The organism is uncultured Polaribacter sp. (assembly GCF_947497695.1).
Taxonomy (GTDB): Bacteria; Bacteroidota; Bacteroidia; order Flavobacteriales; family Flavobacteriaceae; genus Polaribacter.
Genome location: NZ_CANMHM010000002.1, coordinates 403,700 through 461,370, shown reverse-complemented (window position 1 = coordinate 461,370; position 57,671 = coordinate 403,700). Strand labels below are relative to the sequence as shown.

The 57,671-nt window shown below is 30.3% G+C and carries 43 protein-coding genes and 1 tRNA gene (2 of these 44 running past the window's edge); 35 read left to right on the top strand and 9 right to left on the bottom strand.

Translation table 11 applies throughout. From position 1 onward, the window contains the following. The 3 genes from Q0731_RS04295 to Q0731_RS04285 form a co-directional block, all read left to right on the top strand. On the top strand, nt 1–5,426 hold the 3' portion of the coding sequence (locus Q0731_RS04295) for an Ig-like domain-containing protein (RefSeq protein WP_299060350.1). The gene continues 1,708 nt to the left of window position 1, outside the view; 5,426 of the gene's 7,134 nt are visible here — the last part of the coding sequence; its start codon lies beyond the left edge, outside the window; the stop codon is at nt 5,424–5,426. A gap of 248 nt (nt 5,427–5,674) precedes the next feature. Then, nucleotides 5,675–6,988: a PorP/SprF family type IX secretion system membrane protein gene (locus Q0731_RS04290; protein WP_299060347.1), complete on the top strand. Its 1,314-nt coding sequence runs from the start codon at nt 5,675–5,677 to the stop codon at nt 6,986–6,988. A gap of 17 nt (nt 6,989–7,005) precedes the next feature. Beyond that, nucleotides 7,006–8,640 (top strand): OmpA family protein, encoded by a 1,635-nt coding sequence (locus Q0731_RS04285; protein ID WP_299060344.1) that lies wholly within the window; start codon nt 7,006–7,008, stop codon nt 8,638–8,640. Nucleotides 8,641–9,322: 682 nt separating this feature from the next. Here the strand turns inward: Q0731_RS04285 and Q0731_RS04280 are convergent. After that, nucleotides 9,323–9,937, bottom strand: a complete 615-nt coding sequence (locus tag Q0731_RS04280) for a deoxynucleoside kinase (RefSeq protein ID WP_299060342.1) — start codon at nt 9,935–9,937, stop codon at nt 9,323–9,325. Nucleotides 9,938–10,267: 330 nt separating this feature from the next. Here Q0731_RS04280 and Q0731_RS04275 point away from each other — a divergent pair, with 330 nt between their 5' ends. Together Q0731_RS04275 and gldA are read left to right on the top strand one after the other, a co-directional pair. Then, a complete protein-coding gene (locus Q0731_RS04275; RefSeq protein ID WP_299060339.1) occupies nt 10,268–11,038 on the top strand; it encodes a hypothetical protein in 771 nt (256 codons plus the stop codon). A 158-nt stretch (nt 11,039–11,196) separates the two neighbouring features. After that, nucleotides 11,197–12,090, top strand: coding sequence for a gliding motility-associated ABC transporter ATP-binding subunit GldA (gene gldA / locus Q0731_RS04270; RefSeq protein WP_299060336.1), 894 nt, complete (start codon nt 11,197–11,199; stop codon nt 12,088–12,090). A 108-nt stretch (nt 12,091–12,198) separates the two neighbouring features. On the opposite strand, the gene Q0731_RS04265 is transcribed toward gldA, so the two are convergent. From Q0731_RS04265 to dnaE, 3 genes are all read right to left on the bottom strand, one after another. Continuing rightward, nucleotides 12,199–12,861, bottom strand: coding sequence for an HAD family phosphatase (locus Q0731_RS04265; protein ID WP_299060334.1), 663 nt, complete (start codon nt 12,859–12,861; stop codon nt 12,199–12,201). Further along, nucleotides 12,839–14,173, bottom strand: a complete 1,335-nt coding sequence (locus Q0731_RS04260) for a D-arabinono-1,4-lactone oxidase (RefSeq protein WP_299060331.1) — start codon at nt 14,171–14,173, stop codon at nt 12,839–12,841. Before Q0731_RS04260 ends, Q0731_RS04265 begins: the two co-directional genes overlap by 23 nt. Before the next feature lie 356 nt (nt 14,174–14,529). Beyond that, on the bottom strand, nt 14,530–18,867 hold the full coding sequence (gene dnaE / locus Q0731_RS04255; RefSeq protein ID WP_299060328.1) for a DNA polymerase III subunit alpha: 4,338 nt from the start codon (nt 18,865–18,867) through the stop codon (nt 14,530–14,532). 918 nt (nt 18,868–19,785) lie between these two features. On the opposite strand from dnaE, the gene Q0731_RS04250 reads away from it, so the two are divergent. From Q0731_RS04250 to Q0731_RS04125, 26 genes are all read left to right on the top strand, one after another. Beyond that, entirely contained in the window at nt 19,786–20,331 is a 546-nt protein-coding gene (locus tag Q0731_RS04250; RefSeq protein WP_299060325.1) for a 30S ribosomal protein S16, read from the top strand. A 20-nt stretch (nt 20,332–20,351) separates the two neighbouring features. Beyond that, nucleotides 20,352–20,876: a ribosome maturation factor RimM gene (gene rimM, locus Q0731_RS04245; RefSeq protein ID WP_299060322.1), complete on the top strand. Its 525-nt coding sequence runs from the start codon at nt 20,352–20,354 to the stop codon at nt 20,874–20,876. Continuing rightward, nucleotides 20,875–20,961 (top strand) — tRNA-Ser (locus Q0731_RS04240). The genes rimM and Q0731_RS04240 overlap by 2 nt, the downstream gene beginning before the upstream one ends. 237 nt (nt 20,962–21,198) lie before the next feature. After that, nucleotides 21,199–22,449, top strand: a complete 1,251-nt coding sequence (locus Q0731_RS04235) for a site-specific integrase (protein WP_299060319.1) — start codon at nt 21,199–21,201, stop codon at nt 22,447–22,449. A 62-nt stretch (nt 22,450–22,511) separates the two neighbouring features. Beyond that, nucleotides 22,512–22,823, top strand: a complete 312-nt coding sequence (locus Q0731_RS04230; RefSeq protein WP_299060316.1) for a DUF6660 family protein — start codon at nt 22,512–22,514, stop codon at nt 22,821–22,823. 121 nt (nt 22,824–22,944) lie between these two features. Then, on the top strand, nt 22,945–27,279 hold the full coding sequence (locus Q0731_RS04225) for a CusA/CzcA family heavy metal efflux RND transporter (protein ID WP_299060313.1): 4,335 nt from the start codon (nt 22,945–22,947) through the stop codon (nt 27,277–27,279). A 4-nt stretch (nt 27,280–27,283) separates the two neighbouring features. Further along, nucleotides 27,284–28,477: an efflux RND transporter periplasmic adaptor subunit gene (locus Q0731_RS04220; protein WP_299060310.1), complete on the top strand. Its 1,194-nt coding sequence runs from the start codon at nt 27,284–27,286 to the stop codon at nt 28,475–28,477. 3 nt (nt 28,478–28,480) lie between these two features. Then, nucleotides 28,481–28,894 carry a transcriptional repressor gene (locus Q0731_RS04215; protein WP_299060307.1) on the top strand — a complete coding sequence of 138 codons (414 nt, stop codon included), beginning with the start codon at nt 28,481–28,483 and terminating at the stop codon, nt 28,892–28,894. Between the two features lie 60 nt (nt 28,895–28,954). Continuing rightward, on the top strand, nt 28,955–29,542 hold the full coding sequence (gene merTP / locus Q0731_RS04210) for a mercuric transport protein MerTP (RefSeq protein ID WP_077811310.1): 588 nt from the start codon (nt 28,955–28,957) through the stop codon (nt 29,540–29,542). A gap of 5 nt (nt 29,543–29,547) precedes the next feature. Beyond that, complete coding sequence (locus Q0731_RS04205) at nt 29,548–29,754, top strand: GDCCVxC domain-containing (seleno)protein (RefSeq protein ID WP_077811309.1); 207 nt, start codon at nt 29,548–29,550, stop codon at nt 29,752–29,754. A gap of 13 nt (nt 29,755–29,767) precedes the next feature. Next, nucleotides 29,768–31,714, top strand: coding sequence for a heavy metal translocating P-type ATPase (locus Q0731_RS04200; protein ID WP_299060296.1), 1,947 nt, complete (start codon nt 29,768–29,770; stop codon nt 31,712–31,714). Nucleotides 31,715–31,777: 63 nt separating this feature from the next. Continuing rightward, entirely contained in the window at nt 31,778–32,200 is a 423-nt protein-coding gene (locus tag Q0731_RS04195) for a hypothetical protein (RefSeq protein ID WP_299060292.1), read from the top strand. Between the two features lie 110 nt (nt 32,201–32,310). Further along, on the top strand, nt 32,311–36,039 hold the full coding sequence (locus Q0731_RS04190; protein WP_299060290.1) for an efflux RND transporter permease subunit: 3,729 nt from the start codon (nt 32,311–32,313) through the stop codon (nt 36,037–36,039). Beyond that, nucleotides 36,036–37,253, top strand: a complete 1,218-nt coding sequence (locus tag Q0731_RS04185; RefSeq protein WP_299060287.1) for a TolC family protein — start codon at nt 36,036–36,038, stop codon at nt 37,251–37,253. Before Q0731_RS04190 ends, Q0731_RS04185 begins: the two co-directional genes overlap by 4 nt. Before the next feature lie 5 nt (nt 37,254–37,258). Continuing rightward, a complete protein-coding gene (locus tag Q0731_RS04180) occupies nt 37,259–37,813 on the top strand; it encodes an AraC family transcriptional regulator (protein ID WP_254712389.1) in 555 nt (184 codons plus the stop codon). A 74-nt stretch (nt 37,814–37,887) separates the two neighbouring features. Continuing rightward, nucleotides 37,888–38,613, top strand: a complete 726-nt coding sequence (locus Q0731_RS04175; protein ID WP_299060281.1) for a heavy-metal-associated domain-containing protein — start codon at nt 37,888–37,890, stop codon at nt 38,611–38,613. A 12-nt stretch (nt 38,614–38,625) separates the two neighbouring features. Continuing rightward, a complete protein-coding gene (locus Q0731_RS04170) occupies nt 38,626–39,117 on the top strand; it encodes a DUF305 domain-containing protein (protein WP_299060278.1) in 492 nt (163 codons plus the stop codon). Then, nucleotides 39,107–40,873, top strand: a complete 1,767-nt coding sequence (locus Q0731_RS04165; protein WP_299060275.1) for an efflux RND transporter periplasmic adaptor subunit — start codon at nt 39,107–39,109, stop codon at nt 40,871–40,873. Before Q0731_RS04170 ends, Q0731_RS04165 begins: the two co-directional genes overlap by 11 nt. Before the next feature lie 31 nt (nt 40,874–40,904). Further along, on the top strand, nt 40,905–41,303 hold the full coding sequence (locus tag Q0731_RS04160; RefSeq protein WP_299060272.1) for a heavy-metal-associated domain-containing protein: 399 nt from the start codon (nt 40,905–40,907) through the stop codon (nt 41,301–41,303). A 58-nt stretch (nt 41,304–41,361) separates the two neighbouring features. Next, complete coding sequence (locus Q0731_RS04155; RefSeq protein WP_299060270.1) at nt 41,362–42,207, top strand: RteC domain-containing protein; 846 nt, start codon at nt 41,362–41,364, stop codon at nt 42,205–42,207. A 268-nt stretch (nt 42,208–42,475) separates the two neighbouring features. Continuing rightward, entirely contained in the window at nt 42,476–42,754 is a 279-nt protein-coding gene (locus Q0731_RS04150) for a helix-turn-helix domain-containing protein (protein ID WP_299060268.1), read from the top strand. A gap of 92 nt (nt 42,755–42,846) precedes the next feature. Then, the gene (locus tag Q0731_RS04145; protein WP_299060266.1) at nt 42,847–43,533 is read left to right on the top strand and encodes a hypothetical protein; all 687 of its coding nucleotides are present in this window, start codon (nt 42,847–42,849) and stop codon (nt 43,531–43,533) included. Next, entirely contained in the window at nt 43,530–44,192 is a 663-nt protein-coding gene (locus Q0731_RS04140; RefSeq protein ID WP_299060264.1) for an ATPase, read from the top strand. Before Q0731_RS04145 ends, Q0731_RS04140 begins: the two co-directional genes overlap by 4 nt. 88 nt (nt 44,193–44,280) lie before the next feature. Then, on the top strand, nt 44,281–45,660 hold the full coding sequence (locus Q0731_RS04135; protein WP_299060262.1) for an ATP-binding protein: 1,380 nt from the start codon (nt 44,281–44,283) through the stop codon (nt 45,658–45,660). A gap of 139 nt (nt 45,661–45,799) precedes the next feature. Beyond that, nucleotides 45,800–47,797 (top strand): ATP-binding protein, encoded by a 1,998-nt coding sequence (locus tag Q0731_RS04130; protein WP_299060260.1) that lies wholly within the window; start codon nt 45,800–45,802, stop codon nt 47,795–47,797. 954 nt (nt 47,798–48,751) lie between these two features. Beyond that, nucleotides 48,752–49,714 carry an endonuclease/exonuclease/phosphatase family protein gene (locus Q0731_RS04125; protein WP_299060257.1) on the top strand — a complete coding sequence of 321 codons (963 nt, stop codon included), beginning with the start codon at nt 48,752–48,754 and terminating at the stop codon, nt 49,712–49,714. A gap of 67 nt (nt 49,715–49,781) precedes the next feature. Here the strand turns inward: Q0731_RS04125 and Q0731_RS04120 are convergent, their stop codons facing one another. From Q0731_RS04120 to Q0731_RS04095, 5 genes are all read right to left on the bottom strand, one after another. Next, nucleotides 49,782–49,964 (bottom strand): hypothetical protein, encoded by a 183-nt coding sequence (locus Q0731_RS04120; RefSeq protein WP_299060255.1) that lies wholly within the window; start codon nt 49,962–49,964, stop codon nt 49,782–49,784. Continuing rightward, nucleotides 49,954–50,202 carry a hypothetical protein gene (locus Q0731_RS04115; protein WP_299060252.1) on the bottom strand — a complete coding sequence of 83 codons (249 nt, stop codon included), beginning with the start codon at nt 50,200–50,202 and terminating at the stop codon, nt 49,954–49,956. Before Q0731_RS04115 ends, Q0731_RS04120 begins: the two co-directional genes overlap by 11 nt. After that, nucleotides 50,180–50,602 (bottom strand): DUF5675 family protein, encoded by a 423-nt coding sequence (locus Q0731_RS04110; protein WP_299060249.1) that lies wholly within the window; start codon nt 50,600–50,602, stop codon nt 50,180–50,182. The genes Q0731_RS04115 and Q0731_RS04110 overlap by 23 nt, the downstream gene beginning before the upstream one ends. Before the next feature lies 1 nt (nt 50,603). Further along, the gene (locus Q0731_RS04105) at nt 50,604–51,359 is read right to left on the bottom strand and encodes a hypothetical protein (RefSeq protein ID WP_299060246.1); all 756 of its coding nucleotides are present in this window, start codon (nt 51,357–51,359) and stop codon (nt 50,604–50,606) included. Nucleotides 51,360–51,961: 602 nt separating this feature from the next. Beyond that, entirely contained in the window at nt 51,962–52,990 is a 1,029-nt protein-coding gene (locus Q0731_RS04095) for a LacI family DNA-binding transcriptional regulator (protein WP_299060368.1), read from the bottom strand. A gap of 177 nt (nt 52,991–53,167) precedes the next feature. On the opposite strand from Q0731_RS04095, the gene Q0731_RS04090 reads away from it, so the two are divergent. From Q0731_RS04090 to Q0731_RS04075, 4 genes are all read left to right on the top strand, one after another. Then, the gene (locus Q0731_RS04090; protein ID WP_299060241.1) at nt 53,168–55,792 is read left to right on the top strand and encodes a TonB-dependent receptor; all 2,625 of its coding nucleotides are present in this window, start codon (nt 53,168–53,170) and stop codon (nt 55,790–55,792) included. A 170-nt stretch (nt 55,793–55,962) separates the two neighbouring features. Next, nucleotides 55,963–56,328, top strand: a complete 366-nt coding sequence (locus Q0731_RS04085; protein WP_299060238.1) for a glutaredoxin family protein — start codon at nt 55,963–55,965, stop codon at nt 56,326–56,328. Beyond that, complete coding sequence (locus Q0731_RS04080; RefSeq protein WP_299060235.1) at nt 56,318–57,625, top strand: MFS transporter; 1,308 nt, start codon at nt 56,318–56,320, stop codon at nt 57,623–57,625. The genes Q0731_RS04085 and Q0731_RS04080 overlap by 11 nt, the downstream gene beginning before the upstream one ends. Then, nucleotides 57,615–57,671 carry the 5' end (the start) of a carbohydrate kinase gene (locus Q0731_RS04075; RefSeq protein ID WP_299060233.1) on the top strand. It continues 882 nt past the right edge of the window, so only the first 57 of its 939 coding nucleotides appear in the window; the start codon lies at nt 57,615–57,617; its stop codon lies beyond the right edge, outside the window. Before Q0731_RS04080 ends, Q0731_RS04075 begins: the two co-directional genes overlap by 11 nt.

Genomic DNA, 57,671 nt, shown 5'->3' with positions numbered 1-57,671 from the left:
CAACAGTAGCTATAAATGTAATTCAAGTTAATGATAATCCAGTAGCAAACAACGACCCTTTAAATGTAAATGAAGATAGTGGACTTACTAACTTTCCAGTACTAACAAATGATAGTTTTGGTGGAGATGGACCATCAACAGGAACCATTACAATTACAGTTGCACCAACTAATGGAACAGCAGTAGTAAATAATGGAGGTACACCAAATGATCCAACAGACGATTCAATTGATTTTACACCAAATGGTAATTATAATGGACCAGATACTATTGTATATCAAATATGTGATGCAAATGGAGATTGTGATACTGCAACTGTAAATGTTACAGTAACACCAGTAAATGATTTACCTTTAGCAACTAACGACCCAGCAACTGTAAATGAAGACGCTTCTGTAACTGTATTAGTTTTAACAAACGATACTTTTGGTGGCGATGGACCATCAACATCAGCAATTACAGTTACATCTGCACCATCAAATGGTACAGCTGTAGTAAATAATGGAGGAACACCAAGTGATCCTACAGATGATACAATTGTATATACGCCAAATGCAAATTATTTTGGAGCAGATAGTTTTGTATACCAAATATGTGATTTAGATGGAGATTGTGACACTGCAACAGTAAATGTTACTGTAAACTCAGTAGATGACTTTCCAACTGCAAATGCAGATCCAGCAACTGTTTTAGAAGACGGAACAGTAAATGTAACTGTATTAACAAATGACAGTTTTGGTGGCGATGGACCATCTACAGGTACAATTACAATACCTACTGCACCAACAAATGGTACAGCTGTTGTAAATGACGGAGGAACACCAAATGACCCAACTGATGATACTATTGATTATACACCAAATGCTAATTATAATGGACCAGATAGTTTTGTGTATCAAATATGTGATGTTGATGGAGATTGTGAAACTGCAACAGTAAATGTAACAGTAACACCAGAAGATGATTTCCCTTTAGCAGCTACAGATCCAACAAGTGTTTTAGAAGATAGTGGACTTACTAATATTCCTGTATTAACAAATGATAGTTTTGGTGGCGATGGACCATCAACAGGAACAATTACTATTACAGTTACACCAACTAATGGTACTGCAGTAGTAAATGATGGAGGAACACCAAATGACCCTACAGATGATTCAATTGATTTTACTCCAAATGCAGATTATAATGGACCAGATAGTATTACATACCAAATATGTGATGTTGATGGAGATTGTGATACAGCAACCATACCTTTAACAGTAATTTCTGTTAACGATTTACCAACAGCAGTTAATGATCCAGCAACAATTAATGAAGATAGTGCTAATAATAACATTGTAGTTTTAACTAACGATGATTTTGGAGGCGATGGACCATCAACAGGAATGATTACAATTACAACTGCACCAACAAATGGAACAGCAGTAGTAAATAACGGAGGAACACCAAATGATCCTACAGATGATAGTGTAACATATACACCAAATTCAAATTACGATGGACCAGATAGTTTAGTATACCAAATATGTGATGCTAATGGAGATTGTGCTACAGCAACAGTAAATATTACTGTAGCAGATACAACGACTCCACCTGTTGCAAATACAGACCCAGCAACTGTGCCAGAAGATGGTACTGTAAATGTTCCTGTATTAACAAATGATACTTTTGGTTCAGGCTTACCAGCAGTAGGACCTATTACAATTACAACTGCACCAACCAATGGTACTGCAGTAGTAGATGATGGAGGAACACCAAACGATCCAACAGATGATACGATTGATTATACACCAAATCCAGATTATAATGGACCAGATAGTTTTGTATATCAAATCTGTAATACAGATGGATTGTGTGATACTGCAACAGTAAATATGACTGTTACACCAGTAGATGATTTTCCAACTGCAAATACAGATCCAGTAGATGTAAATGAAGATAGTGTTATCACCGTGCCAGTATTAGCAAATGATACTTTTGGAGGCGATGGACCATCAACAGGAGTAATTACAGTTACAACTGCACCAACTAACGGAACTGCAGTAGTAAATAATGGAGGAACACCAAATGATCCTACAGATGATACAATTACTTATATACCAAATCCAAATTATAACGGACCAGATAGTATTACATATCAAATCTGTGATGCAGATGGAGATTGTGATACAGCAACAGTTGATGTAACTGTAATTTCTGTAAACGATTTACCATTAGCAAATACAGATCCAGCAAGTGTAAATGAAGGTGCTACAGTAAATGTACCAGTATTAGCAAATGATACATTTGGAGGCGATGGACCATCAACAGGAACCATTACAATTACAACTGCACCAACCAATGGTACAGCAGTAGTAAATAATGGAGGAACACCAAATGACCCAACAGATGATACTGTAGTGTATACACCAACAGGTAATTACAATGGGCCAGATAGTTTTGTATATCAAATATGTGATTCAAATGCAGATTGTGATACTGCAACTGTAAACGTAACAGTAGTGCCAGTAAATACTTTACCTGTGGCAAATACAGATCCAGCAAGTGTTTTAGAAGACCAATCAGTAACTGTAACCGTATTAAATAATGATACTTTTGGAGGCGATGGACCTTCTACAGGAGCTATTACTGTTACATCTGCACCAGCAAATGGTACTGCAGTAGTAAACAATGGAGGAACACCAAATGACCCAACAGATGATACAGTAGTTTACACACCAACTGCTAATTACAATGGACCAGACAGTTTTGTATACCAAATATGTGATGCAAATGGAGATTGTGATACTGCAACTGTAAATGTTTCAGTAACTCCAGTAAATGATAATCCTATTGCAAACAACGATCCAGTAACAGTAAATGAAGATAATTTTATTATTGTACCTGTATTAACAAATGATACTTTTGGACCTGATGGACCATCAAATGGACCAATAACAGTTACAACTCCACCAACCAATGGTACAGCAGTTGTAAATGATGGAGGTACACCAAATGACCCAACAGATGATACTGTAGTGTATACACCAAACCCAGATTATAATGGTCCAGATAGTTTTACATACCAAATATGTACTATAAATGGCGTTTGTGATACTGCAACAGTAAATGTAACAGTAACACCAATGAATGATGTGCCAGTAGCACAAAATGATCCTGCAAGTGTAAATGAAGATGCAAGTGTAAATGTACTTGTATTAACAAATGATAGTTTTGGAGGCGATGGACCATCTACAGGAACAATTACCGTTACAAGTGCACCAGCAAATGGAATTGCAGTAGTAAATAATGGAGGAACAGCAAATGACCCAACAGATGATACAGTAGTATATACACCAAATGCTAATTACAATGGACCAGACAGTTTTGTCTACCAAATTTGTGATGCTAATGGAGATTGTGATACTGCAACTGTAAATGTTTCAGTAGCACCAGTAAATGATGATCCTATTGCAAACAATGATCCTGTAACAGTAAATGAAGACACACCAATAAATGTAACAGTATTAACAAATGATACTTTTGGACCTGATGGACCATCAAATGGACCAATTACAATTACAACTCCACCAACAAATGGAACAGCAGTTGTAAATGATGGAGGAACACCAAATGATCCAACAGATGATACTGTAGATTATACACCAAACCCTAATTATAGTGGGCCAGATAGTTTTACATATCAAATATGTACAGCAACTGGTGTGTGTGATACAGCAACTGTGAATGTTACAGTAACACCTGTAAATGAGGTTCCTGAAGCAAATGATGATCCAGTAACTATTAATGAAGATAGTGGATTGAATAACATCATAATATTAGCAAACGATAACTTTAATGGAGATGGACCATCTTTTTCACCAGTAATGATTATTACTGCACCAACAAATGGTACAGCAGTAATTAATAATGGAGGAACACCAATTGATCCTACTGATGATACAATTGACTATACACCAAATCTAAATTACAACGGACCAGATAGTATTATTTATCAAATTTGTGATTCTAACGGAGATTGTGCATTAGCAACTGTAATGTTAACGATTAATCCAGTAGATGACGCTCCTGTTGCAAATAATGATCCTGCAACTGTAGATGAAGATGAAACGGTAAACATACCTGTATTAACAAATGATGATTTTGGACCTGATACACCATCAAACGGACCAATAAATGTTACAACACCACCAACAAATGGTATTGCAGTTGTAAATGATGGAGGAACACCAAATGACCCAACAGATGATACTGTAGATTATACACCAAATCCTGATTATAGTGGGCCAGACAGTTTTGTATATCAAATATGTACTTTTAATGGTGTGTGTGATACAGCAACTGTAAATGTAACGGTAACACCAGATAACGATTTACCAGTAGCAACGAATGATCCTGCAACTGTTAATGAAGATGCAAGTGTAATAGTTACAGTATTAACAAATGATACTTTTGGACCTGATGGACCATCTGCAAGTGCAATTACAGTTACAAGTGCACCAGCAAATGGAACAGCAGTAGTAAATAATGGAGGAACACCAAATGACCCAACAGATGATACAATTGTGTATACACCTAATGCCAACTATAATGGATTAGATAGTTTTGTATACCAAATATGTGATTCTACAGGAGATTGTGATACAGCTACTGTAAACATTACAATCAACCCTATTGTAGATGTAGTAGATGATGTAAGAACTACTATTGAGGATATTCCGTTAGTTGTAGATGTATTTACAAATGACAATGATGTACCAACAAACGGAACAATTATATCATCAAATCCACCAAATGGAACTGTAGTAATTACAGATCCAAATAATACACCAAACAACCCTAGTGATGATGTGGTAACTTATGTACCTAATTTAGATTTTATAGGAGTAGATACATTTAATTACACAGTATGTGATGCTGCAGGTAACTGTGATACAGCAATGGTAACAATAAATGTTACACCAGCACCAATACCAGATTTTTCTCCGACATTATTCTCTGGGAATACTACTGTAATTGGAGCATCAGGGAACATTGATTTTAGAGTATTAGTAGGTGAGTATGACAATGCAGATGAATCAGGTAGTAATGATGTAGAATTAAGAATTCTTAAAAATGATGAATTACAAATTAGCTTTGATAATACTTTAACAACTTTTAATGGTGAGCTAGTTCAAAACAGTGAATGGGTTTATGATGGGTCACACCCTGCATTACACAAATTTACATACATAGGTAATGGAGGTATTTTTATGGCAAATACAGCTAAGTTTTTAGGAATCAATGCTACATACAACCCAGCTCCAAATACTGCAGGAACATTCCCTCTAAAAGTAACTATAAAATATTTCTCTGGAGATGAAATTAATATATCAAACAATGATGATATAGAATATATCAACTTTAGTAATAATAGTAATAATTAAAAGAGATAGCTATTAATAGTGAGGTAAAAAAGCGGAGTTTAATTAAGGTTTCTTTTGATTCTTTTAATAACTAATGTTATTTTAAAATTTAAACTTAATTAAACTTCTCTGCCTCAAATAGCTCATTTTTATAAACACAATAAATTCTTAAATTATTTAGCAACATCTTTTATAGTATGCTAAAAAGTAATAAAAGAATTGATGGTATTAATTAAAGATTAATGATGGAAAATTTTAAAATGTATAATATGAAAAAGCTCGGGTTATTAGTGTTTTTTTTAGGTGCAGTGCTTTTTGTAAATGCACAATCGGTAGGGCTTGCTGATCCTATGATTACAGCACCTTTAAATGCTATAGAAAATAGCGTTGTAGGCATAAAAGATGGAGATGCAGGATTTAGGTTTATAGAATCAGGTGGTTTAGAAATACCTGCTCAGTCTGCACCAGGTGTTGCAAATGTTACAATTTCTGTAAATTTTCAGCGAATTAAACTAACTTCAGATGATGTAACTAGTATATCAGGTACTTTATTAAATTATTTCTCTGCAAATTATAATGTTGCTAATAATATATTAACGTTTACGCAAAACGCTATGATTCCAGCTGATGGTTTTGGAGATATACTTTTTCCTATATCTGTTATACAAAACTCTACCCAAGCAGAAACTTTAAACGGGTTTGAAGCTATTATGAGTGTTTCTGATCCTGGTATTAATATTACAGGTAACAGAGTAGCAAGACGTACTTTTACAAAAACATCATTATTTGCAATTGATGATCCAATAAACGTTGTGGATGAAGATAGTAATAATAATAACATTGCTGTTATTGGTAATGACAGTTTTGGTACAGATGGACCATCAACAACAATACCAATGACAATTACAATTGCCCCAACAAACGGAACAGCTTTTGTAAATGAAGGAGGTACACCAAATAATCCATCAGATGATTTTATTGTGTACACACCAAATACAAATTACAATGGTACAGATACCATTGAATATGAAATTTGTGATTTAAGTGGTTTTTGCGATAAAGCAACAGTAACTATAATGGTAAATCCTATTTTAGATCCTTTAAACGTTCCTGTAAATGAAGTTACACCAAATGTTGGAGCGGGTATTTATTATTATACAGATAAATTTTACTTTGGGGCTTCTGCACCAAACTTTTTAGAAACAAGGCATTTAGATAAAAGCTTAGTAAGTACTGCTTCAGAAAACACACATTTCTTTGTAACATCTGGTTATGTTTTTGATTTAACAGATAATTTAAAGTTTAAACCATCAACAATGTTAAAAGGAGTTGCAGGTGCACCTCTATCTGTAGATATTAATGGTAATTTCTTAATTAATGAGAAATTTGAAATAGGACTATCTCACAGATTAGATGATTCTGTAAGTGGAATGCTTGGTTTTCAAGTAAATAAAAACTTTAGAGTTGGTTATGCTTATGATCATACAATTACTCCTTTTGGAGAATTTAATACAGGTAGTCATGAAATAATGTTGTTATTTGATTTCACAAAAAAACAATTGAAGAGTCCTAGATTCTTTTAAAATAAAAACAGATAAAGATGAGAAAAATTACCCTTATATTATTAGTCTTATGTGCTAGTTTAGTTTCAGCACAAGAAATGGAAAATTACACAATAAAAAATATTGCTGTAAATACAGAGAATTCTGACTTTGGTGTATCTTACTTTGGTGATAATCAAGCTATTTTTGCATCAAGTAGAAAAGAAAAAGGAGCTCCAGCAAAGGTTTGGAAAGACAATCGACAGCCTTTTTTAGATTTGTATGAAGGTATACTTGATGAAGATGGTGAAATTAATAATGCAAAACCTTTTTCAAGTACTCTAAATACTAAGTATCATGAATCTAATGTAGCTTTTACAAAAGATTTAAAAACTGTTTATTTTTCAAGAAATAATTATTTAAAAAAGAAGTATACAGCTAGTAAAAAAGGAACAAATTTAATTCAACTTTACAGAGCTACTATTGGTGATAATGGAGAGTGGACAGACATTAAAGAGATGCCTTTTAATAGTAAAGAGTATCAAACAGGTCATCCTGCATTAAATAAAGATGAAACGAAGTTATATTTTACTTCTGATATGCCAGGTTCTTTAGGTGAAACAGATATTTTTGTAGTAGATATAAATGATGATGGTAGTTATGGTACTCCTCAAAATTTAGGTTCTAGCGTGAATACTTTTGAAAAAGAAATGTTTCCTTTTGTAGATGAAAATGACGTTTTATACTTTTCTTCAGATGGAAGAAGAGGAAAAGGTGGTTTAGATATTTATAAAGTAGATATTTCAGATTTAGCAAGTAATGCAACACCAAAAAATTTAGGTCATCCAATAAACTCTGTTAAAGATGATTTTAATTTAGTGTTTTACACAGGTAAAAATGAAGGTCATTTCTCTTCTAATCGTGATGGTGGAAAAGGAGATGATGATATTTACTATTTTAAATCTCCAGACAAAAAGAAGGCAAAAGCAAATCTAGACTGTTCTCAAATAGCAAATGGTGTTGTAAGAGAATTGGGTACAAACAAACTATTACCTGGTGCAAAAGTAGATTTATTCAATGCTAGTGGTGTACTTTTAGAATCTGTTTTTGCAGATGCTTATGCAACATTTTCTTTTCCTGTAGATTGTGAAACAGCTTACAAAGTAGTAGGTAGTAAGCCAGGATATGAAATTGATTCTGCTACTTTTATGACTACAGCAGAGTTAGATTTAAAATTAAACTTAGGATTAAACTTAAACCCAGTAAGAGGAGATTTTGTTACTACTAATACAAACAATAGAAGAAAAGTGATGATAGATCTTGATATGATTTATTTTGATTTAGATAAATCTTACATTAGACCAGATGCAGCAATTGAATTAGAAAGAGTTGTAAGAGTCATGAATAGATACCCAGGTATTAATATTGAATTAGGTTCTCATACAGATAGTAGAGCTTCTGATGATTATAACTGGAGTTTGTCTGACAGAAGAGCAACATCTACTAGAGAATGGTTAATTATGAGAGGAATTAGTGCTTCTAGAATTACAGGTAGAGGTTATGGTGAAACTGAGTTAGTGAATCGTTGTTCTAACGGTGTTAAATGTTCTGAATCTGAGCACCAATTAAACAGACGTACTGAGTTTGTGGTTTTAAACCCAGAACAAATTAGTGATGAATATATTAATTATTAATCATCAAATTTACATTTGAAAACTAGTAATTAATAAATAATCTTTAGTAACTAACTACTGATATTTTAAATATAAAACAGGATTAGACTGCATAAGTAGTTGAATCCTGTTTTTTTATTTACTCAAATTTTAAATTAAAATAAGTATAAAACTACCCGTTAAAATATGTTCGAAATTATTTAATTGCTGACTTCGCAATATATTTAATTAGTAAATCACTTATTTTTAAAGTTCGAAACTAATAACAGAAACCTATCATTTAATCAAAAGGAAATGATTCTTTTTTTTCTTTTGATGAGAATTAATTGATAAGGTTTTTAGATCAATTTAATCATTTAAAGTCTTTATTTTTTTGATTTTAAACTAGTACAATTTCAGTAACGTTTTTGTCAGTCTAATCTTGTCTAAGACTTTCTGATACATGTTTGTATGTTCTTATACAAGCTCAGTAAGATATTCCTATTTTTAACTGAAATTAGATATGATAAAGTTAAACTGCTAGTATGTATTTCTTTGTCATAAAAAATCCCATCGATTCTTAAAGATCATGGGATTGTATTTATCTATTAAAGATGATTTTGTATTAGAATACTAATTCTATAAATTATTTTACAGTTTTTAATTGAATAGATTAAACAGTAATGGATTAATTTTTATCTGCAAAGATTGTTACTTTTTTTAACTAAAAAAGTCCATTTATTTCGGCGTCAATTTTATCTATTACAGTTCCTAAATCTTCTTGGTTTTCAACAAAATCTAAATTATTCACATTAATTATTAATAGTTTTCCTTTAGTATAAGTAGAAATCCAAGCTTCATAACGCTCATTTAATCTATTTAAATAATCGATGCTGATAGAGTTTTCATAATCTCTACCACGTTTTTGAATCTGATTTACTAAAGTAGAAATATCTGCACGTAAGTAAATTAGTATATCTGGTGGCGTTACTAAGTTTTCCATTAATTCAAATAAAGAAGTATAATTGGTATAATCTCTATTGGTCATTAGACCCATGGCATGTAAATTAGGTGCAAAAATATGAGCATCTTCATAAATGGTTCTATCCTGAATAACTTTTTTAGCAGATTCTTTTAATTCTAATATTTGACGAAATCTACTATTTAAAAAATATATTTGAAGATTAAACGACCAGCGTTCCATTTCAGTATAAAAATCATCTAAATACGGATTTTCATCAACAGACTCATAATGAGGTTTCCATTTATAATGTTTTGCTAATAATTGTGTTAGTGTGGTTTTGCCAGCGCCAATATTTCCTGCAATTGCTACGTGCATATTTTAAATTCTTAAAGTATTAATGAGGTATGCTAATGTACTAAAAATAATAAATAGAAAAGTATTAAGAGCTTACTTATTATTTAAATTGTTTGTTTCGTTATAAGCAAAAATTTATTCTATTTTCTAAGATTAATCAGATAGATTGTTTAAATAAAAATCATAGCATATAGCTAACATTCTAAAAGCATTTTTTTTAGGATAAAAAAAATTAAGTGAAGATTAGAATTAGAGATTAGTATTATTAATTTAATATCAGATAAACAAACTAAAATTAAAATGGTTCAATTTATTGTTCTATTTTTTAGTAACAATGTTTATTTTTACCAAATGAGTTTATTTGCATCTAAATCTACTATTTACACTACTTATAAAACATTGGGTTTACTCTATTTGTTTTTTATAGTAGGTTTATTTTTAGACAGTTATTTTATGGTAGCTATTACTAAAAATGCACAGTTTTATGCAAATGCACTCATGCTTTTTGTTTTTGTAATTACTTTTTTTAAAGTTACAAAAAGACTAAAAGAACAAATGTTAGGGGCAGTTTTAATTGGCTTTTTTGGAGAATATTTGTTCTCTGTTTTTTTAGGAATGTACACCTACAGATTAGCAAATGTACCCTTGTATATTCCCTTTGGGCATGCTTTTGTTTATATAGCAGTTTTGTGTTTTTCAAAGGCTGCTGCTATAAAAAAACAGCATATAAAATTAGAGAAAACTTTTGCAATTTTTATTTTTATTTATGCAGCTGCTTTTTTAGTTTTTAAGAATGATATTTTTGGTTTTGTGATGACTATTGCTACCCTTTTTATTCTAAGAAATAAACCCAAAGAGCGTCTTTTTTATCTAACCATGTATATTTCTGTTGCAGTGTTAGAAATTATTGGGACTACATATAAATGTTGGTGGTGGCCTTCAACTGCTTGGAATGTAATTCCTTTTTTACCAAGTCATAATCCTCCAAGTGGTATTAGTTTATTTTATTTTTTACTAGATTTAGGTACTTTATGGTTGTATAAACAACGTCATTTAAATACCTGGAAACGAATGAAAAATATTAGAAATATCAGGTTGAAATTAATAAATAAAACAGACTAAAATTATATTTTTATCGTTTATCTAAAAGCATAAATATTAGTTTGAGTAAATTTAGTTTCATAAATTATGTATCTAGAAATTAGTTTTAAAGGAAACAAGATATCAAACTATTAATTATTAGCTTAATAAAAAAAATGAAACCCAAAAACATTCACTAAATGTCAATAAAAGTAAAATCTGTTTCTAAGTTTTATAAAAATCAACAAGCATTAAAAGCAATTTCTTTTTCTGCGGATAAAGGGCAAATTATAGGTTTTTTAGGTCCAAATGGAGCAGGAAAATCAACTATGATGAAAATTTTAACAGGATTTATCAAACCAAATGAAGGACAGGTTTTTGTTGATGAGATTGATGTTTTACAAAACCCATTAGAAGCACAAAAAACCATCGGTTATTTACCAGAACACAACCCTTTATATACTGATATGTATGTTAGAGAGTATTTACAATTTCAAGCATCTATTTTTAAGGTTGCTAAAAATCAGATTGAACTTTGTATTGATAAAGTAGGTTTAAATGCAGAAGCACACAAAAAAATAAATCAATTATCTAAAGGATACCAACAAAGAGTTGGTTTGGCAGCTGCAATTTTACACAATCCTACAGTTTTAATTTTAGATGAACCAACCACAGGTTTAGATCCTAATCAATTAGTAGAAATTAGAGAATTGATTAAAGAATTAGGTAAAGACAAAACGGTATTATTTTCTACACATATTATGCAAGAAGTAGAAGCTGTTTGTGATCGAGTAATCATTATTAAAAAAGGTACTCTTTTGGTTTATGAAAAGTTAACGGAACTTAAAAATAACAATCAGCAAACTATAAAAGTTACTTTTAATGTTAAGGTTAAAGAGCAGGTTTTAGGTAAATTGGCAAACGTAGTTTCGTTTAAAAATACAGACAACAATAGTTGGTATATCAATTTCGAAACTGAAAAAGATATGCGTCCAATTGTATTTGATTTTGCACAAGAAAATGGTATAAAAATTTTAAGTTTAAATACTCAAAATAAAAATTTAGAAACCCTTTTTAGAGAAGTGACAAAGTAAAGTTTTACAGTTTCCAACTATGTAGTTAGCAACCTATAATAATATAGTTAAAGTAGTATAATTTATGCTTCGTTATAAAAATTATCCAAAACTCGAAATCAAACGAATTTATATTTTGGTTAGATACTCATAAGCTTCCAACAAAGTTGGAAAAACAAAAATACTACCAGCTTCTTTCAATTCTTCTTCAGAATATTGCGTAGTAATTCCAATAGGAACCATACCAGCTGCTTTGGCTGCTTTGGTTCCTGTTAGGCTGTCTTCAAATACCCATATAAACTTAAAATCCTCAGTTTTAAAACCTAAATGATTTGCTAATTTGATGTAAGCTTCTGGAGCAGGTTTTGGTTTGTCATAATCTTGAACACCAAAATACGTTTCAAAATTTAAATCTAAATGTTTGATGCTGTTTTTAAGAAACTGCCTAGTTGCGTTGCTAGCAATACCATAAGGAATGTTTTCTTCGGATAAAAAACTTGTAAATTCTCTAACTCCAGGTAATAAATCTGGTTTGGTAAAATGTTTATCTAAATGAATATCTTTTAATAAATACAAATCTTCTGCCCGTTTTTCTTTACCAATAACACTGCAATAATATTCAGATATTAACATTGGAGATTTACCAGCATGACTTTTTGGAAAAGGTGCAATTTCTTTATTAAAGAGCTCTTTAAAAGCACTACTCCAGGCATTTCCATGGCTTTTAAAGCTATGTACAACTACACCATCAAAATCAAACAAAAAACCTTTAGGCAACCACTTTTTTTGCATGTACTGTTTTTTTCGCATTTACCAATTTAGCTAAATACGGATTCAAAAATTTATTTGTTGGATCTAAATCGCTTCTTAATTCTTTAAAATCTTCCCATTTTGGATAAATTTTAGACAATTCTGCATCTTTTGCTGCAAAACGTTTTCCCCAATGTGGTCTTCCACCATGCTTTAAAAATATTTTTTCTACACTTTTAAAAGCTTCATAAGTATCTGCAGTAGCAGCATTTCTAGAAACACAACCCATGGTTACAATATCTTCTTTGTAAGCGTAACTTAACCAAGCATCATCCTTTTGTACAAAACGTACATCCATAGGAATATGAATAAAAGAGTTGTTAGACCATTTGTTAATTTCTTGTTTTAATTCTGCAAAAACTTGCGGAAATTTATCTAAACCAACAGTCCATTCTGCCAACTCTAAAGTAGAACCTCTAGATTTTGTAACGGTTGCTTGGTATAAAGACCCTTTGTGTTCTTTTTTAGAACTAAAAAATGCTTTGGCTAAAATTTTGTTTGCAATTGCAGTAATCCAAGGAAATTTATGCGAATATTTATACAAAATTTTAGAAGCTGTTCTTCTATGTTTTAAATATTTTGGGCCGTTATTTACTGTAATTTCTTTGTCTTTATCAATTTTATCTCCAGTAATAACATAGCCTTTACTTGTATGAGGCAACCATAGTATTCTTAAAAAATCGTGTTGTTTTAAGCGGTCTTTAATTTTTGGCAGCCATTCTTTATCGCTTTCTGGACGTTCTTTAACATGTAAAGTGTACTCCGTTTCGCATTGAAAAGTAATTTCAGAAAAAACACCTAACATTCCTAAAGAAACTTTAACAGCGTTCATTAATTCGTCTGCACTATCTATTTCTTGCACAGAACCATCGGCTAAAATTAATCTGAAAGAACTTATGTATTCAGATAGTAATTTACCACTTGTACCATGTGTACCTGTTGCTAAAGCACCACCAATGGTAATGGTATTAATGTCAGGTAAACAAGGTATGCACCAACCTACTTTTTCTATAGCTTCTAATAAATCTCCTAGAATTACACCAGATTGTACAGTAATTGTTTTCTTACTATAATCATAAGAAACAATTTTATTGTAACTTTTCATATCTAACAAAGTGTCTGTACCAGCAGCAATATCTGCAGAAGATTGTTTGTTACCAAAAAAACGAATTTTATCATTATTGGCAATTACTTCCTGTAATTCACTTTCTTTGGTAATATTGTACAAATTCTTATAATTATGCTTTAAGTTTTCATTCCAACTTACCCAAGTACCGTTTTCTTTTTGTTTCATGATTATTTGTTTTTGTTAAACAAAAGTATCATTTTAAAATAGTAACTGACTTTGTTTAAGTGTTAATAAAAACCAAAATAAATTATTCGTAAAAATTGATGTCTTATTTTGTGAATATCATTTTTATAAAAACTAAAATTTATAGAATACTATTTTAGTTTTTAATAGATTGATTTTAAGTATTTTAAATTGATGTTTTGTGTTTTGATTTCAGCGAAATTATACATTTAAATAGTGTTATGAAAGGAGTTTACAATTTATTAACACCAAAATATAAACGCAAATTACTTTTCATTTTAGTAAAATATTAGATCTTGTCTAACTTTGGTATGATAAAGTTTAATTCAGGTGTAAACTTAGTTTAATTTAAACTGTATTTGCTGACTTTCTAAAATACCCAACAATTCATTAGAAATATGAATCTTCGTATTTCTACTAGGCAAACTAATTTCTAGTTTTTCTTTTTCGTCCCAAACTGTAAAGTTTAAACTTTGTTTACCTGGCTTGTTTTTTAAGATAGATTCTAAATTTAAAATGGTTTGTGCATTAATTTCTTCTAATGGTAATTGAATGGTTACTTTTTTGCAGAGTTCATCCATAATATCGTGCAACAATTTCATTTCTGTAAATTTTAGTCTAGGTTCTCCTACAACTCCCTCTTTATTAGTCCAACCAGGTTGAATTGTAGCACGTACAAACAAGAAAGAATTGGGCACTAAAAAGTGTTTCATTCTTAAGTAATCTTCACCAAAAATTCTAAATTCGTTGCTGTCACTATAATCTTCCATAGTAAACATTGCCCAACCTTTACCAGCTTTAGAAACCCTATGTTGTACATCTGTAACAATGGCTGCAAAAGCCATGTTCATACCTACATACTTTGCTAAATCTCCCTTAAAATGTTTTAAAGAAGCGTTACAAAATTTTAACTCGTTTTTAAAATCATCTAAAGGATGTGCAGAAATATAAATACCAATTACTTCTTTTTCTTGCGATAATAATTCCATAGTTCCCCAAGTTTCACATTCAGGTATATCTGGTTCTGGAAATTGCACTGTAGAAGCTTCACCAAACATAGAAACTTGTGCAGAATTTTTATTTTCTTGAAATTTACTACCAAACTTCATGGCACGTTCTAAAAAGGTTAAACCTTTTTCATCTTCTTTAAAATACTGTGCTCTGTGTGTATCTGTAAAAGAATCAAAAGCACCAGCTTTTATTAAACTATCAAAAGATTTTTTGTTTGCAGCACGTAAATCTACACGTTTTGCCAAATCGAAAATGGAAGAATAATTCCCATTTTCTTCTCTTTCTTTAATAATAGCTCTTACAGCAGCAGCACCCACACCTTTTACAGCTGCCATTCCAAAACGTACAGCACCTTCTGCATTTACAGAAAATTTTAAGAAAGATTCGTTTAAATCTGGACCTAAAACTTCTAAGCCCATTCTTTTACATTCTTCCATAAAAAAGGAAACTGCTTTAATATCATTCATGTTATTAGAAAGCACAGAAGCCATGTATTCTGCAGGATAATGTGCTTTTAAATACGCAGTTTGGTAGGCAATCCATGCATAACAAGTAGAGTGAGATTTGTTAAAAGCGTAACTTGCAAAGGCTTCCCAATCTTTCCAGATTTTTTCTAATTTTTCTGCATCATGCCCATTTGCAGCTGCTTGTTCTACAAATTTTGGTTTCATTTTATCTAAAACCGCAATTTGCTTTTTACCCATGGCTTTACGTAAAACATCGGCTTCACCTTTGGTAAAATCTGCCAATTTTTGAGAAAGTAACATTACTTGCTCTTGGTAAACTGTAATTCCGTAAGTTTCTGCCAAATACTCTTCCATTGCTGGCAAATCGTATTCTATATCTTCTGTACCGTGTTTTCTGTTGATAAAACTAGGAATATATTCCATTGGTCCAGGTCTGTACAAAGCATTCATGGCAATTAAATCTGCAAAAACGGTTGGTTTTAAAGAACGCATGTGTTTTTGCATTCCAGGAGATTCATATTGAAAAATACCCACAGTTTCTCCTCTTTGAAAGAGTTCGTAGGTTTTTTCATCATCTAAAGGAAAACTTTCTGGATCTAACGTAATATCGTGTTTTGCTTTTACAATTTTTACGGTGTCTTTAATTAAAGTTAATGTTTTTAACCCTAGAAAGTCCATTTTTAACAAACCTGCAGATTCTACTACAGAATTGTCAAATTGGGTTACATACATATCAGAATCCTTTGCTAAAGCAACAGGAACATAGTTTGTAATATCTCCTGGTGTAATAATTACACCACAAGCATGAATACCTGTATTTCTTACAGAGCCTTCTAAAATAGTGGCTTTATTGATGGTTTCTGATGTTAAATCGTTTCCAAAAGACATATGTCTTAATTCTTCTACTAACTGTTTTTCTTCTGCACGTAAACCATCAACTTTACTTTTGCTTTTGGCATCATCCCCAAAAATATTTTTTAGTTTGATGCCCGGAATTAATTTTGCAATTCTATCGGCTTCAAAAAGTGGTAAATCTAAAACTCTGGCTGTATCTCTAATAGAAGATTTTGCAGCCATAGTACCATAGGTAATAATTTGTGCAACCTGATTTGCACCATATTTATCAATTACATAATCCATGACTCTGCTTCGTCCTTCATCATCAAAATCGATATCGATATCTGGCATAGAAACCCTTTCAGGATTTAAAAAACGCTCAAAAAGTAAATCGTATTTAATAGGATCTATATTGGTAATCCATAAGCAATAAGCAACCACAGAACCAGCAGCAGAACCACGACCAGGACCCACTGCAACATCCATATTTCTGGCTTCGCGAATAAAATCTTCCACAATTAAAAAATAACCAGGATAGCCTGTTTTTTCAATTACTTCTAATTCAAAATCTAAACGTTCTTTAATGGAATCTGTAATTTCTCCATAACGTTTTTTCGCACCTTCGTATGTTAAATGAGCTAAAAATTTATTTTCGCCACGTTTTCCTCCATCAATTTTATCTTCTTCGAATAAAAATTCTTCTGGAATATCAAAAGCAGGTAATAAAACATCTCTGGCTAGTGTAAAAATTTCTATTTTATCTACAATTTCTTGAATGTTGATAATTGCTTCTGGCAAATCTGCAAATAGGGTTTTCATTTCATCAGACGATTTAAAATAATACTCGTCGTTTGGTAAACCATATCTGTAGCCACGTCCTTTTCCTTTAGGTGTGGCTTGTTTTTCGCCATCTTTTACACAGAGTAAAATATCATGTGCATTGGCATCTTTTTTTTCTAAATAGAAAGTATTGTTGGTGGCAACAACTTTAACATTGTGCTTTTTAGAAAACTTTAGCAAAGTTTCATTCACAATGGTTTCATCTTGTTGATTGTGACGCATCAACTCAATATACAAATCATCTTTAAACTGCTCTTTCCACCATAATAAAGCTTCTTCTGCCTGATTTTCTCCAAGATTTAGAATTTTACTAGGTACTTCTCCATATAAATTACCCGTTAAAACAATAATATCTTCTTTGTATTTTTTGATGATTTCTCTATCAATTCTTGGTACATAATAGAAACCATCTACAAAAGCAATAGAAGACATTTTAGCTAAATTATGATAGCCTTTTTTGTTTTTTGCCAGCAAAACAACTTGATATCCATTGTCTTTTTGCGATTTATTTTTATGATCTTCACAGACATTAAACTCACAACCAATAATAGGTTTTATAGGTTTTTCTGCATTTTTATTATGATTTAAAACTGCACTTACAAAATGGAAAGAAGCCATCATGTTTGCAGTATCTGTCATAGCAACAGCAGGCATATTGTCTTTTGCAGCTGCTTTTACAATATTCCCAATTTGCATGGTAGATTGTAATACAGAATATTGTGTATGGTTGTGTAAATGGGCGAATTGTACATTTTCTAACTCTGCCAAACCTTCTGATGTAGATTTGGTTTCTTGCACGTCTTTTAGTTTCTCTAGACGTTTTCTTATTTTTTCGCTCTCTTTTTTTAGGTTGATGTGTTTTAAACCAATTACCTGTATTGGTTTTGGGTTTGCCTCAGAGAAATTTTTAAAATAATCTGCATCTACATCTAACTGTTCTTTGGTATATTCTCTTAAACGAATTAATTCTAAAAAACAACGCGTGGTTGCCTCTACATCTGCTGTTGCATTGTGTGCTTCTCCAAAACCAACACCAAATAAATGATTGTGTAATTCTGTTAGCGTGGGCAATTTAAATTTTCCTCCACGACCACCAGGAATTTGGCAAATGGTTGCTGTTTTTTCTGTACAAGTGTCTAAAACTGGTAGCGAAGTTAAATTGGTTTCTACACCCAATCTGTGCAATTCGCAACCCATAATATTAATATCGAATTGTAAATTTTGCCCAACTATAAATTTTGTTTTATCTAAGGCTTCCTTAAAAAGAGTTAATCCTTTTTCTAAAGAAATACCTTGTTCTGCTGCCAATTCTGTAGAAATACCATGAATTCTTTCTGCATCAAAAGGAATGTTAAAACCTTCTGGTTGTATTAGAAAATCGTTATGTTCTACAACGTTTCCCATAGCATCATGCAATTGCCACGCAATTTGTATACACCTAGGCCAGTTGTCTATATCTGTAATTGGTGCGTTCCAACTTTTAGGTAAACCTGTGGTTTCTGTATCGAAAATTAAGTACATAAATGTGTGTAAATGAGGAAGCGTTTGACTGTTTAATCGTGGTGTAAATTTACATTTTTTTGGTAGATTTTAACAAACTAAGTTATTAACGATTGTCAAAAATGCAATGATAGTAGGTCTTATCAAATAAAAGTTTTCTTATTAGTTTTTGGGCGTGCCCATTTTTTAATTAATTGAGTTAATAGCATCAACTTTTTGATATGAAAATGGTCAGGCTATCCTTTACAAGTCCTCGTTCGTGCCTCACTGTGGGCTTGGAATGAATCTTGAGCGAGGTCGAAAGGCTGCTATCCTTCACGCAGAAGAAAGTTAAGTTTGTAATTTCGAACTTTTGAGAGAAATCGCATAAAGTGATTAGTTAGTACTCGTTTTTAACTTGAACGGCCTAGAAATTTCACCCAGTTTATCTCCCTGAAAGGGTCTCACGTACAAGTGAACAAACCGTAAAATATTTTTTAGAATAACAAAACTTTATGGAGAATAACTTACGATTCAGTTTGTTTTGTTGCAAGTATCCTACACAAAATGAACAATCTTAGAAGATTCTTTTAGAAAGACTAAACTTTGAGGGGTTTTAGAGAGTAATTATTATTCAATTTTGTCTTTTCAACGTTAGGAAAAATCAGATAAAGCTACTCAACATTGCTTTATCACTGATATGTGACTTCTTACACTGTTTGAAGTGACAATTGTTATGTTTTTAATACTAACGCAATTCGCGTTAGGGATAGAACGGTATGTTTGAGTTCTCACGCTTTTTAGCGTGAAGCGAGTAGTGAAAGCCCGTTAAAACGCCCAAAAAAATATTGATATTTAGAGTTTTAGTTAAAAAAAGTTTTTGTATTTTTGCATCCGCTTATCACGAGATGATAAGAATTTTAATAATAAAGGTCGAGAACCTTAATAAATTAACAAATTATGTCTGTAAAGATTAGATTACAAAGACACGGTAAAAAAGGAAAGCCTTTTTACTGGATCGTTGCTGCTGATGCAAGAGCGAAAAGAGATGGTAAATACTTAGAAAAAATAGGTACTTACAACCCAAATGTAAACCCTGCTGTTATTGATTTAAACGTTGATAAAGCTGTAGAGTGGTTACAAAATGGTGCACAACCAACTGATACTGCAAAAAACATTTTATCTTATAAAGGTGCTATGTTAAAGAATCATTTAGCTGGTGGTGTAAGAAAAGGTGCTTTAACGCAAGAGCAAGCAGATGCTAAATTTGCAGCTTGGTTAGAAGAAAAAGCAGCAAAAATTATTGCAAAAACAGAAGGTTTGTCTAAAGCAGAAGCAGAAGCAAAAGCAAAAGCTTTAGCAGCTGAAAAAGCAGTGAACGAAGCAAGAATTGAAGCAGCTAAACCAGTTGTTGAAGAGGTTGCAGAAGTAGCAGCAGAAACTGAAGAAGCAGTTGAAGCAGCACCAGAAACAATTGACGATGCACAAGCAAAAGCTGCAGAGTAAAAATTAAAATTTGTACGAAAATGCGTAAAGAAGATTGTTTTTATTTAGGCAAAATCGTAACAAAATATAGTTTTAAGGGTGAAGTTGTTATCAAATTAGATACAGATGAGCCTGAGTTGTACACAGAAATGGAATCAGTTTATGTCGAATTTGGCACAAACTTGGTTCCATTTTTTATTGATAAAAGTTCGCTACATAAAGGAAATCAATTACGGGTTCAGTTTGAAGATGTGTATTCTGAAGAAGAAGCAGATTCAATTTTAAAATGTGGCGTTTATTTGCCAAATACCATGTTGCCAAAATTAACGGGAGATAAATTTTATTACCACGAAGTAATTGGTTTTACAGTTGTGGATGCTAATTTTGGGGAAGTTGGTGAAATTGTACATATTAATGACAAGGCTGCACAACCGCTTTTTGAAATTGATAGAGATGGTACAGAAATTTTTATACCAATGGTAGACGATTTTATTAAAAAAGTGGATAGAGAAAATAAACAAATACATGTAACAGCGCCAGATGGATTGATTGCATTGTATATTTAGAGAGGTGTCTGAGTGGTCGAAAGAGCTACCCTGGAAAGGTAGTATATGGGTAACTGTATCGAGGGTTCGAATCCCTTCCTCTCTGCTAAAAGAATACTAATTAGAGTCAAAACCCTACAAACGCTATGTTTGTAGGGTTTTTTCTATTTAAAGCATACTAATAAAAATCATCAAAAATTGTTGCGTAAGATGCTGATTAGGGGTCTATTTTTTTAATTTATAACTGACACCGAATTAAACTAAATATACTGATATTTAATTAGTTATGGGTTTTTTTAATTTTATTTTCGTATATTTATACTATAATAGTTAACTGACACCTATGCAACATTTATTCTCATTCATTTTCTACATCAAACGTAGTAAAGCAGACAAAAATGGAAAAGCAAATATTTATTTAAGGATTACTGTAAATGGTAAAAGAGCCGAATTAAGTATTTCAAGAAAGGTTGATGTTCAAAAGTGGAGTTCCTCTGCTGGCAAAATGAAAGGTTCTTCTGGAGAGGCTCAACAACTTAATAAATATATTGATAGTATTTCAAATAGAATTTATAAAATACACCAAAGATTAGTAGAAGAAAATAAATTAATTACTGCTATTAATATTAGAAACATTTACCAAGGTAAAAATGAGGTTCGAAAAATGACTTTAGAAATTTTTGAAAATCATAATATTCAAATGGAAAAGTTAGTTGGTAAAGATTATGCTTTAGGTACTTCAGAAAGATATAAAACAGCAAAAAAACATTTAAAAAATTATATCAATCACGAATATAAAATTGAAGATATACCAGTAACCGAGATTGACAATAAATTTATTACAGGGTTTGAATACTATCTGAAAACAGAAAAAAATTGTGCACACAATACAACAATAAAATACATTACTAATTTTAAGAAAATTGTTAGAATTGCTTACGCCAATGACTGGATAGTTAAGGACCCGTTTTTTAACTGGAAAGGAATTTTAAAGACAGTAGAAAGAGAATTTTTGGATGAAGAAGAAATTCAAAGATTAATTGAAAAAGAATTCTCTATACATCGTTTAAATTTAGTGAAAGATATTTTTGTGTTTAGCTGCTTTACTGGTTTAGCTTATGCAGATGTAAAAGCTTTAAATAAAGATAATATTGTGATTGGTATTGATGGTGGTCGTTGGATAAAAACAACAAGAAAAAAGACTAAAACCAAAAGTAATATTCCATTATTGCCTTCTGCAGAAATAATTTTAAAAAAATATGAAGAGGATTCTGATGTTTTAAATTCAAATAAGTTATTACCAATTTTAAGTAATCAAAAAATGAATGCTTACTTAAAAGAAATTGCTGATATATGCGAAATAAATAAAAACTTAACTTTTCATTTGGCACGTCATACTTTTGCAACCACTATAACACTTACTAATGGTGTTCCAATAGAATCTGTTAGTAAAATGCTTGGGCATAAATCTTTGAAAACAACACAGCATTATGCTAAAATAATTGATAGAAAAGTTAGTGAAGATATGGCTATTTTAAAAAGTAAATTAAGTATCCATACAACTGTAAAAGAAAAGAAAGAGCTTCATTTGTAAATTTATTATATAGGTTTCATTTTGCACAACCATTGCACTAATTAATTTATATCTTTGCTACAATGAAATATTTAGCCTTCATATTATCAATTTATATTTTAGCTCTTAATTTAGCACCTTGCGAAGATTATACAGTACTTGATAATGAGGTTCAAACAGAAGTTTCACAGTTAACTGACAGTGATCATCAACATCAAGGTTCAGACTTATGTTCTCCTTTTTGTATTTGTCAGTGTTGCCATATTAGTGTGATAGATTTCAAATTTGTAGATGTAAGTATTAATACAACCTACATTTCTACACAAGATTTTTTCTACCAAAATGGTACTGAAAAAGACTTTACTACTTCAATTTTACAGCCACCAAGGGCATAATTCAGTTTTTTTAAAGGATAACTATATCCTATTAAGAGCCTAAAAGGTTCTCTTCATTTCGTCTAATTCTAATATTGTTTTGAATTAAGTCGAAAAGTATAACTGAATTAATACATTTTCTATGATTAATAAAATCATTGATTTTTCAATCAATAACAAATTTATAATTGGTTTGCTTACGCTTACCATTATTGGAGCAGGTATTTGGAGTATGACCCAAGTACCAATAGATGCAGTTCCAGATATTACAAACAACCAAGTACAAGTTATTACACAAGCACCAAATTTGGGAACAGAGGATATTGAGCAAATTATAACCTATCCAATAGAGATAGCAATGAGTAATCTACCCAATGTTCAGGAAATTCGTTCAATTTCTCGTTTTGGTTTATCTGTGGTAACTATAGTTTTTGATGATGATATGGGTACATATTTACCTCGTCAATTAGTTGCTGAAAAATTGAACGATATAAAAGCACAAATTCCTGCTGGTTTTGGAGAGCCATCAATGGGGCCAATTTCATCAGGTTTAGGAGAAATATATCAATATACATTAAAAGTAAAACCAGAATATAAAGATAAATATTCGATTACTGATTTACGTACGATGCAAGATTGGATTGTACAACGTCAAATGGCAATGGTTGCAGGTGTTGTAGAGGTAAATGCAATTGGTGGTAAAATAAAGCAATATGAAGTTGCTGTTGACCCTAACGAATTGCGAGCAATAGGAATAACTATTACAGATATATTTGAAGCACTGGAAAATAATAACCAAAATACTGGTGGTGCATATATTGAAAAAAATCATCAAGCTAATTTTATTCGTGGTGAAGGTTTGGTTCGAACTTTAGACGATATAAAAAAAATAACAATAAAAAACTCAAATGGTATTCCTATAACAATTGGCGACATTGCCAAAGTACAATTTGGTGCTGCCATTCGTTATGGTGCACTAACACAAGATGGCGAAGGAGAGGTTGTAGGTGGTTTGGTAATGATGCTTAAAGGAGCTAATTCAAATGATGTAATAGAAAATGTAAAAGTTAGAATGGCTCAAATTGAAAAATCTTTGCCAGAAGGTGTGATAATTGAACCTTTATTAGACCGAAGTAAGCTAATAGCTGAAACAACATCTACAGTTGCAACAAACCTTATTGAAGGTGCATTGATAGTGATTTTTGTCCTTATTTTCTTATTAGGAAACTGGCGAGGTGGTTTAATAGTAGCTTCCACTATTCCATTATCATTATTATTTGCTTTTATATTAATGAATGCATTTAATGTTTGGGCAAATCTAATGAGTTTAGGAGCAATTGATTTCGGTATTATTGTAGATGGCGCAGTAATTATTGTAGAAAGCACCGTTTTTCTCATTGCATCAAAAGTATTAAAGAAAAGGAAATTAACATCCAAAGAACGTGATGGTGTTGCAAGTGATGCTTCAAAAAAAATGATGAATGCTGCCTTTTTTGGTCAGCTAATTATTCTAATCGTATTTCTGCCAATATTGGCATTAGAGGGTATTGAAGGGAAAATGTTTAAACCTATGGCATTGACTTTCATTTTTGCAATGATTGGTGCAATGGTGCTGTGTTTGACTTATGTACCAATGATGTCTGCATTAATTTTAAGAGCTCCAAAATCAGAAAAAAAATCTTATGGAGATAAATTTGTGCATTGGGTAGAACGTAAATACCAACCTTTATTAGAAAAAGCATTAAAAAAAGGAAAGCTAATAATTGGTGTTTCTGTTATTTTATTTGGTATTGCAGTTTTTATGTTTACAAGAATGGGTGGCGAGTTCATACCTCAACTTGATGAAGGCGATATTGCTTTTCACGCTATTTTAAAACCTGGTAGTTCATTAACTGAAACTATTGAAACAACAACAAAGATTGAGAAAATTGTTAAAGCAAAGTTTCCTGAAGTTGAGAAAATTGTAAGTCGAATTGGTGTTGCAGAAATACCAACAGATCCTATGCCTATGGATATTGCAGATATTTTTGTGATTTTAAAACCCAAAAGTGAATGGACTTCAGTTAATTCTAAAGACGAACTCATTGAGCAAATGAAAGAAGCTGTTGAAATAATTCCTGGAGTTAATTACGAATTTACCCAACCAATTGAAATGCGTTTTAATGAATTATTGGAAGGTGTTAGAGAAGATATAGCTATAAAGATTTATGGTGAAGATATAAATGTATTATCTCAAAAAGCAGAAGAAATATCTAAAATTATTGCTGGTACAGAAGGTGTTGGAGATATGAAAGCTGAAGCTACAACTGGTTTACCACAAATTACAATAACGTATAATAGAAATAAATTAGCTCAATATGGCCTTCAAATAAATAAAATGAATCAGTTAGTTCAGTCTGCTTTTGCTGGTGGTAAAGCAGGGATAATTTTTGAAGGAGAAAAACGATTTGATTTAGTTGTAAGATTAAATTCTCAAAACCGAAAGAATATTTCAGATGTTCAAAATTTATATATCAATTTACCTTCTGGAAATCAAATTCCACTTCGTGAAATTGCAGACGTAAGCTACAAAGCTGGTCCAATGCAAATAAGTAGAGATAATACGAATCGAAGAACTTATGTTGGTATCAATGTTAGAGGAAGGGATGTAAAATCCTTGGTAATGGAAATAAAATCAAAGTTAGATGCGCAATTAGAATTACCAACAGGTTATTTTATTCGATATGGTGGTGCTTTTGAAAATTTAGAACGTGCCAGTAATCGTTTACTTACAGTTGTACCAATTGCGTTATTACTAATTTTTGTACTCATCTATTTTGCTCTAAAATCGTTACCACAAACCTTAATGATTTATATAGCAATTCCAATGGCGACCATTGGTGGTGTAATAGCATTATGGTTAAGAGATATGCCTTTTAGTATTTCTGCAGGTGTGGGCTTTATCGTTTTATTTGGTGTTGCAGTTTTAAACGGATTAGTAATGATTAGCGGTTTAAATGAACTAAAAGAAGAAGGTGTAACTAATTTAAAAGATAGAATTATAGAAGGTACAAAACGAAGAATTAGACCTATTATGTTAACTGCTTTTACAGATGTTTTAGGCTTTTTACCTATGGCAATTTCAGCTTCAGCTGGTGCAGAAGTACAAAGACCTTTAGCAACGGTTGTAATTGGTGGTTTACTTACTTCTACATTATTAACATTATTCGTTTTACCAATATTATATCATTGGGTAGAAAATAAATCATTCAACTTGAGAGCAAATAAAAAAATAATTACAGTTACAGCTATGGTCGCTTTTGTGTTTTTCTTACCAATAACAGGTAATGCACAAGAAGTTTATGTTACGTTGCCCGTTATTTCAATGAATGAAGCAGTCAATTTATCAAAAGAAAATTATCCATTATTAAAACAAAAGCAATTAGAAATCAACAAACAAAAGCAGTTAAAAAGTACAGTTTATGATTTTGGTACAACTCAAATTTTCACAGGTGGAGAAGAGATCAATAATGGTAATGGTATTTACACTACTTTAGGAATTGGTCAAAGTAACATCAATGTTTTTGGTGTTTCTGCAAAAAAGCGATTGCAAGAGCAACATATTCAATTAGCTCAAAAAGCGTTTCAACTTTCAGAATTAGATTTAGAGTTAGAAGTAAAAAAGGCGTGGGCAAATGTTTTTCAGAGTAAAAGGAAATACAATTTATACAAAGAATTAGATTCCATTTATACCAACTTTGAAAAAGCTGTAGCTTTAAATTATAAAGTAGAAGCAATTTCAAGGTTAGAATATTCAGCAGCTAAAAATCAAGCCTTACAAATTCAAAATAAATTTATGCAGTCAAAAAGTGAATATGATATTGCATTGCAACAATTAAATCTATGGCTGGTTTCTGATACATTCTATACAGTTACTAATGATTTTGAAATCACTAATAAAATTAATGTTGCATCTTTTAATCCAGAGAAACATCCATTATTTGAAATAGCAAAATTAAAGGTAACAGAAGCAGAAGCAAAATATAAGACTGCTAAAGCAGATAATTTACCGAAGTTAAATCTTCAGGGTGGTTTTCAAAACTTAAATGGTAATTCAGGTTTTTACTCCTATCAAACAGGAATTTCAATTCCTTTTTTATCCGGAACAAGTAGAGCAAAAGTTAAAACTGCAAAAATAAATACTGAAATTGCAGAAACTAATATTCTATTCAAAAAACAAGAAGTACAATCAAAGTTTACACAATCTAAAGAGAATTATCAAAAATGGAAAACGTCTTGGTTTTTTTATAAAAATAAAGTTTTACCACTTGTAAAAGAACAAAAAGTAGGCGCTTTATTTGCTTACAAAGAAGGTGAAATAGATTATACAGCTTTTACACAATTAATAAAAGAGGCAATTCAATCTGAATTAGAAGCTCAAGAAGCATTAATAAATTATTTAGAAAGTACATTTCAACTACAATATTTTAATCAATAAGAAAATGAAAAAAACATCATATAATATTCTAACAATTGTTTTACTGGGTATTATGTTAACAGCTTGTGTTAATAGTGATAAGAAAATAGCAAATAGCACAAATTCAAATAATAAAGAATTAGAGAGTAATCATAAAGAGTCCAAAGAAGTTATACTTACACAAAAACAGTTTGAAGCTTTACAGATGAAAATAGACACCATTGCATTACGTAATATGAGTGGTTATGTTGAAGCAAATGGCACATTAGAAGTGCCACCTCAAAACGAAGCAACAATTACCCCTGTAATTGGTGCAAACGTAGTATCCATAAATGTAATTGAAGGCGATAAAGTTAAAAAAGGTCAAGTAGTAGCATATTTATCTCATCCAAATATTATAAAAATGCAAACTGATTATTTGAATGCTTTTAGCAACAGTAATTTTTTGAAGAAAAACTACGAACGTCAAAAAAAATTATATGATGCAGGCGTTGGTTCTGGTGCAAATTTTCAAAAAGCCGAAGCACAATATGATGCTTCTAAAGCGATGGTAAACGGATTGGAAGCTCAATTGAAATTGTTAAATGTAAATACGTCATCAGTTCGTAATGGAACAATTACTCAAAACATATCGTTAAGAAGCCCAATAGAAGGTTTTGTGCAAAAAGTTGAAGTTAAAACTGGGCAGTATGTAGAGCCACAAACAGAGCTTTTTGAAATTGTAAATACACATCACGTTCACGCAGATTTAATGGTATTTGAAAAAGATGTTTACAAGGTTAAAAAAGGGCAAAAAGTGATATTCAACTTACAATCTAATTCAGACGAAGAACTATCAGCAGAAATTTATTCGGTAAGTAAAACGTTTGAAGATAATCCGAAAGCACTTCACGTTCACGCAGAAATTGAAAACAAAAAAGGAAATTTAATTCCAGGAATGTACATAAAAGGGAAAATTCAAGTTGATAATACTATAACAAAAGCATTACCAGAAAGTGCCATTATAAAAGATGGAGATAGATTTTTTGTTTTTTCTGTAAAAAAAGAAAATAACGATTGGAGTTTTACCCCTATTGAAGTGCTTTTAGGTGTAAAGGATGATAATTGGATTGAAGTTAAATTTATTAATGAGATAGAAAAAAACTCTAAAATCGCATATAATAATGCCTATTATTTAATTGCTGAAATGAATAAAGGAGAAACAGAACACGAACATTAAATTATGAAAACAATAGAACAACTTTTAGAATCTAAAAAAATTAGAGTTACAGCGATGCGTTTACTTATTTATAAGTTTCTTGCAAAAAAAGAAGTGGCTGTAACATTAAGCGATATAGAAAATGCTTTTGAAAAAGCAGATAGAACTACATTGTACAGAACAGTAAAAACATTTGAAGAAAAAGCAATAGTACATCAAATAGATGATGGTACAGGTATTACAAAATATGCATTATGTGAAAAGGGGTGTAATTGTGAAATTGAAACCGATTTACATTTACATTTTCATTGTAATAATTGTAACGAAACCATTTGTTTAACAGAACATAAAATACCTCAAATTAAAGTTCCAGATGGCTATATTTCAGAAAATGTTAACTTGGTAGTAAAAGGTATTTGTGATAAGTGTAGTAATTAAAAATGCACTTCCATTGCACTGAATTTTACTGCACCTTTGTTGTGCTTTTATAAGAATAAAATGAAAAACAAATTATTCGGTGTAGGTTTACTTACTGCAATTACAGCATCTTTATGTTGCATAACACCTGTTCTGGCTTTAATTGCAGGAACAAGCGGAATTGCTTCAACATTTTCTTGGATAGAACCATTTAGACCCTATTTAATTGGGCTAACAATTTTAGTTCTTGGTTTTGCTTGGTATCAAAAATTAAAACCTCAAAAGGAAATTGATTGTGAATGCGAGACGGATGAAAAACCAAAATTTATGCAGTCAAAAACTTTTTTAGGAATTGTAACTGTATTTGCAATAGTGATGTTGGCTTTCCCATACTATTCAGGAATTTTTTATCCAAACACAGAAAAGCAAATAGTCGTAGTTGACAAATCAGACATTAAAACGAAAGAATTTAAAATCAGTGGAATGACCTGTGTGAGTTGTGAAGAACACGTAAACCACGAAATAAATAAACTCAACGGAATAGTTATCTCAAAAGCATCCTACGAAAATGGTAACGCAATCATTGAGTTTGACAAAACCAAAACGAATGAAACGGAAATCGAGAAAGTAATTAACTCAACAGGTTATAAAGTAACCGACAAAAAATAAAACTAATGGAAACCACACTAAAATCAGAAATTACTTGTCCAGAATGCGGACATAAAAAAGTAGAAGATATGCCAACAAATGCTTGTCAGTTTTTCTACGAATGTGTGAATTGTAAAAAAGTTCTGAAACCTAAAAAAGGAGATTGTTGTGTGTATTGTTCATACGGTACAGTTCCGTGTCCGCCAATTCAACAAAACAAAAGTAGTTGTTAAGACCGAAGAAAAGATGAAAAAAAAGAAACTGAATTTAAGAGATATTAAAACAACCTCTGAAAAAGGACACAGTCACGATCATGGTCATAATCATAGTGGTCAATCTAATAATTATAAAGCTTATGTACCAGCAATTATAAGTTTTACAATGCTAATTATTGGTATTGTATTAGATTATTTTGATGTTGAATTTTTTAAAGATTGGACTCGCATTGTCTGGTATGGTGTTGCTTATATTCCAGTAGGTTTTCCTGTAGTAAAAGAAGGTTGGAAAAGTATTACAAAAGGCGATGTTTTTACAGAGTTTTTTCTAATGTCTATTGCAACCATAGGTGCATTTGTAATTGGAGAATATCCTGAAGGAGTTGCAGTAATGCTGTTCTATGCAGTTGGAGAATTGTTTCAAAGTGCAGCAGTTAATAGAGCAAAAAGTAATATTAAAGCGCTACTTGATGTTCGTCCAAACGAAGCTTTAGTATATCGAAATAATGATTATAAATCGGTAAATCCTGAAACTGTAGAAATTGGAGAAAAAGTAAAAGTTCGTGTTGGTGAGAAAATTCCTTTAGATGGTATTTTATTATCCGAAAAAGGTTCTTTTAATACTGCTGCATTAACTGGTGAAAGCAAACCTGATACGATTACAAAAGGAGAAAAAGTGTTTGCAGGTAGCATTAATATGGATGGTGTTATTGAAATTGAAACTACTAAAGAATTTAAGGACAGTTCTATTGCCAGAATTCTGGATATGGTTCAAAATGCAACAACTCGTAAGTCTAAAACCGAATTGTTTATTAGAAAATTTGCGAGAGTATATACACCAATTGTTGTGTTTTTAGCAATAGCTGTTACATTTCTACCTTATTTTTTTGTAGATGATTATGTGTTTAGAGATTGGCTATATCGTGCATTAATATTTTTAGTAATATCCTGTCCTTGTGCTTTGGTAATTTCTATTCCTTTAGGATATTTTGGTGGTTTAGGTGCAGCTTCAAAAAATGGTATTTTATTTAAAGGTGCTTCTTTTTTAGACGCAATGACCAAGATTAATATTTTGGTAATGGATAAAACTGGAACCGTAACAAAAGGAGTTTTTAAAATTAAAGATATTAAAGCCATTAAATGGGAGGAAAAGGAATTTATGAAATACTTAATGGCTATGGAGGAACAATCTACACATCCTATAGCAAAAGCTATTTTAGAGTATAAAGCAGATGGTAAAGATTTTGAAGCTTCACAAGTATCCGAAATTGCAGGTAAAGGATTAAAAGGGAACGTAAATGACAAACCTGTTTTAGTTGGTAATAAAGCCTTAATGAAGGCAAATAATATCGAAGTTTCCAAAGAAATTGACACTATTGTAGAATCTATAGTTTTAGTGGCTATTGATAACGCTTTTGCAGGCTATGTTGTTATTGCAGATGAATTAAAAGAGGATGCAAAAGAAACAATTACGGCGTTACACAAAGTAGGTATTAAAAAAATAATGATGCTTTCTGGAGATAAAGATTCTATTACCCAAAAAGTAGCATTAGAATTAAATATTGAAGAAGCCAAAGGCGGTTTATTACCCGAAGATAAATTAAATGAAGTAGAAAAGTTAAAACAAAATTCAGAAAATAAGATTGCTTTTATTGGTGATGGAATTAATGATGCACCTGTTTTAGCAGCAAGTGATGTTGGTATTGCAATGGGAGGTTTAGGTAGTGATGTTGCCATTGAAACAGCAGATGTAATTATTCAGACAGATCAACCTTCAAAAGTGGTAAAAGCGATTCAAATTGGTCGTTCTACAAGAAAAATTGTATGGCAAAATATCGGATTAGCATTTGGCGTAAAAGTGATTGTCCTAATTTTAGGAGCAGGTGGTTTAGCTACAATGTGGGAAGCAGTTTTCGCAGATGTTGGTGTTGCTTTGTTAGCAATATTGAATGCTGTAAGATTACAGAGAATTTATTAAAACAATATTTTTCAACATTAATTTTAATCTTTTTTGTCACTATTTCGTACCTTTGTTTTTAGAATGTCAAAGTTATCACATAAAATATTAGCTGTTTTAATGTCGTTTGTAGTCTTATTTTCTACAACTTCATTTGCTATCACAAAACATTTTTGTGGTGATACTCTTGTAGATACTGCAATTTTTTCTGAAGCTTCAACTTGCGGAATGGAAAATCAGAAAGATACTTCTGTAGCTATTTCTGGTTGTTCAATCATAAAAAAAGATTGTTGCAAAGATGAACAAGTATTAATTGATGGTCAAGACGAAGTACAATTGCAGGTTGATAAAATATCTTTTAACCAAGAATTATTTATTGCTTCGTTTATCTACACATACATTAATCTTTTTGAAAATTTAGAGAATAATGTATCTTCGTTCGAAGAATACGAACCACCACTCGTCATAAAAGAAATCTTCAAGATTGACGAGACTTATTTAATTTGATTTTTAAACAATAGACTATAATATCCTATAACTGCAATGTTATAAGGATAATTTGTTGTATTCGATGTTTTTCTAACATCTATGTCTAATTGTTTAATAATCAAAATATAATGCTAAATAAAAGCATCAAATTTTTAATAGAAAATAAACTTGTCGCAGTTTTACTACTCTTATTATTTGTAGGTTGGGGTACCGTAAACGCTCCTTTTAATTGGGATATTCCATTTTTACCAAGCAATCCTGTTGCAGTTGATGCTATTCCAGATATTGGCGAAAATCAGCAAATAGTATTCACAAAGTGGGATGGTCGTTCACCTCAAGATATTGAAGATCAAATTACATATCCATTAACAACTTCGTTATTAGGTATTCCAGGAGTTAAAACAATTAGAAGTTCTTCTATGTTTGGTTTTTCCAGTATCTACATTATTTTCGAAGAGGATATCGAGTTTTATTGGAGCAGAAGTAGAATTTTAGAAAAACTAAATTCATTACCTAACAATTTATTACCAGAAGGTGTAAATCCTGCTTTAGGTCCAGATGCCACAGGTTTAGGACAAATATTTTGGTACACTTTAGAAGGTCGTGATGAAAAAGGAAACGTTACTGGTGGTTGGGATTTACAAGAATTGCGAAGTATTCAAGATTACTACGTAAAATACGGATTGTCGTCTGCAAGTGGCGTTTCTGAAGTTGCTTCAATTGGTGGTTATGTTCAAGAATATCAAGTGGACGTGAATCCAGAATTAATGCGTCAATACAATATTGGTTTAAATCAAGTTGTAAAAGCCGTTAAAAGTAGCAATCAAGATATTGGAGCACAAACTTTAGAAATCAATCAAGCTGAATATTTAGTTCGTGGTTTGGGGTATATTAAATCTATCGAAGATATTGAAAACGCAGTAGTTACTTCCGAAGATTTTACAGCAATCAAAATAAAAGATATTGGTAAAGTTTCTTTAGGTCCTGCAACAAGAAGAGGTTTGTTAGACAAAGAAGGCGCAGAAGTTGTTGGTGGTGTTGTAGTTGCAAGATATGGCGCAAATCCTATGGAAGTAATTACGAATGTAAAAACTCAAATTGAAGAATTAAAAGGAGGTTTACCAACAAAAATTTTAGCAGATGGTAGAACATCACAAGTAACTATTGTTCCTTTTTACGATAGAACAGAATTAATTGAAGAAACTTTAGACACACTAAATGAAGCGTTAACATTAGAAATTTTGATTACCATTTTGGTAATTATTGTAATGGTTTTCAATCTTCGAGCTTCTATTTTAATATCTGGTTTATTACCTGTTGCAGTTTTAATGGTTTTTGTAACGATGAAACTATTTAATGTGGATGCAAATATTGTAGCACTTTCAGGTATTGCAATTGCGATAGGAACTATGGTTGATGTTGGTGTAATTCTCGCCGAAAATATGATTCGTCATTTAGATGATAAAAAGTTACAAACTCGTGAAGATGGAACAAAATATACTACAGACGTAGTAATTTATAATGCAACTGCAGAAGTTTCTGGCGCTATTTTAACAGCAGTTTTAACAACAATTATAAGTTTTGTACCTGTTTTTACAATGATTGGTGCAGAAGGTAAATTGTTTAGACCTTTGGCGTTTACAAAAACAATGGCACTATCAGCTTCTTTGGTTATTGCTTTATTTTTAATTCCACCTTTTGCAGCTTATCTATTCAGAAAAACAACACTAAAAAAATCTTTTAATCATATTATAAATATTGCTTTAATAGTTGCTGGTATTGTAATTACAATTAGTGGTTATTGGTTAGGTGTAATTCTAATTGCTTTTGGAGTTAATGGTTTATTGGTTATTACAGGAAAACTAAACAAGAAAAATAACAACCTTATAAATATCATTATTTCTTGTACAGCCATTATATTCTTACTCGCAGAATATTGGCGTCCATTAGGTTTTAATAGAAGTATCTTAATCAACTTGCTTTTTGTAGCCATTATTTGCTTTGGTATTTTAGGAATATTTTCAGTTTTTAGAAAATATTATGGTCAAATTTTAAAATGGGCCTTGGCTAATAAAGTGTTGTTTTTAATAATTCCTGCGACTGTTCTTATTTTTGGAGGTTGGATTTTAAACAACACAGGTAAAGAATTTATGCCTTCTTTAAATGAAGGTTCATTTTTATTAATGCCAACTTCGTTGCCACATTCTGGAGTTGCAGAAAATAAACGCGTTTTACAACAATTGGATATGGCAGTAGCCACAATTCCAGAAATTGAAACTGTGGTTGGTAAAGCTGGTAGAACAGAATCTGCTTTAGATCCTGCACCTTTATCAATGTATGAAAATATGATTCAGTATAAAACTGAATATATGAGAAATTCAGAGGGAAAAAGACAACGTTATAAAGTAAATGAAGATGGTGATTTTGAATTGAAAAATGGTGGTTTTGTAACAAATCCGAATAATTCTAAAAATGTCACCTTGAGCCAAGTCGAAAGGTCTCAACTAATCGAAGATGAAGATGGTGTATACTACAGAAATTGGCGACCAGAAATTAGTTCTCCAGATGATATTTGGAATGAAATTGTAAAAGTCACCAAATTACCAGGCGTTACTTCAGCTCCAAAATTACAACCCATAGAAACAAGACTGGTAATGCTACAAACTGGTATGCGTGCACCAATGGGAATAAAAGTAAAAGGACAAGATTTAAAACAAATTGAAGCTTTTGGTTTGCAATTAGAAAGTTTTTTAAAACAAGCAGAAGGTGTTAAAGTTGAAGCTGTTTTTGCAGATAGAATTGTAGGGAAACCATACTTACTGATTGATATTAATAGAGAAAAAATAGCACGTTATGGTATTTCTATTGAAGACGTTCAGAATGTTTTAAAAGTTGCAGTTGGTGGTATGCAATTAACTCAAACTGTTGAAGGAAGAGAACGTTATGGAATTCGAGTTCGTTATCCAAGAGAATTGCGTAACAATCCTGTATCTATAAAAGACATTTATATTCCTGTTGAAAAAGGGAATTCTGTTCCTTTAAGTGAGTTAGCAACGATTAGATATGAGCAAGGTCCACAAGTTATAAAAAGTGAAGATACTTTTTTAATTGGTTATGTACTGTTTGATAAATTAGATGGTTTTGCAGAGGTTGATGTAGTAGAAAATGCCCAAGAATTGTTTCAACAAAAAATAGATTCTGGTGAATTAACGGTTCCAAAAGGCATCAGTTATAAATTTACTGGAACTTATGAAAACCAATTACGTGCAGAAAAAACACTGTCTGTTATAGTTCCATTAGCATTAGCAATTATTTTCTTGATTTTATATTTCCAGTTTAAATCGGTTGCTACATCATTTATGGTTTTTACAGCAATAACCATTGCTTTTGCAGGTGGTTTTATTATGATTTGGTTATATGGGCAAGATTGGTTTTTCAATTTTAGCTTTTTTGGTGAAAATATGCGAGACTTATTTAATATGAAAACCATCAATTTAAGTGTAGCAGTTTGGGTTGGTTTTATTGCATTGTTTGGTATTGCTACAGATGATGGTGTAGTTATGGCAACCTATTTAACACAAACTTTTAAACGTGAAAAACCTGCAGATAAAAAGAGCATACGAGCTTCAGCTTTGGAAGCTGCAGAAAAAAGAATTCGTCCTTGTTTAATGACTACTGTTACAACAATTTTAGCATTATTACCAGTTTTAACCTCTACAGGAAAAGGAAGCGATATTATGATTCCAATGGCGATTCCAATTTTTGGAGGAATGGTCATAGATATCACATCTTATTTTCTTTTACCTGTTTTATATAGTTGGAGAGAAGAATTCAAATTAAAAAAAGCAAACAAATGAAAAATTTAATTTTTACACTAATAAGTTTTTTAGCTTTTGGTTTTTCAAATGCACAAGAATTAAATGTACTTATTGAGCAAGCTTTAAAAAATAACCCAGCAATTCAAAAATTTGAATTGCAATATAATATTGCTTCAGAAAAAATTAATGAAGTAAATACATTACCAAATACAGAATTTGGTGTTGGGTATTTTGTAAGTGAACCAGAAACCAGAACTGGAGCACAACGATTTAGAATTTCTGTAAAACAAATGTTGCCTTGGTTTGGTACAATTACTTCCAGAGAAAGCTATGTTTCTTCTTTGGCAAAGGTTAAATATGAAGATATTGTTATTGCCAAACGAAAACTAATTACTTCAGTTTCTCAATCCTATTATAATTTGTATGCAAATAAAGCAAAGCAAAATGTTTTAAAAGAAAATATAAAACTGCTTGAAACTTATGAAACATTAGCATTAACATCCGTTGAAGTTAATAAGGCATCTATGGTAGATGTATTGCGTTTGCAAATGCGCCAAAATGAAATGGAGCAATTATTGGCAATTTTAAATCAACAGTATTTAGCTGAACAAACTACCTTCAATAAGTTATTGAATCGAGATAAATCGATTTTTATAAATGTTGTGAGTGATTTGAATTTTCCTGCAGAAAATTTTGATACCAAAACTAATAAGTTATCAGTTCATCCAGAATTATTAAAGTACGATAGATTGTATCAATCTATAGAAAAATCAGAATTATTAAATCAGAAAGAAAGCGCTCCAATGATTGGTTTTGGTTTAGATTATATAAATGTTATAGAACGTCCGAATATTAGTTTTAGTGATAATGGTAAAGATATTTTGATGCCAATGGTAACCCTTTCTATTCCTATTTTTAATAATAGTTATAAATCAAAAACCAAACAAAACAGCTTACAGCAAGAAGAAGTTTTAGCACAGAAGCAAGAACGAAAAAATAAATTAGAAACGTTTTTAGATAAAGCAAAAAATGAACGCATTTCTGCAAGAATTAGTTATAAAACACAAACTAAAAATCTGAAACAAGCTAAAAATGCAGAAGAAATTCTAATTAAAAACTACGAAACTGGTACTATAGATTTTAATGATGTTTTAGATATTCAAGAGTTACAATTGAAGTTTGAAATGAATCAAATTGAATCTATAAAATCTTACTTCGTACAAACCACAATTATTAATTATCTAACCAATTAAAAAAGATGCAAACACTAAATATAAAAAATATGGTTTGTAACAGATGTAAAACAGTTGTTCATCAGTTATTTAATAATTTAGGTTTTCAGATCTTGTCTATAGAACTTGGTAAAGTTGAGATAAAAGAAAATGACAATAATAATTTTGAAAAACTTGAAAAGGCATTAAAAAAGGAAGGTTTCGAAATTATTAAAGAGACATCAAAAGCTTTGATAGAAAAAATTAAAATAGCACTAATTAAACATATTGATAAAAGTGATACAGACTATATACTTTCTGAATTAGCAAACGAATTAGGTAAAACATATTCTTTTTTAAGCAAGTCTTTTAGTAAATCTGAAGGCATAACACTTGAGAAATATTTTATAAGTCTCAAAATTGAAAAAGTAAAAGAACACATCCAACTAAATGACTTAAACTTTACAGAAATAGCGTACAGTTTAAACTATAATAATAGCAGTCATTTAGCAAAACAATTTAAAAATAATACAGGTATTACAATGACAGATTATAAAAAATCAGAGATATGGAATAGAAAGTCTTTAGACAAAATTGTATAAATATGATCCATAATTAGAAAAGTAAATTAGAAAAGCTCATTGTAATTTTACAGATTAATTTAAAATATTTAATAATGAAACACACGTATAATATTACAGGAATGACTTGTGGAAATTGCAAAGCTTCCGTAGAAAAATATTTAGGAATTATAAATAATGTTACCAATGTTTCTGTAAATCTCGAAAGAGGTGAAGCAGAAGTTACAATGGAAAAACATATAGAAACCAAAGTTTTAAAAGATGCTTTACCAGAAAAATATACACTTTCAGAAAAAAAAGAAGAAAAGAAAGAAATACCAGCAGTAGATTTTGGTGAAGAATTTGAAAAATCAAAATTCCAGCAATTAAAACCATTATTTCTAATCATCTTTTATATTACAACTGCAGGCATTTTATTGAATTACAAAAACTGGAATTGGAGTAGTTTTATGCTCGATTTTATGGGTTTATTCTACATTGTATTTAGCTTTTTTAAAATGTTAGATTTAAAAGGATTTCCAGATTCATTTAGAATGTATGATCCTTTGGCAAAAAGAGTTCCTATTTATGCTAAAATTTATCCCTTTATAGAAACTGCATTAGGTCTAATGTTTTTAATGCGTTTTGAAATAACTATAGCCCTAATAATTACACTGGTTATTTTAGGTGTTACTACAATTGGAGTTACAAAAACACTTTTAGACAAAAAAGCAATTAGATGCGCTTGTCTTGGTACTGCTTTAAAGTTACCAATGACAGAGGCTACGTTTATAGAAAATACCATTATGATAGTTATGGCAATATTAATGTTAACAATTTAAAATAGAAAAATTATGAATTCAAATGAACACAAAAACAATAATAAAAGTATGAGCAATTACACCAAATTCTTTTTAATGTTAGGTTTATCTTTTATAGCGATGTACATAACTATGTATTTAAATACCTATGAATTTGACCACGTATATTTTAGTCTAACACGCTTTTATATGGTTTGTTTAGGTACTTCTACAATGGCAGTAATTATGTGGTTTTTTATGAGAAATATGTATGAGAATAAGAAAAAAAACATTGCAATTCTTATTGGAAGTTTTGTTCTTTTTGCAGGTTCATTAGGTTTGGTTCGTGAACAAAAATCTACAGTTGGCGACATTCTTTGGATGAAAGCTATGATTCCACATCATTCAATTGCAATCCTTACAAGTGGAAGAGCTGATATTAAAGACCCAGAAGTTAAAAAATTGGCAGAAGATATTATTAAAGCGCAGAAAAGAGAAATTGAAGAAATGAAAGCGATGATAAAACGTTTAGAAAATGAAAAATAAAAATATAGCAATCTATTTGGGAATACTTGCTTTCGGTGTGTTGTTGGGCTATTTTTTCTTCGGAAATTCTTCTGATAAGACAACTCACAATCACAATGAAGTTTCTACAAAAAGTCAAATGTGGACGTGTTCTATGCATCCTCAAATTATGCAACCAGAACCTGGTGATTGCCCAATTTGTGGTATGGATTTAATTCCTGCAGAAAATAGTTCAGATGGTTTAATGGCAGACGAATTTAAACTGACAGAAAATGCAATGGCTTTAGCAAATATTCAAACGTCTATTGTTGGTAATGATAAAGTAGAAAATAATGGAATTATATTATCAGGAAAAATTGTAGAAAATGAAGAAGAAAATGCTATACAAGTAAGTTATTTCTCTGGTAGAATAGAACGTTTAAACATCAATTCTACAGGTGTAAAGGTTAATAAAGGGCAACTATTAGCAACTATTTATTCACCAGAATTATTTGCTGCACAACAAGAATTAATTACAGCTTCATCTTTAAAAGAAACACAACCAGCATTATACAAAGCTGTTCGTAACAAATTGAAATTATGGAAACTTTCAGAAACTCAAATTAATCAAATTGAGACATCAGGTAAAGTAAAAGAAAACTTTCCTGTGTATGCAACTGTTTCTGGTACAGTTTCAGAAAAATTAGTAGCAGAAGGAGCGTCTGTAAAACAAGGGCAACCTTTATTTAAAATAGCAAACTTTAACACTCTTTGGGCAAATTTTGATGTGTATGAAAATCAGATTAGTTTGTTTAAAAAAGGTCAAGAAATTTCTATAACAACAAATACCAATAAAGTAATTAATGCAAAAGTAGATTTTATAGATCCTGTATTAGATACAAAAACAAGAACCGTAAAATTAAGAGTTGTACTTAATAATAGAAACAACCTATTAAAACCAGGAATGTTTGTTGAAGGAAAAATTAAAGGAATCAATTCCGATAAAGGAGCAATTATTTCTATACCAGCATCAGCAGTTTTATGGACAGGAAAACGCTCTGTTGTTTATGTAAAAACAAATGAGAATGCTCCTGTTTTTGAAATGCGCGAAATTACATTAGGCAATAGAATTGGCGATAAATACGAAGTTTTAAAAGGTTTAAAAAATGAAGATGAAATTGTAACTAATGGAACTTTTACGGTTGATGCAGCAGCTCAATTGCAAGGCAAAAAATCTATGATGAATAAAAAAGGTGGTGAAGCAATGACAGGTCACGAAAATCATCTTGGTATGGAAAAGAATACTTCATCAATAACAAACAATTTCAATAAAAACGAGAGAGTAGAAGTGTCAGAAGATTTTCAAAATCAATTAAAAACAGTTTTTAATGAGTATATAAAATTAAAAGATGCTTTGGTTAAAGAAGAAACTAATAAATCAATTTTAGCATCAAAAATGATATTAGAAAACATATCTAAAGTAGATATGAAATTACTAAAAGATAATAAAATTCATACAGATTGGATGTCTTTAGTAAAAGAAATAAATATTTATACAACATCAATTTCTAAAGCATCAAATATTGAAGAACAAAGAAGTCATTTTAAAAATTTGTCTTTAAACTTAATAAAAGCAATTCAAATATTCGGAATCAACACAAAAGTGTTTGTAGAATTCTGCCCAATGGCAAACAGTAACAAGGGTGCGTATTGGTTAAGTAAAGAAGATAAAGTAATAAATCCTTATTATGGTGATAAAATGTTAACCTGTGGTGAAGTAAAACAAGTAATAGAATAATAAAACAAATTAATAATTAAATTTTAAACAAATGAAAAAAGTAATTTTAAGTGCAGTAATTATTGCAGCAACAGTATTCGCAAGCTGTAAAAACGAAGGTAAAAAAGAAACAAACACCAACAAAACTGAAGTTTCTAAAGAAGTGGCAACAACAGAAATTTCTTTTGGTGTAAGAGGAAACTGTGGTATGTGTAAAAGTACCATAGAAAAAGCAGCAAACAATGTTGAAGGTGTTGCAACTGCAGATTGGGATGTAGATAAAAAGAAAATTGCTGTTTCTTTTGATGAAAGTAAAACTAATGAAATGGCTATTCATAAAGCAATTGCAGCTTCTGGTTATGATACAGAAAAAGCGATAGGAGATTTAGATGCTTATGATAATTTACCTGGTTGTTGTAAATATGACCATACTATGGAAATGAACCAATAAATAGAATAGTAACAAAAATCATTTTTGCTATAAGATGATTTCCTCCAGATTATGAAAATTGAAAAAGATTGAAAAAATTATTAAAGAATTAGATCACAATTTAGAGTTTTTAGAAAAAGAAATTGAAGGTGCAATTGAAAGAGCAGAAGAAGGTATAAGAATTACGAAACGAGTTTTAGGTCAAATAAAAAATTTGTTTCTTAAAATCAGAACGATTTCTAAAAGTGAAGAAATTCATTTTTTTAAAAATTCTAAACCTTATGTTTTTAGCAAATTAATTTATTATGTAAAATTATTTAATATAGAAAGTAAAAGACCACGAAGTAGTAATAAATCACAAATTAAATACTTTAATAATCATATTGATAAACTGCAAAATTATTTTAATGATAATTTAGAGTTTTATCATTATTTTAGAAGAGGTGCTAAATTTCTCGATGAAGAATATTTTATGAGAGGTAAAGTAGATTTAAGATTATTTCCAGATTCACTTTCTTTTTTTACTGATGATACGTTTTCAACAAGTCACGATTCTTCTGTTGCAACAATACTTGCTTATGATATGTTAATCATCTATTTAAAAATAGAAATAGATAAACTTGAAAATTATAGTACAATGGAAACAAATTATGGAGCCTTTAAGAAACAATCAAAATTATTCTGGACTGGTAACAAAACAGATCTAATAGAATTGATTTATGCACTACATAGTTCAGGAGCAATTAATAGTGGTACAGCAGATATCAAAGAATTGGCATCGGTTTGTGAGCAGATGTTTAATATTGAATTAGGCGATTATTACAGAACATTTTTAGAAATAAAATCAAGAAAAATAAACCAAACAAAATTTATAGATAAAATAAGAGAATCGCTTTTAAAAAAAATGATAGAGTCAGAAGAATAATTACCCAACTTGGGTGTTTTAAAGTGCAAATTATTTTCATATAATTTGCACTTTTTTGTTATGCTAATTTAAAAATCAAAAAACTAAAATAAATCATTATAACACATTAATAATGAGTGAGTAAAAACACCCAAGTTGGGTGTAGCTTGTGTGTAAAACTTAATAATTCAGCACATATTTGCAAACGAAAGTCAAATCAGAAAGAAGGAGTTGTTTTTTTTAATGGGGGTAAATCAACAGCTTCTTCTTTCATTAAAACCGTTTTCAAATGCCAACATCAATTATTACCACAGAAGATTTAAGAGAGTTCAAAGAAGAATTATTAGAAGACATCAAAGCAATGATTAATCATCAATCTAGCTTTGCACCAAAAAAATGGCTGAAATCTCCAGAAGTTAGAGATTTATTAAGTATTTCTCCAGGTACTTTACAAAATTTAAGAATTAATGGTACACTTCCCTATTCTAAAGTAGGTGGTGTAATTTACTATGATTATGAAGAAATTGTAAAAGTTTTAGAAGAAAATCGCATTCATAATAAATTCTAAAGTTAAAATATCCTGTCATTTCGAGCATTGCTGTAGATGAAAATACATTTTCATTGAAAGTATGTAACGCAGTTATCGAGAAATCTTACTTTATGCAAAACGTAAATTTTATAAAACACCTTAAAGGTGTATTCTTTCAATTCTCAAAAGACAATCGTTTAAATCCGACACACATTAGCCTGTATGTAGCATTATTTCAAATTTGGAATAACAATCGGTTTTTAGAAGAATTCTATATAAATCGTGAAGAGGTAATGCGTTTTTCTAAAATAGGTTCAAAATCTACCTATCACAAGTGTATTAAAGAATTAAGTCATTGGAAATATATAATTTATTATCCATCACATAACCCTTATAAAGGAAGTAAAATTAAGATGTTCAAATTCGAGACAAGTACTGGACAAGCTCTGGTACACAACAATACCAATATCGAGACAAGCAGTGGACAAGCACTGGTATCTATTAATAAACATATACAAACTAATAGAAACAATAAAAACATTAATAAACTTGACCAGCCCAAAAATGAAAAAATAGTTATTGATTTTTTTAAAAAAGAAAAATGGCCAATAATTGAAGCACAAAAATTCTTTAATCATTACCAGGGTATTGGTTGGAAAGTTGGCGGCAAAACAATAATTGTCAATTGGCAAGCAACAGCTAAAAACTGGATGATAAAAGCTGAAGAAATAAAAAATAAAGAAACGAATAAATCAGTTAGCCAAAATCAAGACAACCTAAAGACCAGTAAAAATAAAAATTACAACGAACCTTTATGATTAAAATACAACCACATATCATTCAAGAAGGAAGTGTGCAATTTCAATTAGGCGAACAAAAGGGAAATCAAATAATATACGATTTTCCAAAAATGTTAATCTATTTAGAAGCAAAAGGCAAACTATTATTTGGTAAAAATTTCAAAATATATTCAGAAGATGAAACTGTTTTATATAAACTATGTATCTATTTCATTCGTGATTTTGAAACTTGTAGAAAATTAAAGATAGATCCTAACAAAGGAATTTTATTATCTGGCCCTGTTGGTTGTGGTAAAACCAGTTTGATGCAATTATTACCGTTTATTGTACCTCATCAAAATCAACATAGTCTAATTCCTGCAAGAAATATCACTTTCAGTTTTAATAAAAGTGGTTTTAAAATTATTGAAGATTATGGTAATAATGGCTTTTATTGTTTTGATGATTTAGGTGTAGAAACCACAGGAAGACATTTTGGTAAAGATTGCAATGTAATGGGAGAAATACTTCTTTCTCGCTATGATTTGTTCTTAAAACGTAAAATTAGAACACACACCACTACAAACTTAAATGCACAAGAATTAGAGAGCAGATATGGTATTCGTGTACGTTCCAGAATGCGAGAATTATTTAATTTGATTGCTTTTGATAAAGAAAGTTTAGATAAGCGAGTATAAAGGCAACACCTACTCAACATCGATAAAAGTGTAATGCAAAGACTAAAAACCAAACAATTTTAATAGATTTGTGTATAGCTATAATTTTATGTTAAGTATCAACGAAATAAAATCACTTATAAATTCAGGAGAAGGCTTTAACCTTGAATTTAAAGTAAGAATTCCAAATAAAATAAAAGAGGTTACAGAAGAAATTTGTGCTTTTGCAAATGCATCTGGTGGTGCTCTTATTTTGGGTGTTGATGATGCTAATAATGTTAAAGGAGTTACGTTTAACAATGTAAAACGTTCCGCTTTGCAGAATTCAATAAATGAAATTACACCAACATTACTTTGCAATATTTATACGACAACTATTGATGAAAAAGAAATTGTAATAATTGAAGTTCCTTCAGGTGTAAATAAACCTTATGTCCTTTCTGGAGCAATTTATGTTCGACAAGGTCCTAATTCTCAAAAATTAACCACGGTAGAAGAAATGAGAGATTTCTTTCAGCAAGCTGATAAGATTTATTATGATGAGGCGCCTTGTAAAACAATAGATGTAACTAAAGATATTCCTGATGCCAATATCAATCAATTTAGAGAATTAGCAGGTTTAGGTACTACAGTTTCTAACGAGCAAGTATTCAATAATTTAAAATTAGTAACCAAAGAAGGCTTCCTTAAAAATGGTGCTACTTTATTCTTTGCAGAAAATCCAGTACAATTTTTTGACAAAGCTGTAATTAGATGTATTGTTTTTGATGGTATTGATAAAAGATATATTACTGATGATAAAATAATGTCTGGTACTTTATATCAGCAATTTCTTCAAACAATGACTTGGTTAAAAACAAAACTAAATGTTCGTTATGACATTGAAGGAAATGGTTCACAACCTCGAAAAGAAATTTGGGAAATTCCTGAAACAGTTTTTAAAGAAGCTATTATTAATGCTTTAGCACATAGAGATTATTATGATAAAGGAGCTCGTATTTCTGTGGAAGTTTTTAATGATAGAATTGAAATTTCTAATCCTGGAGGTTTAGTAAGTGGAATTCCTAAAAATGAATTTGGAAAAAGAAGTTTAAGTAGAAACCCTTTAATATTTGGTCTTTTCGAAAGAATAAGAATGGTAGAGCAAGTAGGTTCTGGTATTAGTAGAATGAGAGATTTAATGTTAGAAAATAATTTAACTCCACCAGAATTTAATACTGAAGGTATATTTACGGTAACATTTAGAAGACCTTTCGATTTTAATAAGTGGGTAGATAAGTGGGTAGATAATCTAACAGATAATAGAATTAATATTATCAAAGCTATTCATAAAAATAATAAAGTTTCTAAAAGAGAATTAGAAGAAATAGTGGAGTTAAGTGCTACTGCCATTGATAATAATCTAAATGTTTTAAAAGATCGTGGGCTTATTGTAAGAGTAGGAAGCGCAAAAGGTGGTCATTGGAAAATAAACTATATACTTCCGTAAGTGGGTAGAAAGAGTGGGTGGAAAATTTAGGTGTGTATTTGAAATAATTTCTTTTTACAACTATAAATTTGTCTTATCGTTAAAAAATAAAAAGATATAAAATCTTATCAATTAATGCTTTTTGTTATTTTTACAATCTATGAAGAAATATACCTCAAGAATCACATCTAAAAGTATTGAACAAAGTGGATTACCAAGTGGTTATAAAGCTATTGCAGAATATATTTGGAATGGTTTCGATGCTCAAGCAACTACTATTAATATAGATTATGTTTCAAATGAGATAGGTTACTTAAATAATTTATCAATTTCAGATAATGGTATAGGTATTAATTTATCAGATATTGAAAATACATTTGGTAAGTTTCAAGATTCTCAAAAAGCATTTACTTTTTCAAAAACAGGTTTTATTAAAGGTAAAAAAGGTAAAGGTCGTTATTCATTTACAACATTTGCCAATCAATCACAATGGGATACAGTTTTCAATCAAGATGATAAAAATTTTCAATATTCCATTATTATCAATAAAGAAGATAGTCAAAATTATGGTATAGAAAGTGAAAAGAAAATAGTTAAAATCAATACAGGTACTATAGTTTCTTTTGATGGCTTTTTTGATTTGTTTGGTGATCAATTGGATAATGAAACTTTTTTTGATTTTTTAGCAGGTGAGTTTGGTTGGTTTCTGCATTTAAACAAACAGAGAGATTATAGAATAATAGTTAATGGAACAAGGATTGATTATAATAGAATTATAGCTGATTCAGAAGATTTTGAAACTACAATTATTGATAATAAATTTAAAGTATCCTATGTTAGATGGTCAAAAAAAATTGGAGATAAATATTTTAATTATTTTTTAAATAGTAATAAAATTGAAAAACACCGAGTTCACACTTCTTTTAACAACGGAGCTATAGATTTTCATCATTCCGTTTATGTTGAATCAGGTTATTTTAATGATTTTTTACCTACGAAAATTGATGCCCCATCTACAGATAAAAATCAACAAGATGAAACGTTTAAATTACTCGTTTCTCATTTGAAAGATTTTATATCAAAAAAAGAAAAAGAGTACATAAAAGATAATAAAGCTGAAGATTTAATTATTAAATATAGAAAAGATAAAGTATTTCCTTTTTTTAAAAATACTAAATATGAACAATTAAGAAAAGATGATTTAGAGAATGTAGTAAAAGAACTTTATTGTGCTGAACCAAAAATCTTCCACAAACTAAATAACACACAAAGTAAAACATTAGTTGGTTTTCTTAATTTGCTTTTAGATTCTGAAGAACGTGATAAAATATTAACGATTATTGACGGTATTGTTAATCTGACAGATGATGAAAGAACAGAATTATCAGAAACATTAAGTAAAACAAAATTCACTCATATTTTAAGTTTAGTTAAACTTTTAGAGAATAGACATACTGTTGTTGAAACTTTAAAGATTTTGATTTTTGATTTAGAAAAATTCACTAATGAAAGAGATCATATTCAAAAAGTTATAGAAAATAATTACTGGTTATTTGGTGAAAAATATCATTTGGTTTCTGCTGATGATAATTTTGAAATTGTTTTAAATAATTATCTTAATTTTTTAGAATTGAATGACAACAAAAAACCTATAATTAGTGAAGTAAATCAACAAGAAAAATTAAGAAGACCAGATATATTTATTTGTCGTAAATCAAATATTCCAGACCCAAATTCAGATGATGATATTATTGAAGAGAACATCATAGTCGAACTAAAAAGACCTTCTGTTACTATTGGTAAAGAACAATATCGTCAAATAGAAGATTATTTAAATTTCATTGTAAATGAAGTTAAATTTAATAGTCAATTAAGGCAATGGAAATTTATTTTAGTAGGTAAAGAAGTTGATAGTTTTATAAAAGGCCTTTATTTAAATCAAAGTAATAAAGGAAAACGGTTTCTTGTTCAATCTATAAATAATTTTGAAATTTACGCAATGACTTGGGATGATTTGTTTAAACAGTACAAACATCGTCATAGAAATTTAGTAGATAAATTAGAATTTAAAAACACAATAAAAGAGGAATTAAAATTGAAAGGGATAAATTTCGATAAAGAACTATCTGATACTCTTACAAAAGAAATAATTCAATAAAAATTAAAATCCCCACAAACCAAAACCCAATTTATTGCTAAAAAAGCAAAAAACCTTTGTCTTTTGGTTTGTTCCGCGCGCCAATGCAAGTTTAGCGTTTTAAAATCTATAGGTAGTTGCATTTTAGAGCTTGTTCCATTCGCAAACTCATTACACAACTCTAAAAAGCAACGCGTGTTTATTATTTCATAAAACACAAAACTCCCCAAAGCTATCTTTACATAATGCGCAGTTATACTGCTCTTCCGTAAAAACTCCAGGCACTATAACGCCATTATGTAAAATAGCCGCACATCCAACGCGCACCCAGTAATTAATAATAAAAAGCAGATAATTAGATAACATTCCATCTTTGTTGCATTGTTTTTATAAGTGCTTATTGGTAATTTTAAATGAATATTATTAAAATCATTAAAATTTCAATTTAAAAAGAAATTGTAAAGCACCTATAAAATCAAAAAAAAGCCAATAAGAGTATAAATTTTTATTTGTAAAGTAATTAGTAAAAGTTGGTTTCACTAAAAGCAAATGCTAATCATATAAAAACAAATTGAGGTATTAAAACTCAACATCAGTAGTACTAAAAAAAATGTAGTGCATTCACTTTTAACAAAACCAATCAATAGCAATATATAGTACAAATAAAAATTTACACACTTATTTTCGCTTCTGCCAGCGCACTACGTACTTCGTCTTTAATTATTTTCATTCAATCGCCATTGGGCTAACATTTTAAAAGATTGATAAACCCCACGCTCCAACCAGCCTCTGTTTATCAATTTTTTAAAACGATAAATCACATTTTTCCCTTATCTCATTCATCTGCACAAAAATTCTGCTAAATTCATTTAATTTCTTTATCAAAATTCTTTGTTTGCCTCATTTCGTTAAGTAAAAAAATAGGTACGAATGTAAATATCTAAATAATTATCATAAAAATTGTATTTTTAAAGTATGGCTAAAATACTTGATACACCACCAAAAGAAGTTCAAAGAAATATTGAAGTTTTAAATTTAGATTTAGATAGTAAAATTCCATCTAAAAAATTAGATAAAAACTTACTCATTGCAAGTTGGAATATTAGAGCTTTTGGAAATCTTACTCGAAAATGGGATAGTGATGATGATGATAGTCCAAAAAGAGATTTACACTCCATACTTTGTATTGCAGAAATCATAAGGCGTTTTGATGTTATTGCTGTTCAAGAAGTCAAAGCAAATATTAGAGCTTTGAGAGATACTATGAAAGTTTTGGGAGAAAATTGGTCAATGATTCTTACAGATGTTTCAAAAGGCTCATCTGGCAATGGAGAGCGAATGGCTTATCTTTTTGACACAAGAAGAGTAAAACTTTCTGGATTAGCAGGTGAATTAGTTGTCCCAAACGAATGGACAGATAAAGCAAAACAAGAAACTTTAGATGAGCAATTTGTAAGAACACCTTATGCAGTAAGTTTCAAATCAAACAATCAAACTTTTATTTTAGTAACACTTCATATTTTATATGGAAAAAAATCTAAAGACAGGATAAAAGAATTAAAAGGAATTGCAGAATGGCTATCTGACTGGGCAAAAGACATTAATGCTTATCATCAGAATTTAATTGCTTTGGGTGATTTTAATATTGATAAGAGAGGGGATTTGCTAGATAAAACTTTCTTATCTGAAGGTTTATATGTACCAACAGAACTCCAAAATAAAAAAGTAACACGTTCTATTTTCAATGAAACTAAATATTATGATCAAATAGCTTGGTTTAATGGTAAAGGAAAACAACCAAGATTATCATTAGAGTTTATAAATGGTGGTAATTATGATTTTGTTGGCAAAACACTAACAAATCGTAATCTTCCAAAAAGAAGTTTATCTTATCATATTTCTGACCATTATCCTCTTTGGGCTGAATTTAAACTATAAAAGGAAAGAGAATCAAATATAAAATCTGATTCTCTTTCCTTTTTTTGTCTTCTTAATGATTTCTAAACTACTTTTTATATTTTATTTTTAATCTTTGAAAGAAGTACTTTAAAATGACTGAAACAATAAAACTTACAACTGCTCCAACTATAGCTAAAACAATAGTAGTAATAAAGTCTTCTACTCCAATATGAATTACGGAAGAAAGAAATGTACCTCCAAAAAAACTTACTTTTGAATTATAATTCATCACTTTCAGCATTTATATTTTTTTCAAAAGAACTTTCATTTTTTGTTACTGCCTGACTTACTGCTGTTGCAACAGTTCCTGCCACTGTCATATAAGTAGCAATTGTTATTATTGTTGCAGGAATACTTATTGGTGCTGCAATAATTGCACCTCCTGCAGTAGCTAATGCAATTCCAATATTTCTTAAAATTCTAAAGAATTTTGGTGTTGGTTTTTTATAACGTTCTATAATTTTCATAATTCTGTGATTTAACGATTAATATTATTTTTTCCTTTCGTTCTTTAGCTTGATGAACCAAAGACAGTAATTTTTGCATTGCATCCCTTGAATAAATCCCTTTTCCAATACCACTTAAGTAAGTTACAGGAGCAATACAACCTTCTAAATCTCTTTTTGCATCATTTGCAGGATGAAATAAAATAAAGCTTCTATTAGCTACATTTTTCAATATCAAATGATGTTTAAACTTTTTAGAAAAGCGAGGAATAACTTCATATTTTCCTTCTGGTATGCAGGAGATACTTCGCGCATTATTTATCCAGGGTAATTCAATGGTATGGCAAAGAAATTTGCTTGAATGAAAGAGAGTACCATTGGTACCCTCTTCAAAATAGCTTCTATGAAGAATTAACTCCATTTTAAGGTTTATCAATAATGGTAACAGACAATGCGTTATAAGTACCATTTTTCAATGAATACATCTGTCCATTTACTTCTTGGTAAAATTCAACTCCTAACACCTGTACTACAGGAAAGGTAGAATTTGCAGTGATTGAAGCTGTCAAAGCAATTGCAGCTGTATTTGCAACAGTATATGGCAAAATTGCAGTTTCGTCATTTTCAAAAGTTGAAGTTTCATTTACAAAATCTAATTCTGAAGCACCCATTACAATTTTAAAATGTGTGGTACCTGCAGGAGCTGCAATTCTAACAGTCGGTGAAAAAGATGCTAAATTTAAAGTTGCATCTCCAGAAACTCTATCAAATGCTTTTATAAATGGAGCGAATAAAGTTGCGCCTAATTTTCCGTTTAAATTGAATTCAAACGCTTCTAAAAGGTTTAAATTTCCTTCCTGTAAAGTTCTCTGACCTCTTTCATTAACAATATCAGTTTTAGTAACTGCCACTAAAATTTTTGTCAAACGAGAAACTACTCTTTTATCTTTTGCATTTTGTAAAAGCACACGAATTGCATTTCGCAATACTTTTCCTCCTTTCCCAGCTCTTCCAAATTCAGAACCATTTTCACGCGTTCTTTGAAACGCAGGATCATTTTGAATTCTGTTTTTGTCCACACCACCTTTTTCACGAGCTAAATGTCCATCACTTGTTTTGTAAAAAGAAATACCTCCGATAGTTCCTTTTAATTTGATAATACCTGTTTGTTTTGCCATAATTTTTACTTTTTTTTATGATTAATATTTCAAATCACGTAACTTTATGGCAGTCAATAAAAAATCAAATTCCGTTTTTGGGTGTTCTTTCCGATAACACCATAAACGTCATTAAAATATTGATAACACTAACGTGTTGTCAACATTTTAACAACGCATTATTACCATCATCATATAATTATAGAATATGGCTTAAGTATGGATAAAGCATAGATAGTGTATTATGAATCAAAAAAGAGCTTGCATATACCCAAAGGACATTCAGCGCATTACAGGGCGCAGTGAACGTTATGGGCGAAAGCTTTTAAATGATATAAAAAGTTTTTTGGATAAAGAACCTCATCAATTTATAACTATAGATGAATTTTCTGAATACTCTGGAATTCAGTTAGATATAGTAAATAAGTATATTAGAGATTAAATTTTAAGGGACTAATTAGGTGTCAGTAAAAATTCATATATTTGGAATCATAGATGAACAGAGGGTTTATGAGAATTGTGTTAGTTCCTTCCTCTCTGCAAAATAGTTTTAAAGTGAAAAAGTATAAGGTATTAGAGTTCTTTGTTTAATTACTTAGAACTTTTAATTTAAAAATATTTTATTAGAATGGTAAAGGTTTAGTTGATTCCCTTGTTATTAAATCTGTTTCTAAAACAATTTCTTTATAATTAAAAGGTCTTTTTTCTTTTTTATATCTTATTTCTTTATATAATAACTTAAATGCTTTTTTTCCCATTTCAAAACCAGGTTGGTTTATTGTTGTCAATGATGGTGATATTACAGAAGCCATAAACCAATTACTAAAACCAATTACATTAATTTGTTCAGGTACTTTAATTCCTTGGTTATTAAACTCGGCAATTGCACCAATTGCAACCAAATCTGTATTGATAAAAATACCATCAACATCTTTGTGGTTTTTTAATAGTTCTTTAGCATATAATTTACCCTCCTCAAAACTCATGTCATTTAAAAGATAAACCAAAGACGAGTCGTATAAAATATTGTTATCTGTAAGAGCTTGTTTGTAGCCTAAAAAACGATCAATTGAATTTTGGGGCAATAATGGTCCTCTAAAATGAGCAATTCTTTTACAACCAATGTCTATTAAATGCTGTGTAGCTTTGTAGGCAGCTTTTCTATCATCAACAATAACTTTAGAGCACTTTATGATTTTTGCAATTTTATCAAACATTACTAGAGGTGTATCATCTTCTATAATTTCTTTTAAATGTTTGTAATCTGCTGTACCATTTGCTAAAGAAATTAAGATTCCATCAACCCTTTTATTTGCTAATAAGTTTAATTGTTTTTTTTCTAATTCATAAGATTCATTAGATTGCAGTGTTATGACTAAATACCCTTTTTTTTCTGCTTGGGAAACAATGCCTTTAACAACACTTGAAAAAAAATGATGTACTATTTCTGGAATAATTAAACCTATAGTTTTAGATTCTTTCGTTCTTAAATTTACAGCAAAAGTATTAGGTTTATAATTAAGCATAGCCGCAGTTTCTCTAACAAGTTTTCTTGTTTTTTTACTAACATCAGGATATTCTTTTAAAGCTTTAGAAACTGTAGTAATAGAAATGCCTAATTCCTCTGCTATATGTTTTAGAGTTACCAAAATATTTTATTTTAAAATTATTGTTTGTTATTTTACCTTGTAAATATACTAAATTATCTGACTCGAAAACGTTTTCGGTAAATCGAAAACGTTTTCGATTTATTTATTTAATAATTTAAAGATGTATAAATATACTTTTGATAAAAAATTAATTAACTTTTTCTTAAATTCATAATTACAATGAAAAAACAATTACAAATTAGATTTACAATGTTGATAGTACTATTACTATCAACTACAGCATTTGTTGCACAGTCAACAATTTCAGGAACTGTAAAAGATCAAAGTGGAAATTTAATTCCTGGAGCAAGTGTTTTACTTAAAGAAAACTCTAAAGGATCAACTACAGATTTTGATGGTAACTTTGAAATTAAAAATGTTGCCAATGGTACTTATACAATTATAGCTTCTTATATTGGTTATGATAGTTTTAAAAAAGAAATTACAGTAAGTGGTGATTTAAAATTAGATGTCATAATTAAAGAAAACACACAATCTTTAGATGAAATTGTTGTAACAGGTGTTGTAAATCCAAAGTCAAAAATAGAGTCAAGTATTTCTATTTCTACTGTTGGTATTAAACAAATAGAACAAGCATCACCTAGGTCTTCAGGAGAACTATTTAGAAATATTCCAGGTATTCGTTCAGAATCTTCTGGTGGAGAAGGTAATGCAAACTTTAACGTTCGTGGAGTGCCAGTTTCTTCAGGTGGGTCTAGATATTTACAATTGCAAGAAGATGGTCTTCCTATAATGTTGTTTGGAGATACTTCTTTTGGTAATGCAGATAACTTTTTACGTATAGATTCTAATATTGGTAGAGTAGAAGCAATTAGAGGTGGTTCAGCAGCTACACAAACTTCAAATGGCCCTGCAGGTATTATTAATATGATAAGTAAAACAGGTAGAATAGAAGGTGGGACTATTGGTGCAACTTATGGTTTAGATTTTCAAAACAGTAGACTTGATTTTGAATACGGAACACCTTTAGGTGAAGGTTTATATTATCATATTGGTGGCTTTATGAGAGTTGGAGAAGGACCAAGAAATATAGGTTACCAAGGAAATAAAGGTGGTCAAGTAAAAGCTAACCTAACTAAAGAATTTAAAAATGGGTATGTACGCACTTATTTTAAATATTTAAATGATAATTCTGTAATGTATATGCCAATGCCAGTAAGTTTAACAGGTACAAATGCAGATCCTACTTTTGGAAATTTACCAGGTTTTGATATTACAAGCGATACTCCACATTCTATAAATATCCAAAATACATATAGTGTTTATGATGGTAATCCTACACAAAATGATATGAGAAGTGGTAACAACCCTGTAAGTGCTTCAGTTGGTGCAGAATTTTCTTTTGACCTTGGTGATGATTGGAAAGTGAATGGTAAAGCAAGATACTCTAACAATTCTGGTCAATGGAATGCTCCATTTACAGCAAATGTTGGTACAGTAGCGGAAATAGAAGCTTTAACAAGAGATGCTTCAGGAGCAACAGGCACTTTAACTTACGAAGATGGTACACCATTTAATCCTGCAAACGGATTAGCTCAAGACTTAAGATATTTTGATGTAACTATCGAAGATTTAAGCAACTTTTTTAGTGATATAAAAGTGTCAAAAGCAATTAATGATAATATAGGTGTAACTGTGGGTATGTTTTCTGCAACACAGAACACTAAAATAGGATGGCAATGGAGTTCTGCAATTTCTGAAGTAGTAGGTGATGGTAAAGCTAGATTAGGTGTTTTTGATGGGTTTTCACAAGGAGGTGCATACTCTTTTGGTCAACCTGTTTGGGGTAACTGTTGTCAAAGAAAATACAATACAGTACACAATGTAAATTCTCCTTATGTAGGCGTAGATGCAGAAATTTCTGAAAAATTAAACTTTGATGGTAGTATTCGTTTTGAAAACGTAAATGTAAATGGAACAATTAACTCAGGACAATTAAGTAATTTAGATGCAAATGGAGATTTAATTGGTTTCGATTACAATAGTGATGGTTCAATAAGTCCTTTTGAGCAAACTATACCTACGATAGCTGGTAATCCTGGGCAGGCAATAAGTGACGATTATAATTTTGTTTCTTACTCTGCAGGTGTAAACTATAAAATTAATGATGGAGCTGCACTTTTTGGAAGATATAGTAAAGGTGCTTCTGGTAGAGCTGCAGATAGAAATACTTATGGAGCTGATGGTTTAGGAGATGTACAATTTGATGAAATTTCTCAATTTGAAGTTGGTTTAAAAAAGAGATTAAATAATGGTGTTTTAAATGTTACAGGTTTTTTAAGTAATACAGAAGAAGGAATTAGTAATGAATTAAATAGAACTGTTGGAAACCCTTTTAAAGCTTTAGGTTTAGAAGTTGAGTCTGCATACAGATTTGGAGATTTTGGCATTAATGGTTCAGTTACATACACAAAAGCAGAAATTGATGGAGGAGATAATAAAGGAAATAAACCAAGAAGGCAAGCAGATTTTGTGTATAATTTAGCTCCAACATATTCTTTTGGTAAAGAAAAGCAACACCTTTTAGGAATCACAATATTAGGAACCTCTAAATCTTTTGCTCAAGATGATAATGACCTTGTAATGCCAGGTTATGCTTATTTAAATGCAGTAGCAAGAGTTAGTTTAACCAAAGGGTTATCTTTAAGTGTAAATGCAAATAATTTATTTGACACCATAGGTGTTACTGAAGTAGAAGGAAATGGAAACATAGCTGGTGGTTTAGCAGCAGCAAGAACAATTTCTGGTCGTTCTACAACAATGACATTGCAATATAGTTTTTAGTCAAAGTTGGTTAGGTTTTATTAATTTGAATTAGAAATGAAGCCAATGAAATTTTCATTGGCTTTTTTTATAAAATTAAATTCTAAAAATAAGTATGTAAAATAAGACGAAACAGTCTCTTCTTTTAATAAAAAAAACTAAAATTATTATTCTTTTAAAAAAAATGTAAAATGAAATATCTTGTAATTATAGCTCTTTTTTTAACTACACTTTATTGCAATGCACAAGAATCAACTTATCAAACTAAACAATCAAAAAAAGAAAAAATAATAGTGTATGGAAGTGATAGTTGTCATAGTTGTATAGATACAAAAGCTTTTTTGAAAGAAAAAAAAATTGAATTTACGTATTTCGATATAGATGTGAATAAAGAGAAAGAACAAGAAATGTTAGTAAAATTGCAAAAAGCTCATATTTCTATTAACACTTTAAGTTTACCAGTTATAGACAATAAAGGAGATGTTTTTTTAAATCAAGGCAATTTCAAAGAGTTTCTAAAAATAGTTGATAAAAAATTGAAAAAAGATGAAAATTAAAAAGCCCACTTTAAGTTTTTGGCAAATTCTAAATATGAATGTTGGTTTCTTCGGAATTCAATATAGTTTTGGTTTGCAACAAAGTGCAGTTACACCTATTTACGATTTTTTAGGAGCAAGTCCAGATCAAATTCCGATTTTACATCTTGCTGGCCCAGTAACTGGTTTGTTAGTTCAACCTATTATAGGAGCATTAAGCGATAAAACTTGGAGTCCAAAATTTGGTAGGCGTAAACCTTATTTCTTAATCGGCGCAATTTTATGTAGTTTAACCTTATTTATTTTCCCTTATAGTAGTTCTCTTTGGATGGCTGCAGGTTTACTTTGGATTTTAGATGTAGGTAATAATACAGCAATGGAGCCTTATAGAGCTTTAATTGCAGATAATTTAGATGAGAAACAACAGCCTTTAGGCTTTCAAATGCAAAGCTTTTTTACAGGTTTAGGCCAAGTATTAGCCAATTTATCATTATTTATTTTTCCTTTAATTTTTATAGGTACTACAGGGTCTTTACCAACTTGGGTATATGCTTCCTTTTTTTTAGGTGCAGTTTGTTCTATTGGTACAGTTTTGTGGAGTAATTATAAAATTAAAGAAATTCCTCCAATACCAGAAGAATTAGAGAAATTAAAAGAAAAAAGAAGTGTTTTAGAACCGCTAATTGAAATTTTTTCAGCCATAAAAGATATGCCAAAAGTAATGTGGCAATTGGCATTAGTATATTTATTTCAATGGTATGCATTGTTTTGTTATTGGCAAAATTCGTCTAAAAGTGTAGCACTTTCTGTTTGGAATGCAACTCCAGAAAATAAAGAAATGTATAGTGAAGCAGTTAGTTGGACAGGTTTAGTAAACGGATGGTACAATGTAGTAACATTCTTGGTTGCATTTGCCTTAGTTGGTTTTGCAAAAAAATACAGCCCTAAAAAAGTACACGCTTTTTGTTTAATCTTAGCTGCTATTGGTTTTTTAGTTTTTCCACATATAGAAAACAAAAACTTACTATTCTTTGCCATAACTGGTTTTGGTATTGGTTGGGCAAGTATGATGGGTATTCCTTATTTAATGGTCGTTTCAGATATCCCAAAAGAAAGATATGGGGTTTATATGGGTATTATTAATATGATGATTGTAATTCCAATGATAATTCAAACCCTATCTTTTGGTTATGTATTAAAAAATTTCTTGAACAACGACCCTAGAAATGCCATCACTTTTGCAGGAATTTTATTAGTCATCAGTGCCGTTTTTACGCTATTCATAAAAAGTAAAAAAGAAGAAAGTTTTGAAAAATAACAATAAAAATATAGATATTATTTGTGTTGGTGAAGTCTTAATTGAT

Coding starts and splice junctions, on each gene's coding strand:
- Q0731_RS04290 (WP_299060347.1), top strand. CDS start 5,675: ATGAAAAAGCTCGGGTTATTAGTGTTTTTTTTAGGTGCAGTGCTTTTT.
- Q0731_RS04285 (WP_299060344.1), top strand. CDS start 7,006: ATGAGAAAAATTACCCTTATATTATTAGTCTTATGTGCTAGTTTAGTT.
- Q0731_RS04280 (WP_299060342.1), bottom strand. CDS start 9,937: ATGCACGTAGCAATTGCAGGAAATATTGGCGCTGGCAAAACCACACTA.
- Q0731_RS04275 (WP_299060339.1), top strand. CDS start 10,268: ATGAGTTTATTTGCATCTAAATCTACTATTTACACTACTTATAAAACA.
- gldA (WP_299060336.1), top strand. CDS start 11,197: ATGTCAATAAAAGTAAAATCTGTTTCTAAGTTTTATAAAAATCAACAA.
- Q0731_RS04265 (WP_299060334.1), bottom strand. CDS start 12,861: ATGCAAAAAAAGTGGTTGCCTAAAGGTTTTTTGTTTGATTTTGATGGT.
- Q0731_RS04260 (WP_299060331.1), bottom strand. CDS start 14,173: ATGAAACAAAAAGAAAACGGTACTTGGGTAAGTTGGAATGAAAACTTA.
- dnaE (WP_299060328.1), bottom strand. CDS start 18,867: ATGTACTTAATTTTCGATACAGAAACCACAGGTTTACCTAAAAGTTGG.
- Q0731_RS04250 (WP_299060325.1), top strand. CDS start 19,786: ATGTCTGTAAAGATTAGATTACAAAGACACGGTAAAAAAGGAAAGCCT.
- rimM (WP_299060322.1), top strand. CDS start 20,352: ATGCGTAAAGAAGATTGTTTTTATTTAGGCAAAATCGTAACAAAATAT.
- Q0731_RS04235 (WP_299060319.1), top strand. CDS start 21,199: ATGCAACATTTATTCTCATTCATTTTCTACATCAAACGTAGTAAAGCA.
- Q0731_RS04230 (WP_299060316.1), top strand. CDS start 22,512: ATGAAATATTTAGCCTTCATATTATCAATTTATATTTTAGCTCTTAAT.
- Q0731_RS04225 (WP_299060313.1), top strand. CDS start 22,945: ATGATTAATAAAATCATTGATTTTTCAATCAATAACAAATTTATAATT.
- Q0731_RS04220 (WP_299060310.1), top strand. CDS start 27,284: ATGAAAAAAACATCATATAATATTCTAACAATTGTTTTACTGGGTATT.
- Q0731_RS04215 (WP_299060307.1), top strand. CDS start 28,481: ATGAAAACAATAGAACAACTTTTAGAATCTAAAAAAATTAGAGTTACA.
- merTP (WP_077811310.1), top strand. CDS start 28,955: ATGAAAAACAAATTATTCGGTGTAGGTTTACTTACTGCAATTACAGCA.
- Q0731_RS04205 (WP_077811309.1), top strand. CDS start 29,548: ATGGAAACCACACTAAAATCAGAAATTACTTGTCCAGAATGCGGACAT.
- Q0731_RS04200 (WP_299060296.1), top strand. CDS start 29,768: ATGAAAAAAAAGAAACTGAATTTAAGAGATATTAAAACAACCTCTGAA.
- Q0731_RS04195 (WP_299060292.1), top strand. CDS start 31,778: ATGTCAAAGTTATCACATAAAATATTAGCTGTTTTAATGTCGTTTGTA.
- Q0731_RS04190 (WP_299060290.1), top strand. CDS start 32,311: ATGCTAAATAAAAGCATCAAATTTTTAATAGAAAATAAACTTGTCGCA.
- Q0731_RS04185 (WP_299060287.1), top strand. CDS start 36,036: ATGAAAAATTTAATTTTTACACTAATAAGTTTTTTAGCTTTTGGTTTT.
- Q0731_RS04180 (WP_254712389.1), top strand. CDS start 37,259: ATGCAAACACTAAATATAAAAAATATGGTTTGTAACAGATGTAAAACA.
- Q0731_RS04175 (WP_299060281.1), top strand. CDS start 37,888: ATGAAACACACGTATAATATTACAGGAATGACTTGTGGAAATTGCAAA.
- Q0731_RS04170 (WP_299060278.1), top strand. CDS start 38,626: ATGAATTCAAATGAACACAAAAACAATAATAAAAGTATGAGCAATTAC.
- Q0731_RS04165 (WP_299060275.1), top strand. CDS start 39,107: ATGAAAAATAAAAATATAGCAATCTATTTGGGAATACTTGCTTTCGGT.
- Q0731_RS04160 (WP_299060272.1), top strand. CDS start 40,905: ATGAAAAAAGTAATTTTAAGTGCAGTAATTATTGCAGCAACAGTATTC.
- Q0731_RS04150 (WP_299060268.1), top strand. CDS start 42,476: ATGCCAACATCAATTATTACCACAGAAGATTTAAGAGAGTTCAAAGAA.
- Q0731_RS04145 (WP_299060266.1), top strand. CDS start 42,847: ATGCAAAACGTAAATTTTATAAAACACCTTAAAGGTGTATTCTTTCAA.
- Q0731_RS04140 (WP_299060264.1), top strand. CDS start 43,530: ATGATTAAAATACAACCACATATCATTCAAGAAGGAAGTGTGCAATTT.
- Q0731_RS04135 (WP_299060262.1), top strand. CDS start 44,281: ATGTTAAGTATCAACGAAATAAAATCACTTATAAATTCAGGAGAAGGC.
- Q0731_RS04130 (WP_299060260.1), top strand. CDS start 45,800: ATGAAGAAATATACCTCAAGAATCACATCTAAAAGTATTGAACAAAGT.
- Q0731_RS04125 (WP_299060257.1), top strand. CDS start 48,752: ATGGCTAAAATACTTGATACACCACCAAAAGAAGTTCAAAGAAATATT.
- Q0731_RS04120 (WP_299060255.1), bottom strand. CDS start 49,964: ATGAATTATAATTCAAAAGTAAGTTTTTTTGGAGGTACATTTCTTTCT.
- Q0731_RS04115 (WP_299060252.1), bottom strand. CDS start 50,202: ATGAAAATTATAGAACGTTATAAAAAACCAACACCAAAATTCTTTAGA.
- Q0731_RS04110 (WP_299060249.1), bottom strand. CDS start 50,602: ATGGAGTTAATTCTTCATAGAAGCTATTTTGAAGAGGGTACCAATGGT.
- Q0731_RS04105 (WP_299060246.1), bottom strand. CDS start 51,359: ATGGCAAAACAAACAGGTATTATCAAATTAAAAGGAACTATCGGAGGT.
- Q0731_RS04090 (WP_299060241.1), top strand. CDS start 53,168: ATGAAAAAACAATTACAAATTAGATTTACAATGTTGATAGTACTATTA.
- Q0731_RS04085 (WP_299060238.1), top strand. CDS start 55,963: ATGAAATATCTTGTAATTATAGCTCTTTTTTTAACTACACTTTATTGC.
- Q0731_RS04080 (WP_299060235.1), top strand. CDS start 56,318: ATGAAAATTAAAAAGCCCACTTTAAGTTTTTGGCAAATTCTAAATATG.